General features: G+C 61.4%; 53 protein-coding genes (2 of these 53 running past the window's edge). 12 read left to right on the top strand and 41 right to left on the bottom strand.

Features of this window, described 5'->3' with window-relative positions:
* The 35 genes from flhB to J1G34_RS11750 form a co-directional block, all read right to left on the bottom strand.
* On the bottom strand, positions 1–822 hold the 5' portion of the coding sequence (gene flhB / locus J1G34_RS11580) for a flagellar biosynthesis protein FlhB (RefSeq protein ID WP_065884560.1). 315 nt of this gene lie to the left of the window's left edge; only the first 822 of its 1,137 coding nucleotides appear in the window; it begins with the start codon at positions 820–822; its stop codon lies off the left edge, out of view.
* 3 nt (positions 823–825) lie between these two features.
* The gene (gene fliR / locus J1G34_RS11585) at positions 826–1,611 is read right to left on the bottom strand and encodes a flagellar biosynthetic protein FliR (RefSeq protein WP_222994078.1); all 786 of its coding nucleotides are present in this window, start codon (positions 1,609–1,611) and stop codon (positions 826–828) included.
* Between the two features lie 4 nt (positions 1,612–1,615).
* The gene (fliQ, locus tag J1G34_RS11590) at positions 1,616–1,885 is read right to left on the bottom strand and encodes a flagellar biosynthesis protein FliQ (protein ID WP_027603863.1); all 270 of its coding nucleotides are present in this window, start codon (positions 1,883–1,885) and stop codon (positions 1,616–1,618) included.
* A gap of 4 nt (positions 1,886–1,889) precedes the next feature.
* Positions 1,890–2,633: a flagellar type III secretion system pore protein FliP gene (gene fliP / locus J1G34_RS11595; RefSeq protein ID WP_032895954.1), complete on the bottom strand. Its 744-nt coding sequence runs from the start codon at positions 2,631–2,633 to the stop codon at positions 1,890–1,892.
* On the bottom strand, positions 2,633–3,067 hold the full coding sequence (gene fliO, locus J1G34_RS11600; RefSeq protein WP_065884558.1) for a flagellar biosynthetic protein FliO: 435 nt from the start codon (positions 3,065–3,067) through the stop codon (positions 2,633–2,635). Before fliO ends, fliP begins: the two co-directional genes overlap by 1 nt.
* 1 nt (position 3,068) lies before the next feature.
* Entirely contained in the window at positions 3,069–3,536 is a 468-nt protein-coding gene (gene fliN, locus J1G34_RS11605) for a flagellar motor switch protein FliN (RefSeq protein WP_053257298.1), read from the bottom strand.
* A gap of 34 nt (positions 3,537–3,570) precedes the next feature.
* Positions 3,571–4,539, bottom strand: coding sequence for a flagellar motor switch protein FliM (fliM, locus tag J1G34_RS11610; RefSeq protein WP_065884557.1), 969 nt, complete (start codon positions 4,537–4,539; stop codon positions 3,571–3,573).
* A 9-nt stretch (positions 4,540–4,548) separates the two neighbouring features.
* Entirely contained in the window at positions 4,549–5,055 is a 507-nt protein-coding gene (gene fliL, locus J1G34_RS11615) for a flagellar basal body-associated protein FliL (protein ID WP_222994081.1), read from the bottom strand.
* 211 nt (positions 5,056–5,266) lie between these two features.
* Entirely contained in the window at positions 5,267–6,559 is a 1,293-nt protein-coding gene (locus J1G34_RS11620; RefSeq protein WP_122482277.1) for a flagellar hook-length control protein FliK, read from the bottom strand.
* 83 nt (positions 6,560–6,642) lie between these two features.
* Positions 6,643–6,987 (bottom strand): Hpt domain-containing protein, encoded by a 345-nt coding sequence (locus tag J1G34_RS11625; RefSeq protein ID WP_222994083.1) that lies wholly within the window; start codon positions 6,985–6,987, stop codon positions 6,643–6,645.
* A 30-nt stretch (positions 6,988–7,017) separates the two neighbouring features.
* Positions 7,018–8,736 (bottom strand): ATP-binding SpoIIE family protein phosphatase, encoded by a 1,719-nt coding sequence (locus J1G34_RS11630; RefSeq protein ID WP_065893762.1) that lies wholly within the window; start codon positions 8,734–8,736, stop codon positions 7,018–7,020.
* Positions 8,733–9,038, bottom strand: a complete 306-nt coding sequence (locus J1G34_RS11635) for an STAS domain-containing protein (protein WP_065893763.1) — start codon at positions 9,036–9,038, stop codon at positions 8,733–8,735. Before J1G34_RS11635 ends, J1G34_RS11630 begins: the two co-directional genes overlap by 4 nt.
* A 645-nt stretch (positions 9,039–9,683) precedes the next feature.
* Positions 9,684–10,133 (bottom strand): flagellar export protein FliJ, encoded by a 450-nt coding sequence (fliJ, locus tag J1G34_RS11640; RefSeq protein WP_065884550.1) that lies wholly within the window; start codon positions 10,131–10,133, stop codon positions 9,684–9,686.
* A 3-nt stretch (positions 10,134–10,136) separates the two neighbouring features.
* Complete coding sequence (fliI, locus tag J1G34_RS11645) at positions 10,137–11,495, bottom strand: flagellar protein export ATPase FliI (RefSeq protein ID WP_222994091.1); 1,359 nt, start codon at positions 11,493–11,495, stop codon at positions 10,137–10,139.
* Entirely contained in the window at positions 11,485–12,249 is a 765-nt protein-coding gene (fliH, locus tag J1G34_RS11650; protein WP_122560617.1) for a flagellar assembly protein FliH, read from the bottom strand. The genes fliI and fliH overlap by 11 nt, the downstream gene beginning before the upstream one ends.
* A gap of 10 nt (positions 12,250–12,259) precedes the next feature.
* Complete coding sequence (gene fliG / locus J1G34_RS11655) at positions 12,260–13,276, bottom strand: flagellar motor switch protein FliG (protein WP_057721344.1); 1,017 nt, start codon at positions 13,274–13,276, stop codon at positions 12,260–12,262.
* Positions 13,269–15,041, bottom strand: coding sequence for a flagellar basal-body MS-ring/collar protein FliF (gene fliF, locus J1G34_RS11660; protein ID WP_128876294.1), 1,773 nt, complete (start codon positions 15,039–15,041; stop codon positions 13,269–13,271). Before fliF ends, fliG begins: the two co-directional genes overlap by 8 nt.
* A gap of 16 nt (positions 15,042–15,057) precedes the next feature.
* Positions 15,058–15,387, bottom strand: coding sequence for a flagellar hook-basal body complex protein FliE (gene fliE / locus J1G34_RS11665; protein ID WP_065884546.1), 330 nt, complete (start codon positions 15,385–15,387; stop codon positions 15,058–15,060).
* A 276-nt stretch (positions 15,388–15,663) separates the two neighbouring features.
* Positions 15,664–17,040, bottom strand: a complete 1,377-nt coding sequence (locus J1G34_RS11670; RefSeq protein ID WP_065893766.1) for a sigma-54-dependent transcriptional regulator — start codon at positions 17,038–17,040, stop codon at positions 15,664–15,666.
* A 7-nt stretch (positions 17,041–17,047) separates the two neighbouring features.
* The gene (locus J1G34_RS11675; protein ID WP_065893767.1) at positions 17,048–18,259 is read right to left on the bottom strand and encodes a sensor histidine kinase; all 1,212 of its coding nucleotides are present in this window, start codon (positions 18,257–18,259) and stop codon (positions 17,048–17,050) included.
* A gap of 110 nt (positions 18,260–18,369) precedes the next feature.
* A complete protein-coding gene (locus J1G34_RS11680) occupies positions 18,370–19,845 on the bottom strand; it encodes a sigma-54 dependent transcriptional regulator (RefSeq protein WP_065884543.1) in 1,476 nt (491 codons plus the stop codon).
* A 170-nt stretch (positions 19,846–20,015) separates the two neighbouring features.
* Positions 20,016–20,312, bottom strand: a complete 297-nt coding sequence (locus J1G34_RS11685; RefSeq protein ID WP_065884542.1) for a flagellar protein FliT — start codon at positions 20,310–20,312, stop codon at positions 20,016–20,018.
* A gap of 26 nt (positions 20,313–20,338) precedes the next feature.
* Positions 20,339–20,743: a flagellar export chaperone FliS gene (gene fliS, locus J1G34_RS11690; RefSeq protein ID WP_065884541.1), complete on the bottom strand. Its 405-nt coding sequence runs from the start codon at positions 20,741–20,743 to the stop codon at positions 20,339–20,341.
* Between the two features lie 138 nt (positions 20,744–20,881).
* On the bottom strand, positions 20,882–22,276 hold the full coding sequence (fliD, locus tag J1G34_RS11695; protein WP_065893768.1) for a flagellar filament capping protein FliD: 1,395 nt from the start codon (positions 22,274–22,276) through the stop codon (positions 20,882–20,884).
* Positions 22,277–22,357: 81 nt separating this feature from the next.
* Positions 22,358–22,717 carry a flagellar protein FlaG gene (locus J1G34_RS11700; RefSeq protein WP_065893769.1) on the bottom strand — a complete coding sequence of 120 codons (360 nt, stop codon included), beginning with the start codon at positions 22,715–22,717 and terminating at the stop codon, positions 22,358–22,360.
* A 77-nt stretch (positions 22,718–22,794) separates the two neighbouring features.
* Complete coding sequence (locus J1G34_RS11705; RefSeq protein WP_065893770.1) at positions 22,795–24,216, bottom strand: flagellin N-terminal helical domain-containing protein; 1,422 nt, start codon at positions 24,214–24,216, stop codon at positions 22,795–22,797.
* Between the two features lie 265 nt (positions 24,217–24,481).
* A complete protein-coding gene (locus J1G34_RS11710; protein WP_065884537.1) occupies positions 24,482–25,411 on the bottom strand; it encodes a ketoacyl-ACP synthase III in 930 nt (309 codons plus the stop codon).
* 276 nt (positions 25,412–25,687) lie between these two features.
* On the bottom strand, positions 25,688–27,292 hold the full coding sequence (locus J1G34_RS11715) for a flagellar hook-associated protein 3 (protein ID WP_222994093.1): 1,605 nt from the start codon (positions 27,290–27,292) through the stop codon (positions 25,688–25,690).
* 14 nt (positions 27,293–27,306) lie between these two features.
* The gene (gene flgK / locus J1G34_RS11720; protein ID WP_122464144.1) at positions 27,307–29,352 is read right to left on the bottom strand and encodes a flagellar hook-associated protein FlgK; all 2,046 of its coding nucleotides are present in this window, start codon (positions 29,350–29,352) and stop codon (positions 27,307–27,309) included.
* A 10-nt stretch (positions 29,353–29,362) separates the two neighbouring features.
* Positions 29,363–30,628, bottom strand: coding sequence for a flagellar assembly peptidoglycan hydrolase FlgJ (gene flgJ, locus J1G34_RS11725; protein WP_065884534.1), 1,266 nt, complete (start codon positions 30,626–30,628; stop codon positions 29,363–29,365).
* A gap of 4 nt (positions 30,629–30,632) precedes the next feature.
* Positions 30,633–31,721, bottom strand: coding sequence for a flagellar basal body P-ring protein FlgI (locus J1G34_RS11730; protein ID WP_163001578.1), 1,089 nt, complete (start codon positions 31,719–31,721; stop codon positions 30,633–30,635).
* 27 nt (positions 31,722–31,748) lie between these two features.
* Complete coding sequence (gene flgH, locus J1G34_RS11735) at positions 31,749–32,444, bottom strand: flagellar basal body L-ring protein FlgH (RefSeq protein WP_065884533.1); 696 nt, start codon at positions 32,442–32,444, stop codon at positions 31,749–31,751.
* Positions 32,445–32,495: 51 nt separating this feature from the next.
* Positions 32,496–33,281, bottom strand: a complete 786-nt coding sequence (gene flgG / locus J1G34_RS11740) for a flagellar basal-body rod protein FlgG (protein WP_065884532.1) — start codon at positions 33,279–33,281, stop codon at positions 32,496–32,498.
* A 70-nt stretch (positions 33,282–33,351) separates the two neighbouring features.
* Positions 33,352–34,092 carry a flagellar basal body rod protein FlgF gene (locus J1G34_RS11745; protein WP_065895912.1) on the bottom strand — a complete coding sequence of 247 codons (741 nt, stop codon included), beginning with the start codon at positions 34,090–34,092 and terminating at the stop codon, positions 33,352–33,354.
* A gap of 306 nt (positions 34,093–34,398) precedes the next feature.
* Positions 34,399–35,961: a sigma-54-dependent transcriptional regulator gene (locus J1G34_RS11750; protein WP_065893773.1), complete on the bottom strand. Its 1,563-nt coding sequence runs from the start codon at positions 35,959–35,961 to the stop codon at positions 34,399–34,401.
* 257 nt (positions 35,962–36,218) lie between these two features.
* On the opposite strand from J1G34_RS11750, the gene phhA reads away from it, so the two are divergent.
* The 3 genes from phhA (at position 36,219) to J1G34_RS11765 (ending at position 38,657) form a co-directional block, all read left to right on the top strand.
* The gene (gene phhA / locus J1G34_RS11755; RefSeq protein ID WP_065893774.1) at positions 36,219–37,010 is read left to right on the top strand and encodes a phenylalanine 4-monooxygenase; all 792 of its coding nucleotides are present in this window, start codon (positions 36,219–36,221) and stop codon (positions 37,008–37,010) included.
* 97 nt (positions 37,011–37,107) lie between these two features.
* Positions 37,108–37,464, top strand: a complete 357-nt coding sequence (locus tag J1G34_RS11760) for a 4a-hydroxytetrahydrobiopterin dehydratase (RefSeq protein ID WP_065884528.1) — start codon at positions 37,108–37,110, stop codon at positions 37,462–37,464.
* Positions 37,464–38,657, top strand: a complete 1,194-nt coding sequence (locus J1G34_RS11765) for an amino acid aminotransferase (protein ID WP_222994095.1) — start codon at positions 37,464–37,466, stop codon at positions 38,655–38,657. Before J1G34_RS11760 ends, J1G34_RS11765 begins: the two co-directional genes overlap by 1 nt.
* A gap of 185 nt (positions 38,658–38,842) precedes the next feature.
* Here the strand turns inward: J1G34_RS11765 and J1G34_RS11770 are convergent, their stop codons facing one another.
* On the bottom strand, positions 38,843–39,652 hold the full coding sequence (locus J1G34_RS11770) for a UDP-2,3-diacylglucosamine diphosphatase (RefSeq protein WP_065884526.1): 810 nt from the start codon (positions 39,650–39,652) through the stop codon (positions 38,843–38,845).
* A gap of 137 nt (positions 39,653–39,789) precedes the next feature.
* On the opposite strand from J1G34_RS11770, the gene J1G34_RS11775 reads away from it, so the two are divergent.
* Together J1G34_RS11775 and J1G34_RS11780 are read left to right on the top strand one after the other, a co-directional pair.
* Entirely contained in the window at positions 39,790–40,539 is a 750-nt protein-coding gene (locus J1G34_RS11775) for an AraC family transcriptional regulator (RefSeq protein WP_065893776.1), read from the top strand.
* A 94-nt stretch (positions 40,540–40,633) separates the two neighbouring features.
* Positions 40,634–41,515 carry a DMT family transporter gene (locus tag J1G34_RS11780; protein ID WP_065893777.1) on the top strand — a complete coding sequence of 294 codons (882 nt, stop codon included), beginning with the start codon at positions 40,634–40,636 and terminating at the stop codon, positions 41,513–41,515.
* A 2-nt stretch (positions 41,516–41,517) separates the two neighbouring features.
* Here the strand turns inward: J1G34_RS11780 and J1G34_RS11785 are convergent, their stop codons facing one another.
* Positions 41,518–41,805, bottom strand: a complete 288-nt coding sequence (locus J1G34_RS11785) for an Rdx family protein (RefSeq protein WP_065884523.1) — start codon at positions 41,803–41,805, stop codon at positions 41,518–41,520.
* 83 nt (positions 41,806–41,888) lie between these two features.
* On the opposite strand from J1G34_RS11785, the gene J1G34_RS11790 reads away from it, so the two are divergent.
* On the top strand, positions 41,889–44,078 hold the full coding sequence (locus J1G34_RS11790) for a patatin-like phospholipase family protein (RefSeq protein ID WP_128876497.1): 2,190 nt from the start codon (positions 41,889–41,891) through the stop codon (positions 44,076–44,078).
* A 106-nt stretch (positions 44,079–44,184) separates the two neighbouring features.
* On the opposite strand, the gene J1G34_RS11795 is transcribed toward J1G34_RS11790, so the two are convergent.
* Both J1G34_RS11795 and recQ read right to left on the bottom strand, forming a co-directional pair.
* Positions 44,185–44,619 carry a MarR family transcriptional regulator gene (locus tag J1G34_RS11795; RefSeq protein ID WP_065884521.1) on the bottom strand — a complete coding sequence of 145 codons (435 nt, stop codon included), beginning with the start codon at positions 44,617–44,619 and terminating at the stop codon, positions 44,185–44,187.
* A gap of 121 nt (positions 44,620–44,740) precedes the next feature.
* Entirely contained in the window at positions 44,741–46,867 is a 2,127-nt protein-coding gene (recQ, locus tag J1G34_RS11800; protein ID WP_065893782.1) for a DNA helicase RecQ, read from the bottom strand.
* A 277-nt stretch (positions 46,868–47,144) separates the two neighbouring features.
* Here recQ and J1G34_RS11805 point away from each other — a divergent pair, with 277 nt between their 5' ends.
* The 3 genes from J1G34_RS11805 (at position 47,145) to J1G34_RS11815 (ending at position 51,715) form a co-directional block, all read left to right on the top strand.
* Entirely contained in the window at positions 47,145–47,732 is a 588-nt protein-coding gene (locus J1G34_RS11805) for a UPF0149 family protein (RefSeq protein WP_057721316.1), read from the top strand.
* A 20-nt stretch (positions 47,733–47,752) separates the two neighbouring features.
* A complete protein-coding gene (locus J1G34_RS11810; protein ID WP_065893780.1) occupies positions 47,753–48,136 on the top strand; it encodes a YbaN family protein in 384 nt (127 codons plus the stop codon).
* 114 nt (positions 48,137–48,250) lie between these two features.
* On the top strand, positions 48,251–51,715 hold the full coding sequence (locus J1G34_RS11815) for a hybrid sensor histidine kinase/response regulator (RefSeq protein ID WP_222994096.1): 3,465 nt from the start codon (positions 48,251–48,253) through the stop codon (positions 51,713–51,715).
* A 499-nt stretch (positions 51,716–52,214) separates the two neighbouring features.
* Here J1G34_RS11815 and J1G34_RS11820 read toward each other — a convergent pair whose 3' ends face one another.
* Together J1G34_RS11820 and J1G34_RS11825 are read right to left on the bottom strand one after the other, a co-directional pair.
* Positions 52,215–53,579 carry a DNA recombination protein RmuC gene (locus J1G34_RS11820; RefSeq protein ID WP_170876030.1) on the bottom strand — a complete coding sequence of 455 codons (1,365 nt, stop codon included), beginning with the start codon at positions 53,577–53,579 and terminating at the stop codon, positions 52,215–52,217.
* Between the two features lie 175 nt (positions 53,580–53,754).
* Entirely contained in the window at positions 53,755–54,078 is a 324-nt protein-coding gene (locus J1G34_RS11825; protein ID WP_065884517.1) for an SEL1-like repeat protein, read from the bottom strand.
* A 454-nt stretch (positions 54,079–54,532) separates the two neighbouring features.
* Here J1G34_RS11825 and J1G34_RS11830 point away from each other — a divergent pair, with 454 nt between their 5' ends.
* The 3 genes from J1G34_RS11830 to J1G34_RS11840 form a co-directional block, all read left to right on the top strand.
* Positions 54,533–54,838: a hypothetical protein gene (locus tag J1G34_RS11830; RefSeq protein WP_065884516.1), complete on the top strand. Its 306-nt coding sequence runs from the start codon at positions 54,533–54,535 to the stop codon at positions 54,836–54,838.
* Between the two features lie 443 nt (positions 54,839–55,281).
* A complete protein-coding gene (locus J1G34_RS11835; RefSeq protein ID WP_010208698.1) occupies positions 55,282–55,506 on the top strand; it encodes a hypothetical protein in 225 nt (74 codons plus the stop codon).
* Positions 55,507–55,993: 487 nt separating this feature from the next.
* On the top strand, positions 55,994–56,946 hold the 5' portion of the coding sequence (locus J1G34_RS11840) for an OmpP1/FadL family transporter (RefSeq protein WP_065892313.1). The gene runs 325 nt beyond the window's last position; only the first 953 of its 1,278 coding nucleotides appear in the window; it begins with the start codon at positions 55,994–55,996; its stop codon lies off the right edge, out of view.

A 56,946-nucleotide genomic window follows, 5' to 3' on the forward strand; every position in this document is an offset into this window, starting at 1 on the left:
ATAGTGGGTCGGGTTGGTGATGATCACGTCGGCGTCGGGCACCGAGGCCATCATCTTGCGCTGGGACATTTCGCGCTGCAGTTGGCGGATGCGTTGCTTGACCTCCGGGCGCCCTTCCTGGTCCTTGTGTTCGTCGCGCACTTCCTGCTTGGTCATCAGCAGTTTCTTGTGGCTTTCCCACAACTGGATCGGCGCGTCCACCGCCGCGATGATGATCAACCCGGCGGACATCCACAACGCGCTCCAGCCCACCACTTGCAGGCTGTGGATGATCGCCGACTCCAGCGGTTCATGGGCGATGCGCAGCAGATCGTCGATGTCGGACGACAATACCGTCACCGCCACGAACAGAATCAGGATGAATTTGGCCAGCGCCTTGAGCAGTTCCACCAGGGCCTTGGTGGAAAACATGCGCTTGAGGCCGGCCGCCGGGTTCATGCGGCTGAACTTGGGCGCCATGCTGCTGGCAGCGAATAGCCAGCCGCCCAGGGCGACCGGGCCGATCAGCGCGGCCAGCAGCAACGTGATCAGAATCGGCTGCACCGCCAGCAGCGCGATCGTGCCCGAATGCAGCAGGTACTGGCCCATGGAGTCGGGGTTGAGCAACACCTCCCGGGGCAGAGTGAAGTTGTGCTTCATCAGCTCCAGCAAATCCAGCGCCAGGCCACCGCCGTAGATCAGCAAGGCACCGGCGCCGGCCATCATGGTCGCAACGGTATTGAGCTCTTTGGAGCGTGCGATCTCGCCCTTTTCCCTGGAGTCCTTTTTACGTTTCTCCGTGGGGTCTTCTGTCTTGTCCTGACCACTCTCGCTCTCGGCCATGGCTCAGCGCGCCCGTGCCAGGTCACGTAAGAACTGCAGGGCGTCGGTCGCCAGCGGTTGATACTGATTGAGAATGTCGGCCAGGCCGATCCAGAAAATCCCCATGCCCATCATTAGGGTCAAAGGGAAGCCGATCGAGAAAATGTTCAGTTGCGGCGCTGCGCGGGTCATCACGCCAAACGCGATGTTGACCACCAGCAGCGCGGTGATGGCCGGCAACACCAGCAGCAAGGACGCGCCCAGCACCCAGCCGAGGCGACCCACCAACTCCCAGAAATGGTTGACCACCAGCCCCGAGCCCACCGGCAAGGTGGTGAAGCTTTCGGTCAGCACCTCGAACGCCACCAAATGGCCGTTCATGGCCAGGAACAGCAAGGTCACCAACATGGTCAAAAATTGCCCGATCACCGCCGCCGATACACCGTTGGTGGGGTCGACCATGGACGCAAAGCCCATGCCCATCTGGACCGAGATGATTTGGCCGGCCACCACAAACGCCTGGAAGAACAGGCTCAGGGAAAAACCCAGCATGGCGCCGATCAGGATCTGTTCGGCAATCAGCAGCAGCGCACTGAGGTCGAGGGCGTTGACCGGCGGCATCGGCGGCAGGCCTGGCACGATCACGACCGTAATGGCCACCGCGAAATACAAGCGCACACGCCGTGGCACGAGGGTGGTGCCGAACACCGGCATGGCCATCAACATGGCCGTGACGCGAAACATCGGCAGGATGAACGAGGCCACCCAGGTACTGATCTGGGTGTCGGTCAGGGCCAATAAGGATTGCATCGGCTCAGCCGATCAACTGCGGAATACTGCCGTACAGCTGCAGGATGTATTCCATGAAGGTTTGCACCAGCCACGGGCCGGCGACGATCAGGGTGATCAGCATCACCAGCAGGCGCGGCAGGAAGCTCAGGGTCTGTTCGTTGATTTGGGTGGCGGCCTGGAACATCGCCACCAGCAGGCCGACCAGCAGGCTCGGCACCACCAGCACGGCGACCATCACGGTGGTCAGCCACAGTGCTTCACGGAACAGGTCGACGGCAACTTCTGGGGTCATGGCGCTATACCCCCCCGAAACTGCCGGCCAGGGTGCCGATAATCAGCGCCCAGCCGTCCACCAGCACAAACAGCATGATCTTGAACGGCAGCGAGATGATCAGCGGCGACAGCATCATCATGCCCATCGCCATCAGCACGCTCGCCACCACCAGGTCGATGATCAGGAACGGGATGAAGATCATGAAGCCGATCTGGAACGCGGTCTTCAATTCCGAGGTGACGAAGGCCGGCACCAGAATGGTCAGCGGCGCCTGGTCCGGGGTGGCAATGTCGGTACGCTTGGACAGGCGCATGAACAACTCGAGGTCACTAGAGCGGGTCTGCGACAGCATGAAGTCCTTGATCGGGCCCTGGGCCTTGTCGATCGCGTCCTGGGCCGTGAGCTTTTCCGCCAGGTAAGGCTGCAGGGCTTGCTGGTTCACCTTGTCAAAGACCGGCGCCATGATGAACAGGGTCAAAAACAGCGCCATGCCGGTGAGGATCTGGTTCGACGGCGTCTGCTGCAGGCCCAGGGCCTGACGCAGAATCGAGAACACGATGATGATCCGCGTAAAGCTGGTCATCAGCATGACGAACGCCGGGATAAAACTCAGCGCGGTCATGATCAGCAGGATCTGCAGGCTGACCGAGTATTCCTGCGCGCCGGCCGCATTGGTGCCCAGGGTAATCGCCGGGATCGACAACGGGTCGGCGCCCAGTGCCATCGGCGCGGCCAGCAACAGCATGAGCGTCAGGAACACGCGCATTACTTCTTATCCTTCTGGTCCTTGCCCAGCAATTCCATCAGGCGCTGGGCGAATTCTGGCGTGGCGGTCTCGCTGCTGGCCGCGTCCACCGGGGTCTTGAGTACGTGCAACGGGGTGATGCGCCCAGGGGTGATGCCGAGCAGGATCTGCTCCTCGCCCACCTGCACCAGCACCAATCGGTCCCGCGGGCCGAGGGCACGCGAGCCGACCAGTTCGATCACCTGGGCATTGCCCGGGCCGATGCGCTGCACGCGGCGCATCAGCCAGGCCAGCACGAAGATCAAGCCGATCACCAGCAACAGGCCGAGCAGCAACTGCGTCAACTGCCCGCCGACGCTGCCGACCACCGGTGCCGCCGCCGCTTGCGCCACCGGCTCGGCCGCCAGCGCGCTCAACGGCAGCGCCAGCCACAGTCCCGCCATCGAGTACTTCATTTCAGCGCAACTTCTTGATGCGTTCGCTCGGGCTGATCACGTCGGTCAGGCGAATGCCGAACTTCTCGTTGACCACCACCACCTCGCCATGGGCGATCAGCGTGCCGTTGACCAGCACGTCCAGCGGCTCGCCGGCCAGGCGGTCCAGCTCGATCACCGAGCCCTGGTTGAGCTGCAGCAGGTTGCGGATGTTGATTTCGGTGCTGCCCACTTCCATGGAAATCGACACTGGAATGTCCAGGATCACATCCAGGTTGGGACCGTCGAGGGTCACCGGGTCGTTGTTTTTCGGCACGCTGCCGAATTCTTCCATCGGCAGGCGCTTGCCGGCCGGTGCGGACGCGGCGTCGGCGGCCAGCAGCGCGTCGATGTCGTCCTGGCCGACATCGCCGGTTTCTTCCAGGGCCGCAGCCCACTCGTCAGCCAGGGCCTGGTCTTCGGCGGAAGTGTTTTCGTGTTCGGTAGCCATTACATGTCCTCGGCGTAGCAAAAATGAATGTTGATCAGCGGCGGTTGATCGGTTCGATCACTTGCAACGCCAGGTTGCCTTTGTGAGAGCCGAGCTTGACCTTGAACGACGGCACACCGTTGGCGCGCATGATCAGTTCTTCCGGCAATTCGACGGGGATCACGTCCCCCGGCTGCATGTGCAGAATGTCGCGCAGGCGTAGCTGGCGACGGGCCACAGTGGCGCTCAGGGGCACATCGACGTCCAACAGGTCTTCGCGCAGGGCCTTGACCCAGCGCTCGTCCTGGTCGTCGAGGTCGGACTGGAAACCGGCGTCGAGCATTTCGCGCACCGGCTCGATCATCGAGTACGGCATGGTCACGTGCAGGTCGCCGCCGCCGCCATCGAGTTCGATGTGGAAGGTGGACACCACAATGGCTTCGCTCGGCCCGACGATGTTGGCCATGGCCGGGTTCACTTCCGAGTTGATGTACTCGAAATTGACTTCCATGACCGCCTGCCACGCTTCCTTCAAGTCGATGAAAGCCTGCTCCAGCACCATGCGCACCACGCGCAGTTCGGTGGGCGTGAACTCACGGCCTTCGATCTTGGCGTGACGGCCGTCGCCGCCGAAGAAGTTGTCCACCAGCTTGAACACCAGCTTGGCGTCAAGGATAAACAGCGCGGTGCCGCGCAACGGCTTGATCTTGACCAGGTTGAGGCTGGTGGGCACGTACAGCGAGTGCACGTATTCACCAAACTTCATCACCTGCACGCCACCCACGGCGACGTCCGCCGAGCGGCGCAGCATGTTGAACATGCTGATGCGGGTGTAACGGGCGAAACGTTCGTTGATCATTTCCAGGGTCGGCATGCGTCCACGGACGATGCGATCCTGGCTGGTCAGGTCATAACTTTTGACACTGCCGGGCTCGGCAGCCATTTCGGTCTGCACCAGACCATCGTCCACGCCATGCAACAGCGCGTCGATTTCATCCTGGGACAGCAGGTCTTGCACGGCCATGTCGTGATCCTACTGCAATACGAAGTTAGTGAAGAGCGCCTGCTCTATCACGACTTTGCCGAGCTCTTTCTGGGCCACTTCCTGCACGCTGGCAGTGACCTTCTGGCGCAGCATTTCCTGGCCCACCGGGGTGGCCAGGCTGTCGAAGCTCTGGCCCGAGAACAGCATCACCAGGTTGTTGCGGATCACCGGCATGTGCACTTTGAGCGCGTCCAGGTCCGCCTGGTTGCGCGCCAGCAAGGTGATGCTCACCTGCAAGTAGCGTTGGCGACCGTTCTGATTGTAGTTGGCGACAAAGGCCGGCAGCATCGGTTCGAAGATTGCCGGTTGCTTGACGTTAGTGGCGGTTTCGGAGGCAGGCGCAGGTTTGCTTGCGTTGCTGTGCATGATGTACCAAGTGCCGCCAATCGAGGCGCCAATGGCCAGGAGCAGGCCCAGCACAATCAGCAGGATCAGCTTGAGCTTGCCTTTGCCTTTGCCTGCCGGGGGAGTTGCTGCGTCGTCGCTGTTCGCCATGCCAATAATCCGTCACTATTCGGGAATTCATAGATATACGGATAGGCAAGAGCAAGTGTTATGCCAGAGTTGTCTGGCACCAGGGCAACACAAATCAAATGTGGGAGGGGGCTTGCCGCCGATAGCAGTGTGTCAGTCAACAAATCTGTCGCTGATACACCGCAATCGGGGGCAAGCCCCCTCCCACACTTGGATCTCTATTTGACTTGGGTCAGGCGTAGTAGTCGACGGCGCTGGAGCCGATCACGGTCGAGGTCACGGGCTTGACCGCTTCAGCCACGTCAACGTGACTGCCGGTGTCAGCGCTATCACCTCGCCGGCCGCCACTGCTCACACCCCGCGCCTGGTTTTGCTGTTGCTGCTGCTCCTGCCCCCGGGACTGGTCGGACACGTTCACATCCACCTGCCCCATGCCCTGCTGGGCGAACATCTCGCGCAAGCGGCCGGACTGGCTTTCCAGCGCTTCACGCACCACGGCATGGCCACTCATGAAACTGACCTGGGCCTGCTGGTCGGGCGTCATGCTGACCTTGATATCCAGGCGCCCCAGTTCGGCCGGCTGCAATTGGATTTCGGCCGACTTGAGGCTCGCGCTGGAGAGGTACATCACGCGGTTGACCACTTCTTCGGTCCAGCCGCTCTGGTGCATGGCCAGCGGGGCGTTGATCACCGGTGGCAAGGCGTTGGCGGTTTTCGGCGTGGCGGCCTGGGTCAGCGCGGCCAGGCGGTTGGCGAAGTCATCCACGCGGGTGTCGCTGTCGGCACGCTTGAGGTCCTTGAGGCCGTCATCGATCAGTGCGCCAAAGGCCTTGTCGCCGCCGTTATGGGTGCTGTCCTTGGTGGCTTGTTGATCGACCATCGTGGCCAGGCCGGCGGCAAAATTCTGCGCGGCGGTCGGTTGATCCTGGACCGTGGCTGGCGCGGCTTTCTGGGTTGCCTGGCTGCCGGCCGACACATGACCGCCCTGCTCCATTGCCAGGCGCACGGCAGGCATCGCGTCCAGTGGGTCGGCTGCAGGGTCGAAGGCCGGCGGCTTGGCCTTATCGACCACGGCGGCGGCGGTCGCCACCGGTTGGGGCGTGTCATCCGCCACCGCTACCGCAGGTGCCGGCGTTTGCGGCGGGACAGCGCCGGGTGTGACCGTGACGATCAGGGCCGGATCGACCGGCGGCGTATCGGTCGGGGGCTGTTGCGCCAGGGACGGATCGGCGGGTGTGTCCTTGGCCGCTTTGTCGGCATCGGACGGCTTGGCAGGCAAGGGATTGCCGCTATCGGCAACCGCAGGCGTGCTGGCGGCAGGTGTCTTGTCGGCGGTTGCAGGCACCGATTTGCCCGGTGCGCTGTCGGTTTTCAGCGCCGGTTTGGCGCCCTGGTTGGCGAACACTTGAGAGAAGCCAGGGCCTTTGTCCCGTGGGTCCGCAGCCGCCACCGCAGGGGTGGCGGCAGGCGCTTGAGGCTTGGCCGCGGGGGCAGCCTGAAGGAGCGAATTGGGGGCGACTGGCATAGGTAAAGGTCTCCACTGCATGGGGGTCGGGGATGCAGTATCAGGAGATAGAGCAAGAGTCGGGCCAGGTTTGCAGCGAAGGCTCACGCACTGAAACGCTGGCGCTCCGATTCGTACATAGGCCTGACCAGCGCGAACTCATGATCAATCTGGTCAACCAATGCACCCAGATTCGAGGCAGGCTTGATGGACTCAAGCTCCAAGCGCTGACACAGGTGCGCCAACCGCACCGCGCCAAGGTTGCCACTGCTGCCCTTGAAGCTATGCGCTATGCGCCCCAGCGCCTTGGCGTCGTCGCGCGCGGTGCGCAAAGCCTCGACGCGCTTTTGCGAGTCATCGAGAAAGGTAGCGAGCAGCTTGGGGTACTCACCTTCCATGACCTCCTGCAGACCCGACAACACGTCCGGGTCCAGATGGATATCGACCACTTGTTCGCTCCTTGATCAAGAATTGACGGATTATGCCAGAGCCTTCCAGCAAAACTCCACGCAGACGCAGCGCCCGCCATCGGACCAGCGTACGTCGCCGCTCAGTTGACGCACCAGGTTCAAGCCGCGGCCGGACAGACGGTCAGCATCCAGCGGCCGCGCCAGTACCTCGTCAACATCGAAGCCAGGCCCGCTGTCCTCGACACGCAACGTCATCTTGCCGCCCTGCGCAGTCGGGGACACCTGCACATGCACCCGGATATGGCCGCTGTTCAATTGCGCCAGCCGCTCGTTGCGCAGGCGATAATACTGCGCAAACCCTTCGGCATCGCGCTTGAGCTGTGAATCCAGGCCCAGTACGCCATGTTCGAGGGCATTGGCATACAACTCGGCCATGACCGTGTAGAGCGCCCCACTCTGCTCACGCAGGCCATGGACCTCCAACAGCAATTGCAGCAGATACGGCAACGGGTTGTAGCGCCTGAGGGTCTGCGCGCGAAACTCGAAACTCACCGACCAATTCAGCGGGCACGACTGGCCACTGTCGGAATACATAGGTTCGGCCACGCGCAGCGGTTGGCCGGCCAACAAGCTGATTTCAACCATGCTGACATCGTCCCGCGCCTCACCGCGAAAGGCCGCCAGCGCCTGCTCGATATCCTCGAACAGGCGGTCGGGCTCGCGGTTGGCGGCAAACACCTGCTGCAAACGCTCGGCGCCGAACAACTGGTCATTGGCGTCGGCGGTGTCCAGCACGCCATCGGAAAGCAGGAACACCCGATCGCCCAGGGCCATGGGCCAGACTTCGGTGCTGTCATCGAATGCCTGGGCCGACAGCACGCCCAACGGCAGATGCCGCGACATCAACGGCGTGCGCTTGCCGGTGGCGACCTCGTGCACATAGCCCTCGGGCATGCCGCCGTTCCACACCTCCACCACGCGCCGCTCGGTGCTCAGGCACAACAGTGTGGCGCAGCAGAACATGTCCACCGGCAGGATGCGCTTGAGCTTGGCGTTCATCTCGCGCAGGGTCTGCGTCAGCCCATAGCCCTTGGCGGTCATGCCGTAGAACACTTCGGCCAGGGGCATGGCTCCGATGGCCGCCGGCAGGCCGTGGCCGGTGAAATCGCCGAGCAGCACATGCATGTCGCCGGACGGCGTATAGGCCGCCAGCAGCAGGTCCCCGTTGAACAGTGCATAGGGCGATTGCAGGTAGCGGATATTCGGCGCCGCGTTGATGCAACCCGAATGCGCGACCTTGTCGAACACGGCCTTGGCGGCGCGTTGCTCATGTAACAGGTGATCATTGTGCCGGGCGATCTGGTCACGCTGCTGCAACACCGTGGCTTGTAGCCGCCGCAGGCGGTCCATGGCGTTGATCTTGGCGGCCAGAATAAGCTGGTTGTAGGGCTTGGGCAGGAAATCGTCGCCGCCGGCGTCCAGGCACTCGGCCAGTGCGGCGCTTTCGCGCAGCGAGGTCAGGAAAATGATGGGGACCAACTGCTCGCCCGCCAATTGCTTGATCCATCGCGCGGCGAGAAAACCATCCATCACCGGCATCATCGCGTCCATCAGCACCAGCTGCGGGCGCTCGCGCGCAAACACTTCAACGGCTTGCTCGCCATTGGTCGCGGTGAGCACATGGTGCCCCTGACGCCGCACGATGGTCGACAACAACAGCAAGTCGGCGGCGCTGTCTTCGGCAATCAGGATGGTCAGCGGCTCGGATAAGGGGGCCAGGACTCTCACGATATATCGAACAGCTTGTCGAAATTGGAAATGGCGAGGATTTTGCGCACGTCGTGGCTGCTGTTGCTGACCTGCACTTGAGACTCATCGCCACCGGCGTGGTCCCGAAGCAGCAGGAGCATGCCCAGGGCCGAGCTGTCCATGTAGGTGGTTTCTTTAAGATCGACCACATACAACTCGGGTACCTTGTAGTAACGCTCGTAGGCATCGCGAAATGCCTGGTGGCTGCCGAAATCGAACCGGCCCTTGATTGCGATCGTCAACTTCTTCCCGTCCAGGGATACTTCTGACTCGATTGACATGTGACTGCTTCCTTGTCATGGGTCTGTGCAACAAGGTGTAGCAGGCGAACCCGATCTGAGCAACACGGCCGTTCAAATGTGGGAGGGGGCTTGCCTCCGGGGCGACCAGGATTTTGGTGTCGATCCCGGTCCAAATGTGGGAGGGGGCTTGCCCCCGATGGCGGCCTCGGGGCTGGCCGGGATGTTGGATTGGAACGAGTACATATCCGTTTCTGCGGTAACGGCCACTTAGGGTTCCGCCCTGACGGCGGGTCACTTTGGAAAAGCCCCAAAGTAACCAAAGGGCTCTTGCCCCACCACTCGGCACCTCGCCTGGGCTCGGTGTGCCCTCTCTCCGGCTTGAATCCGTGGGCCGCCGCAATGGGCCATCCATGGCCCAGTGCGGCTAACCCGGCGTCCTGCCGGGTTGCCCACGGATTCAAGCCTGCGTTCGGCCAGCGTGGTTTAACGGGGCGCCTGAGATCAAAAGCAGATCAAGATCAGGATCAAGAGCGACTCGCTTCGCATCGTGGTTACGGTTGGGCGCTGCTGAGTTGTGTAGATACCTATGCCCCGATTGCCGAGTGTCAGTCACTGCATCTTTTGACTGACACACCGCAATCGGGGGCAAGCCCCCTCCTCCCACATTTTTTCCTGCTGCGTTGGTTAGAACGGTTCCTGGCGCGGAAGGCGCTGGGACAGTTCATCGAGCAACTTCTGCTCGCGCTTGTCTTCAATCGCCCGCGCTTCATCGATATAGCGCTGCACCAGCTTGCGCAACCCTTCGACGCGGGCAAACGCCTGTTGCCAGCTTTCGCGGGCCTTGTCGAGGTTGTTCTGGTGCCACGCCAGGCTCTGGCGCTGTTGGCCGACGGCGGTTTCCAGCTGATTGAGAAAGCCCTGGTACCCCATCAGCCACTGGCCCGACACGCCCTTGCTGCCGCGTTCGATCCACTGTTGCTGATATTCGAGGCGAAAGCGCTCAAGGTCGCCCAGTTTGCTCTCCGCCAGGCGCACCTGGCCCTGGAAATACCCCAGGCGCTGCACGGCGGTTTTTTCGGCCTTTTCGGCCATTTCCACCACCGGGGCCAGGCGCGCGGCGCGGCTGTTGGCCATGGGTTAGCCGCCCGGCGCGGGGGCGAAGATGGACTGCAGATGCGCTTCGCTTTCGCCCATGCTGATCTTGTCGTTAAGCCCCTGGCGCAGGTAGGTCACCAATTGGGGCTGCAGGGCGATTGCCAGGTCGGTCTCGCGATCGCCACCGGCCACGTAGGCGCCGACGCTGATCAGGTCGCGGCTCTGCTGGTAACGCGACCACAGTTGCTTGAAGTATTGTGCGCGGGCCATGTGTTCCGGCGTGACCACCGCCGGCATCACCCGGCTGATGGACGCTTCGATATCGATGGCCGGGTAGTGCCCCTCTTCCGCCAGGCGTCGCGACAGCACGATGTGCCCATCGAGCACGCCCCGCGCCGAGTCGGCAATCGGGTCCTGCTGGTCATCGCCTTCGGACAATACCGTGTAGAACGCGGTGATCGAGCCCCCGCCGGCCTCGGCATTACCGGCACGCTCCACCAGCTTGGGCAGTTTGGCGAACACCGACGGCGGATAACCCTTGGTCGCGGGTGGCTCGCCGATGGCCAGGGCGATCTCGCGCTGGGCCTGGGCGAAACGGGTGAGCGAGTCCATCAGCAACAGGACATTCTTGCCCTTGTCGCGAAAATATTCGGCGATGCGCGTGCAGTACATGGCGGCGCGCAGGCGCATCAACGGTGCGTCATCCGCCGGAGAGGCGACGACGACGGAACGCTTGAGGCCTTCTTCACCCAGGCTGTGCTCGATGAATTCCTTGACCTCACGGCCACGCTCGCCGATCAGCCCGACCACGATGATGTCGGCCTCGGTAAAGCGCGTCATCATGCCCAGCAACACCGACTTACCCACACCGGTACCGGCGAACAGGCCCAGGCGCTGGCCGCGACCGACCGTCAATAAACCGTTGATGCTGCGAATGCCCACGTCCAGCGGCACGCTGATGGGGTTGCGGTTGAGCGGGTTGATGGTGGGGCCGTCCATCGGCACCCAGTCCTCGGCCTTCATGCCGCCCTTGCCATCCAGCGCACGCCCGGCGCCATCGAGTACACGGCCGAGCATGCTCATGCCCATCGGCAAGCGCCCGGTGTCGGCCAGGAGCACCACACGGGCACCCGGAGCGATACCGGCGAGGCTGCCCACCGGCATCAGGAAAATCTTGTTACCGGAAAAGCCCATCACTTCGGCTTCGACCTGCACCGGGTGGTAGCTGTCGTCGTTGATCACCATGCAGCGGCTGCCCATGGCGGCGCGCAAGCCCTCGGCCTCAAGCGTCAGGCCGACCATGCGCAACAGGCGCCCTTCGAGGACCGGCTGGCCGGGCAACTGCGTGGCCTCGGCGTAGCTGTCCAGGCGCTTGGCGAAGCTGGTGCGATCAAGGCGCATCGGTGACGTCCAGGTCAACGCTCAGGTCAGGCTCGGCCGGGTGCAGCGCCTGTTCATGCAACTGGTCGAACAGCTTGGCCATGATCTGGCTGATGCGGGTTTCCACCGTGGCATCGATGCGGCTGTGCTCGGTCTCGACGCGGCAACCGCCAGGCAGCAGCGCGGCGTCCTCGACGATGCGCCAGGTTTCTTCATGGCGCTCGCGCAAGGCTTTGACCTGCTCGAAATCCTGCGGGTTGATGTACAGCCGCACATTGCCCACGCCCAGGGGCAGCAGCTTGAGGGCTTCGCGCATCACGCTTTCGATCTGGCTGGAATCGAGCACCAGTTCACGCTGGATCACCTGGCGGGTGATGTGCTGCACCAGGCCGACCATGGATTTTTCCAGCTGCGAGTCCTGTTCGGCGATGGGGTCGAACAGGTTGCCCATCAAGCGCTCCAGGCTGCCCAGCTTGACGCTGAGGGCGTCTTGAGCCTCCTGACGGACCTTGAGGGTGGTGCTGCGAAAACCATCTTTTTCACCCGCCGCGAAGCCTTCGTTGTAAGCCTCCTGGCGGATGGCTTCCAATTCTTCAAGGGTCAGCGGCTGGACTTCTTCCAGCGGCACTTCTTCCATCTGCGCCGGCGCTTCCTGCACCGGTTCAGGCTCTGGCTGCGGCACGTGGGGGTCGAAGCTGGGCAACGACCAGATGTCGAACCCGCCGACATCCCGCGCGCGAATCAGATCGCTGGGCGTCTCATCTTTGTTCGACATGCGGGGCGCCTTAGATCATTTCTTCGCCGCCCTTCCCGCCGAGAACGATTTCTCCGGCTTCGGCCATACGGCGGGCAATGGTGAGGATTTCTTTCTGCGCGGTTTCCACGTCGCTGACGCGTACCGGGCCCTTGGCTTCGAGGTCGTCGCGCAGCAGTTCGGAGGCACGCTTGGACATGTTCTTGAAGATCTTTTCCTTGACGCCTTCGTCCGAGCCCTTGAGCGCCAGCACCAGCACGTCGGACGACACTTCGCGCAGCAACGCCTGGATGCCACGGTCGTCGACATCGGCCAGGTTGTTGAACACGAACATCAGGTCTTCGATCTGGCCGGACAGGGTATCGTCGATCTCGCGGATCGAGTCCATCAGCTGGCCTTCGACCGAGCTGTCGAGGAAGTTCATGATGTCGGCCGCCCGCTTGATGCCACCCAGGGTGGTGCGCGAGGCATTCGAGTTGCCCGAGAACTGTTTCTCGAGAATCGTGTTGAGTTCCTTGAGCGCCGCCGGCTGCACGGTGTTCAGCGACGACACGCGCAGGATGATGTCCAGGCGCACTTTATGGTCGAAGTGGCCGAGCACTTCACCGGCCTGGTCCGGGTCAAGGTAGGCGACGACGATGGCCTGGATCTGCGGGTGCTCGTAGCGGATCACGTCGGCGACGGCGCGCGGCTCCATCCATTTGAGGCTGTCCAGACCGCTGGTGTTGCCGCCCAGCAGGATGCGGTCGATCAGGCCGTTGGCCTTGTCTTCGCCCAGGGCCGAGGTGAGCATTTTGCGGATGTAGCTGTCGGAGCCGACGCCCAGGCTGGTCTGGTCGCCGACGATCTCGACGAACTCGCTCATCACCTGCTCGACTTGCTCGCGGTGCACATTGCGCATCTGCGCCATGGCCACGCCCACGCGCTGGACCTCTTTGGGGCCCATGTGGCGCAGCACTTGGGCAGCGTCGGTTTCGCCCAGCGACAGCAGCAGCACGGCGGCTTTGTCGACCCGGGAAAGCTTGGCCACAGCGACTCGATCATTCATCAGCGTTAATCCACTCTTTCACGACCTGGGCCACACGGCCCGGGTCTTCTGCCACCAGACTCTTGATTGCGTTCAACTGAGCGTCATAGCCTTCGCTCGGGCTTGGCAACAGGATGCTTTGCGGGCCGCCCAGGCTGACGCGGTCGTTGGCCAACTCGCCGTCCAGGCCGCCCATGCCGCCCAACTCGACGTCGCCACCGGCCAGGGCGAGCTGTTTCTTGCTGCCACCGGTGATGTTGTTGAGCACCGGGCGCAGCACGCCGAACACCAGCACCAGGATGAACAACACCCCCAGCACTTGCTTGACGATGTCCCAGAACCACGGCTGGGTGTAGAACGCCGGGTCGGCGATCACTTCGCCGCGCTCGACGGAGAATGGCATGTTGATCACGCTGACGCTGTCGCCACGGCTGGCGTCGAAACCGACGGCGTCCTGCACCAGGCGGGTAAAGCGCGCCAATTCATCGGCGCTCCATGGCGCGCGGGTGATGGCACCGTCAGCGGCGTTGACCTTGACCTGGTCATCGACCACCACCGACACCGACAGGCGATTGATCTTGCCCTGCTGCTGCTTGGTGTGGCTGATGGAACGGTCGAGCTCGAAGTTCTTGGTGGACTGGTTACGCTTGTCCGCCGGGTAAGGCGCGAGCATCGGCTGGCCGGTGGCCGGGTCCATGATCTGCTGGCCGTTGGCGTCCAGCAGCGGTTGACCCGCCGCAATCGCGCCAGCGGTGGCAGCGGCGCCACCGGTGGTTTGCGGGGCCGACGCCGGGGACGGCGGCTGGTTGCTCAGGGCACCCGGCACGCCTTGCGGACCATTGCTGGCGGTGCGTTGTTCGCTGGTGGACTGCTCGCTGCGCAGGGCGGGCTGGTCCGGGTTGAATTGCTCGGATGTCGACTCTACGGCGCTGAAATCCACGTCGGCGGACACTTCAGCCTTGTAGCGGTCGTTGCCCAATACCGGTTGCAGGATGTTGTGCACGCGCTGGGTCAGCATGCTTTCCATGCGGCGGCTGTAATCGAACTGCTTGCCGGCCTGGGTCAGCGCGGAGTTTTCGGCCATGTCGGAGAGCAGATTGCCCTTCTGGTCGACCACCGTGATCTGCGACTTGCTCAGTTCGGGAACGCTGGTGGCCACCAGGTTGATAATTGCCAGCACCTGGCCGGGCTCCAGGGAACGACCGGAAAACAGCTCGACCAGCACCGAAGCGCTGGGCTTGCGCTCGTCACGCACGAACACCGAGCTTTTCGGAATCGCCAGGTGCACACGGGCACCCTTGACGTTATTCAGGCTGGAGATGGTACGCGCCAGTTCGCCTTCCAGGCCGCGACGGTAGCGGGTGGCTTCCATGAACTGGCTGGTGCCCAGGCCCTGGTCCTTGTCGAGGATTTCAAAACCGATATTGCTGTCGGACGGCGTCACGCCGGCGGCGGCCAGTTTCATCCGCGCACGTGCCACGTCATCGGCCTTGACCAGCAGGGCGCCGGAGTTGGGCTCCACGGTGTAGGCGATGTCGGCGGCGGCGAGGGTTTCCATGATCTGCTTGGAATCCATGCCCGCCAGGCTGCCGTACAGCGGCCGGTAATCAGGTTGCTGCGACCACAACACCACGGCAAAACCAATCGCCACGCTGGCAGCCAGGCCGACCAACAGGCCCACCTGACGCAACATGGTCATTTCGGAGAGATTTTCCAGGAACGACAGGCCAAACAGCGGCGGTTTGCCGTCTGTCTTGGCGGGTACGTTGTCGAGTGCTTCTGCCATGAGTTAAATCTCGCCCTTAAACCGGCATCTGCATGATGTCTTGATAAGCCTGGACCAGCTTGTTACGCACCTGGGTCAAGGCCTGGAAGGACACACTGGCCTTTTGCGAGGCGACCATCACATCGGTGAGGTCCACGCCGCTTTTACCGATCTCGAACGCCGTCGACAACTGGCTGGACGCCTGCTGGGTATCACTGACTTTATTGATTGCCTGACCGAGCATGTCGGCAAAACTGCTTTGGCCCAATTCCGGCGCTGGCGCGACGGATTTCGGTTGAGCCATGGCATCCATTTGCATGGAGCGCATATCCAACATCAACCGATTGAACTCAATACCCTGGCTCATGAACTTCTCTCTCCGACGACCCGCAATTTTTTGACACTACGCAGCGGTTACCAGGGGGAGGTGCAACAAGGGTGCCAGCTTCGTTGCGACTCGTAAGAAAAGGCGACAAAGCTTGTCGACCTTGTTACTGCACGTTTTTTTTGTAGGAGCGAGGGGGACGCCTGGTTCTTGCTCGCGAAGCACTCATGGACGCCGCGTACATCCAGGAAGCACGCGTTATCGTTGACGTTTTTCGCGAGCAAGCTCGCTCCTACAAAAAACGGCATTGGCGCGAAGTCAGGTGGCGAACAGGTATGCTTCCACGTCCATCCCGGCGTCGCGCATCTGCGCCAGCTTGTAGCGCAGGGTGCGCGGGCTGATGCCGAGGCGCTCGGCGGCTTCCTTGCGGCGGCCGCGCTCGGCGCGCAGGGTGTCGATGATCATCTGGAATTCGCGGCGGCGCAGGTCATCGCCCAGGGCGCCGGCCGATTCGGTTTCGGCGACGAGCGGTGCCGGCGCAAGGCTCGGCAACGGCGCGACGCCGCTGCCCATGGCCAGGCAGAAGTCCTGGGGCTGGATCAAGCCCCCCTGCTGGAGGATCAGCGCACGCTGGATCGCGTTGTCCAGCTCACGCACATTACCCGGCCATGGATAAGCAACCAGGCAAGCCTCAGCCTCAGCTGACAGCCGCGCCTGGGCGTGCTTCATTTTTTTGACGTGGTTGTTCAGCAGGCGCTCGGCCAGAGGAATGATATCGGCCGGGCGTTCGCGCAACGGCCGCCAGGCCAGCGGGAACACCGACAGACGGTAAAACAGGTCTTCGCGAAAGCGCCCCGCCGCCACTTCGCCCGCCAGGTCGCGGTTGGTGGTGGCGACCACGCGGATATCCAACTGGATCGGCTTGCGCGCGCCCACCCGCTCCACTTCGCGCTCCTGCAACACGCGCAGCAACTTGGCTTGCAGGCCCAGGGGCATTTCCGAGATTTCGTCGAGCAAAATGGTGCCGCCGTCGGCCTGTTCGAACTTGCCGGCCTGGGCCGCGATGGCGCCGGTGAACGAGCCCTTTTCGTGGCCGAACAGGGTGGCTTCAAGCATGTTGTCCGGAATCGCCGCACAGTTGATCGCAATGAAGGGCTGCCCGGCCCGACTGGATTGCTGGTGGATATAACGCGCCAACACTTCCTTGCCGGTGCCGGACTCCCCCGAGATCAATACGGTGGACTCGCTGCGCGCCACCCGGGCCGCCAGTTCCAGCAACTGCGCGCTGGCCGGCTCGAAGGCAATCGGGCCATCACCCTCCACCGTCGACATGACGCCAAGCGCATGCCGCGCCACCAATTCGATCAACGCCTTGGGTTCGAACGGCTTGACCAGATAATCCGCCGCGCCCTGGCGCATGGCGTCCACGGCCCGCTCCACGGCGCCATGGGCGGTCATCAGCAGCACCGGCAATTGCGGCTGACGCGCGCGCAGCAGGCCGAGCAACTGATGGCCGTCCATGCCGGGCATGTTCACATCGCTGACCACCAGGCTGAAAGTTTCTCGCTCAACGGCCTCCAAGGCTTCCTCGGCAGAGCCGACCGCGCGGTAGTCATGGCCCGCCAACAGCAGCGTGTCAGCCAATGCTTCACGCAGGGCGCGATCGTCTTCAACCAGTAAAACCTTGATAGTCATGATCCTTTTACTCCGCGCTTGCCGCGCTGGAAAACAGCGGCAAGGTCATCAATGCACAGGTGCCGCGCCCCAACCGGGAACGCAGCTGCAATTCTCCCTGATGCGCACGTGCCACTGCCTTGACCACGGTCAGGCCCAGGCCGGTGCCGTTGGTCTTGGTGGTGAAAAAGGGCTCGCCCAGGCGCTGCAGCACGGCCGGCGCAATACCACTGCCGCTGTCGCTGATGCACAGGCGCAGGCTTTGCTCGCGGCGGTACAGGTGCACCTTGAGGCGCGCCCCCGGGCCGCTGGCCTGGGTGGCGTTTTCGATCAGGTTGAGCAGCGCGCCGACCAGGGTGTCGCGATTGCACAGCAACTCACCCTGGTGGCTGTCGCATTGCCAGCGCAGGCTGGCGCCCTCGGTATGCGTGGCGGCCGCCGCTTGCAGGGCTTGCATTAACGCGGCCGGGGTCAAGCGGTCGGTCAGCGGCAGTTCGCCACGGGCAAACACCAGCATGTCGCGCACCTGATGCTCCAGCTCGTGCAGGCGCTCCTTGAGGCGTCCGGCAAAACGCTGGTGGGTGGCTGCGGGCAGTTGCTCATCAGTCAAATGACTGGCGTAGATCAATGCCGCCGACAGCGGCGTACGGATCTGATGCGCCAGGGAAGCGACCATCCGCCCCAGCGACGACAAACGCTCATGGCGCGCCAGCTGATCCTGCAGGTGACGGGTTTCCGTCAGGTCGTTGAGCAGCACCAACTGGCCCGGTTCGGCATCCAGGGACCGGGTGGCGATGGACAGGCGACGCCCATCCTTGAGGGACACTTCGTGGCCGTCATCGTCACGTGGCGCAAAGCAACGGGTGATGACGTGGCGCCACAGCTCGCCCTCCAGCGGCAGGCCGAGCAGGTCGCAGGCGGCCGGGTTGGCTTCGCGCACACGGCCCTGGTCGTCGATGACGATCACGCCACCGGGCAACAGCGAGAGCAGGTTCTGCAGGCGGTTGGCCAGGCGTTCTTTCTCGGCCAATTCCTGCATGCGCTGGGCACTGACCACCGCCAGTTCGCCTTTGAGCTCGGACACCCGGGCTTCAAGCAGACTGTAGGAATCGGTCAGCTGGCTCGACATCTGGTTGAACTGCGAGAACGCCTGTTCCAGACCCTGGCGGATCGGCGGTTCTACAGGCGAAACCAGCCCCGGAATGGCAGGGGCTGCAGATAGTTGGGCGGCGTGGGGCATGGTGCTCTCTCGCTTGGCTGACCGTCAGTTAAACGGAACGTTGCGAGGGCTGTAGCAATACCCGTGCCGAAAAAAAACTACTTATAAATCAAGACGCTGAAAAACACGCGTCAATCATCCGCCTGTTCATCACCTTCTTTGCGGCTCATACCGTACTTGCGCATCTTCTCCACCAGGGTGGTGCGGCGAATGCGCAGGCGCTCGGCGGCACGGGCGACGATGCCATTGGCGTCGTCCAGGGCCTGTTGGATCAGGCCTTGCTCCAGGTTGCCGAGGTAGTCTTTCAGGTCGAGGCCTTCGGGCGGCAGCATGGCCGTGGCACCGAAGTCCGGCGTATGGCCGTTGATCGCCACGCGCTCTTCCATGTCACTGCGCAGGCTGTCGACCATCTGCTCGTCTTCATCGTCAACGTAGCGGAATTTCTTCGGTAACTCGACCACGCCGATCACACCGTAGGGGTGCATGATCGCCATGCGCTCCACCAGGTTGGCCAGCTCGCGCACGTTGCCCGGCCAGCCGTGACGGCACAGCGACATGATGGCGGCGGAGTTGAAACGGATGGAGCCGCGTTTTTCGTGCTCCATGCGTGAAATCAATTCGTTCATCAGCAACGGGATGTCTTCCACGCGCTCACGCAGCGGCGCCATCTCGATCGGGAAGACGTTGAGGCGGTAGTACAGGTCTTCGCGGAAGCTGCCGACCTCGATCATGCTTTCGAGGTTCTTGTGGGTGGCGGCGATGATGCGCACGTCCACGCTCTGGGTCTTGTTGCTGCCCACGCGCTCGAAGGTGCGCTCCTGCAACACGCGCAGCAACTTGACTTGCATCGGCAGCGGCATGTCGCCGATCTCGTCGAGAAACAGCGTGCCGCCGTTGGCCAGCTCGAAACGCCCGGCACGGCTGGTGATCGCCCCGGTAAAGGCGCCCTTCTCGTGACCGAACAATTCGCTTTCCAGCAGCTCTGCCGGGATCGCCCCGCAGTTGACCGGCACGAACGGCCCGTCGCGGCGCTTGGAGTGATAGTGCAGGTTGCGCGCGACCACTTCCTTGCCGGTGCCCGACTCGCCGAGGATCAACACACTGGCGTCGGTGTCGGCCACTTGCTGCATCATCTGACGTACGTGCTGGATCGCCCGGCTGGTGCCGACCAGGCTGCGGAACAGGTTGGGTTCACGGTGACGGCCGCGCTCGCGGGCCTGGTCATACATCTCGCGATAGACCTGGGCGCGGTGAAGGGAGTCGAGCAATTTGCTGTAGCTGGGCGGCATTTCCAGGGTGGAAAGCACGCGGCGGCGCTGGTCTTCCGGCAGGTCCACGGAAGAAATATCGCCCATCAGCAACACGGGAAGGAACTCATCCCAGGTTGACAGTGTCTTTAACAAGCCCAAAACAGCGCCAGGAGCGTTTACCGTCCCGATCAGCACACAAATGACTTCGCGGCTCGATGACAATGAGCTGACAGCCTGCTGCCAATCGTGGCTACCGCAGGGCAAATTTTCTTCACCAAGAAAATTCAAAATCACCGCCAAATCGCGGCGGCGGACGCTATCGTCATCGATCAGCAGAATTTTGGTTTCACGCCACATGCAATAGCAACTTCCCTAGTAAAACTTCCTGCCCCGGAATCAGGGCAATCAAGACGCCTGTAAGACTTATTACTTACTAGACGTCTGAAATCTGAAAACAACACTAGTTAAGTCAAAAATGCTGGCACAGTCAAATATATGACGCACCGTTCGGACCAACTGAGCTTCTATCAGCCGAACAGATGGTAAACCTTTGACGCATTTTTAGCTTGGTTGATCTGCGACATCTCTTCGAAAATCGCCTGGCGCTCGCCGGTCGTCACCTCAAGCAACTGCTGGTAAACCGCCAGCAGGCTCTCCAGCTTTTCGCGCAGCGCATCCTCGTCCACCGGTGCCTGGCTGAGCACGTCATCAATCACGTTGCGACAGCCCAGGTCCAGTTCGCCGATGGCGTCCCAGTTGCGCGCAGCGAGGGCGTCAACCAGGGCTTCACGGGTTTCATCGATGCGTTGCAATGCGTGGCTCATGACGTATTCCTCAAGGCCCAGTGGCCTTACTGTGCGGCGCCCTGGGGTGCGGCGATGGCATCCCAGCCTTCTTTGACGGTGATCAGCAGACGAGCGACTTCGTCGATCATGTCGGCATCGTTGTGCAGATTGGCCTCCATCAAACGGTTGGTCATGTAGGCGTACAGACTTTCCAATTGCTGGACGTAAGCCGGATCTTCACTCTTCTGCGCATCCAGACCATCACGCAGGCCGATGATGATGTCGATGGCCTTACCGAGCATCAGGCCTTTTTGAGCGATGTCCCCACGAGCCAATGCGCCCTTGGCCTGTGCCATGCGGTCGAGGCCGCCCTCCATGAGCATCTGCACCAGACGATGCGGGCTGGCTTCGGAGATCTGGGCATGGGAATTGACCTTCTGGTATTGGCGAAGGGCTCTCATGGGATTCATGGTTCTACCTCGTAACAGGCGACAGCGAAAAGGATTTCAGTAACCAATATGTCGACGGGATCGCAGAAAACTTTAACCCCGATGGTCCCCAAAAAAACGAAGCCCGGCAGGCAGCCCGGGCTTTTTCATGCATCAACATCAATTATTTTTCTGGTTGTTCAGCGCGTTGAGCGTGCCCATGATGTTGTTACTTTGCTGGCGTAACTGGGCGACCAGCGAATCCATCGCCGCGTATTTACGTATCAGGCTGGCCTGCAGATCCGCCACATGCGCGTCAAGTTCCGCCTGGTCCTTGCTCAAGGTCTTGAGGTTATCGGAGAGCGCGGTCGTGCGCGTCGCGAAGATACCGGTGGTCGCCTTGGCATAACCTTCAGTGGCATTGGTCATGCGTGCCAGCAACCCGGTCTTGCCGCTGAACATACTGCTGATATCTGCGGAGTTGGTGAGCGCTACCTTGTCGAAGGTTTTGTCGTCCATGGTCAACAGACCGGTACCGGAGTCGGTACCGATACCAAATTGTGCCAGGGACTTGATGGTGCCGGTCCCGGACAACGCGTTGAACTCGGCGCGCAAGGCGCTTTGCAGCGAGCGCATGTTGGCGTCACCGGTCAAGGTCGCCGATACCGAGTTACCCGCCGCGTCCTTGGTCACCTTGGTTTCGGCATTCATTGCCTTGAGCAACGCGTTATAGCTGTCGACAAAGCCTTTGACCCCGGACTTGAGGGCGGCGGTGCTGGTAGTCACCGAAATCGTCGTGGTGACCTTCGGCCCGTTCGGGTCCTTGGTATCCACGGGCGGTGAAACCGACAGCAGCTTGATGCTGACCCCACTCACCGCGTCCGAGATGTTGTTGGTCTTGGACGTATACGCCACGTTATCGATGGTGTACTCGGCGTTCTGCGGCGTATCGATCACGTTGTAGCCGGTATCGATACCCGAGTTGCCCGACAATGTCAGGTCCGAGCCGACGCCGCCCGTGGTGGATGTCAACACCATGCGCGAACCGGTGGAGTCGGTGACGATGTTGGCACTGAGCCCGACGGTGCCGAACTGGGTGTTGATCGAGTCACGTACCTGTTGCAGGGTTGCGCCCGGCGGCACGCTCAGGTCGAACTTCTTGCCCGACTGGGAGATGGTCAGGGTGGTGGCGGCAGTGCCCTTGTTGACCACTGTCGAAGCGCCGCCGGCCAGGGTGGCCGTGGACAGTTTGGAAGGCTGGGCGAGTTTATTGACCACCAGGTTGAAACTGCCGTTGGCAGCGCCCTGAGCGGTGGTCATGGTCGCGACCTTTTCATTTGACGAAGTGCCGGTCAGACCACTGAAGCTATTGTCGTCGGTCATGCTCTTGATGGCGCCACGGAAGGCGCTCAATGCCGACTGGATCTTGCCGATCGACGACAACTGGGTAGTCGCTTTCTGTGACTGGGTGTTGATCTGGGTCTGCTTCGGCGCCCGATCGGCGTCGACCAGGGCTTTGACGATGCCCTGGATGTCGATACCCGAACCCACACCGTTTACCGTTGTACTCGCCATCGTCTTTCTCCTAATACGGCTGTTGGCGTTTTCTTGACGAACCGCACTTCAAGAAAGCAACGCAACAAGTTTCATGCCAGTTCAGACCTTTTCATCGAACAGCACATGACTGGCGGTAGCCAGGCTCTGTGCAAGCTTCAAGGCCGTTTCCGACGGAATCTGGCGGATCACCTCGCCACTTTCAGTGGCGATGACCTTGACCACGACCCGATGGGTGGAATCATCAATGGAAAAATCCAGTTTGCGCTGGGCCGCTTGTACGAATTCTCGAATATCGGTGACTGCCTTTTCCAGGTCAGCCCGTTTCGGCTCACCGGCGACCGGCGCGGCCGGCGCGATTGCCTCGACCTTGGCGTTGTCTTTGTCCGCAACCACCGCAGGGGCCGAGCCTTGAGGGGCTACCGGTGGATAAGACGAGGCCAGCTTTACACTCATGTCCATGTCCAATCTCCTCTACAAACCGAAAAAGACGAAAGGGCACGTAAACGCGCCCTTCCGTCAATTACCAAGCGACGCTATTACTGAAGCAGCTTCAGTACAGCGGATGGCAGTTGGTTGGCCTGCGACAGAATCGCGGTAGCAGCCGACTGCAGGGTTTGTTGCTTGGTCAACTGAGCTGTTTCAGCAGCGAAGTCGGTGTCTTGAACGGTAGAACGTGCAGCGGTGGAGTTTTTCTGAATGTTGGTCAGGTTGTCCACAGTAGTCGTCAGACGGTTCTGAACAGCACCCAGGCCCGAACGTGTGCTGTCGATGCCGCCGATAGCCTTGTCCAGTACCGCGATGGCCGCTTGTGCGTTGAAAGCGCTGCTGACGTCGGTCTGTGCAACCGTGGTCTTGGTGGAAGCTGCGGCAGTACCTGTTGCGGCGAACAGACCGGTTACACCGGCACCGTTCATCGCGTAGCCTTTGGACGAGTCCAGGTTCACTGCACCGGTAGCGATCAGGCCGTCGGCCAGCGCGACGGCGGTACCGTAGGCACCAGCACCGTCTTTGGTGGCAACAGTGATCGAACCGGCGGCAGTGGAGGCACTGAAGTTCAGGTTCTCACCGGAATCGGACTTGACCGACAGGGTGCCCTTGGATTGGTCGTAGTTGACGCTGATGCCCAGCTTGGCGGAGTTGGATTTCAGTTGGTCAGCCAGGCTGGCGGTATCGGTTACACCGGTGAAGGTGGTGGCTTGGCCGCCAACAGTCATGGTGAAGGTAGCAGGCGTGGTCTTGGCGGCAGCACCGACGGTGAATTGAGCTTCAGTGCTGGCCGTAGCGCTCAGGCCACCTACAGCGCCGTTCAGTTGGCTGGCGATGGTTTTGGCCGATGCGCCTTGAAGAACAGTGACACTGGCGGTCTGGCCATTACCGGTCAGGCCGATCACGCCACCTGCAACACCTGAGGTGCTAGGTGCAACGCCGACGCTCTTGATCTGCTGCGAACCGATGTTGTTGGCAGCAACGTTGTCCAGGGACAGGTTGATGGTTTCGTTGGCGTTGGCGCCTACCTGGATGGCTTTGGTGCCGTACGAACCGTCGAGCAGCTTCTGGCCACCGAAAGTGGTGGTTTCCGAGATACGGGTCAGTTCCGAAGTCAGCGCCTGGTATTCTTCCTGGTTGGAAGTACGGTCAGCGTCGCTCAGGGAGCCGGTAGCCGAGGACAGCGCCAGGGTACGCATTTTTTGCAGAATGTCGGTCGAAGCCTGCATTGCGCCTTCAGCGGTCTGCGCGATGGAGATACCATCGTTGGCGTTCTTTACAGCTTGGCCCAGGCCGTTGATTTGGCTGGTCAGGCGGTTGGAAATCTGCAGGCCCGAGGCGTTGTCTTTAGCGCTGTTGATGCTCAGGCCAGTGGACAGACGCTGCATGGAGGTTTGCAGCGAGCTGGCAGCTTTAGCAAGGCCGTTCTGGGTAGTGATGGAAGCAATGTTGGTGTTTACTGTTAAAGCCATGACGAAATCCTCGATGGATGGATACTGCGGCTTCCGGCCCTGGCAACCGCCTGGTGTGGCCTGAGAACCTACGTAATAGTTATCGTCGTGGTAGCCGGTTGCTTGAGGTTTTTTTTGATTTTTTTTACTAGCCCTGTGCCAGCCCTTGCAATTCAAGCAGTTACTGCTATTGAAAACCCCGGTTTTGTTGGCTTTTCTGGCGCCAAATAAAAAACGCCGATGATCTTTCGATCATCGACGTTTTTTTTACGCGCCCCTCAAAGGGTCATGGGCGATACAGAATCGCCGAGCCCCAGGACAGGCCTACACCAAAACCGCTGATTGCCACACGCTGCCAGGCGGCATTCATCACATGTTTTTCCAGCAGCAAGGGAATGCTCGACGATACGGTATTGCCGGTCTCGACCATGTCCTTGATGAACTTGTCCACCGGCGCATCTTCAAAACGGCGCGCCACCGCGTCAACAATGGCGGCACTGCCCTGGTGAATGCAGAACGCATCGATGTCATCGGCCTTGAGGTCTGACTCATCGAGCAACTCGTGCAAATGCGCCGGCACCTTGAGCAAGGCGAAGTTGAACACCTGGCGGCCATTCATGAAGAACACGCCGTCACTGACCTTCAGGTGCGGCGCGCCGGAACCGTCGGTGCCGAACTTGGATTTGCCGAGCAACCACTGCGGGTCTTCGCCCATCCAGGTGGCGGTGGCGGCGTCGCCGAACAGCATGGTGGTGTTGCGGTCCTCCGGGTCGACGATTTTCGAATACGGGTCGGCAGTGATCAGCAGGCCGTTTTTCAGGCCGGTGGCTTCCATGAAGCCCTTCATCGCATAGATGCCGTAGACATAGCCGGAGCAGCCCAGGGAGATATCGAACGCGGCCACGTGGGTCGGCAGGCCCAGTTTGTCCTGGACGATGGCTGCGGTGTGGGGCAGCCCTTCTTCATCGCCGTTCTGGGTGACGACAATCACCGCGTCGATGGACTCGCGCTTCAAGTCCGGGTTGCCGGCAAACAACGCGTTGACCGCTTCGACACACAGATCGGAGGTTTCCTGCGCGGCATCCTTGCGCGGCAGGAACGCCGAGCCGATCTTGCCAATGATGAATTCCTCATCCTTGGCGAATTTGGCACCCTGGGCGTAGTTATCGATACCGTCCGCCGGCACGTAACTGGCGATGCTTTTAATGCCAATCATTGTGGCTTCCCAATACAAAATAGCTGGAGAACACCCCAGGGCCTGCGCCCGAAGTGCTGACAAAAAAAGGGGATAACCCCAAAAAAATTCGCTGAAAGCCGCCTCGCAAGGACCCTGTGACGACTTATCCTTTTCACACGATACAGTGAAGATGCGCTTTATGACTCACAGGTCACTCAATTTTGTGCGCTTTGTGCAAAACTTCCAAACAATTAAGCCCCAAAAACGACAACGGCCCGCCCTGTTTCCAGGGCGGGCCGCTTGACGCAGCGCCACTTACATCTTGCTGAAGAGACTCAACTGCGAGATTTTCACGAAAGCCAGCTGGGAGGCTTGCAGCATGGTTTGCTGCAAGGTCAGGTTGATTGCGGCTTGAGCCGTATCGATATTGCCCAGATCACTCATGGTGCTGGTGTTAGCCAGGCCGATGCTGGTGTTCTCGCTGGTCTGAATGTCCAGTGCGTTCTGCCGCGCACCAATCGATCCGCGTACGTTGTCGACCTGTGTACGGGTATTGCCAAAGTTGGCGATGGAAGCATCCAGTACATCCTTGAGCTTGACCATCGCCGCTGGATTACCGTCGGCCGGTTGCTCCAGGGCATGGCGCAGCTGGCTGAGGCTATCCAACGCATTCTGAGTCTTCTGTGTCGTTGCAGCGACTGCGAACTGGTCCCCATTTTGGGGCGTACCGCTGACATCAAAGGTCACCCCGGCAGCCGTGACCGTGGTGCCGCCGCCCGTGTCACCTGTGGCAATGGCTTTACTGTCAACCGTGTAGGGCTGGGCATACACCTCGTACGCAGTACCGGAGGTGAATTTGACCACCGCACCGCTGTTCGCCGGGAATGTGCTGGCATACGCCGCCTGATTGGACACCGAGGCATTGGTCAACTGCGCAGTGGACGGGTTGCTTGGGGTACGGGACACACTGAAGGTGTCCGGCTTGGCGGCCAGACTGAAAGAACGATCCTTGACCAGAGCATCCGCGTTCGGGCCCGGCGCGATATCCTTGAGGTCCAGGGTGATATCGAACTTCACGCCGCGCAGGTTCACGCTGGAACCGCCTTCCTTGGTGGAGTCGAAAGTACCGTTACCCGGAATTTGCGACGTGATGTCGTTACCGCTCTTGTCGGAGATCTTGTATTGGGTGCTGCTGGTAAAGGTCAACGTGTAAGGCTGGCCGTCGGCAAATTGCTTGGTGTAGTCAGTGCCCGATGTCACCAGGCCTGCCGACAACGCGACTTTATTGTCGTTCGGCACCGGCGCCGTCGCAGGCGGAACGATCGCAGGTGCTATCCAGGTAGACTGGGTGCGTCCCGAATTCGCCGCTCCCCCCATGATGCTCTTGCCGGTATCGCCCGCCTGGATCTTCAGCGTGTCCGACACCTGCAGGCTGAGCGGGGTCTCGTCGCCCTGGTAACTATAGGAACCATCGCTGTTGCGGCTATACGGTGGGGTCGCCGTCTTGGACCCGGAAAACAGATAGCTGCCCGCTGCGTCCTTGCTGTTGAGCAAGCCCAGCACCTGATCCTCTATCGCGCCGATTTCCCCGGCAATCGACTTGCGATCGGCATCGCTCAGCGAGCCGCCCGCACGCAACGCCAGCTCACTGGCTTTCTGCAGCGCGTCGGTGATCGAGCCCAGCACGCTTTCTTCGTTGGTCAGCGAGTTCTTCAAGCTGGTGATGTTGCCGTTGAACTGGCCCAACATGTCTTTCTGCTGCTGCAGCATCAGCAAACGCGCCGCAGCGACCGGGTCATCGGACGCGGTCTGCACGCGCACGCCGGTGGACGCCTGATCCTGAGCCTTCACCACACTGGAATAATTATCCGAATACTTGGCCGAGCTGGTTTCGAAATATTGAGCAGTGGAAATACGCATCGTCCCAGACTCCCTTAAAGACTATTGATCAGCGTGCTGAAGGTTTCTTGCGCAGCCTTGATGATCTGCGACGACGCGGTGTAGTACTGCTGGAACTTGATCATATCGCCCGCCTCTTCATCCAGGTTGACCTGGGACACCGAGTTGCGCGCATCCTGGTTGGCCTTGAGCAATGCGCCGGTGGCGGTGGTGTCGGTGATGGCGGAGGCGGCCTTGGCGCCGACGGTGGAGACCAGGCGGCTGTTGGCCGCCACCAGGCTCACGCCGCCGCCACTGCCATCGGACAAGCCGAGCGTCGGCTTGGTTTGCAGGTCGAGCAGCGCCTGGGCGTTGCGGTTATCGGACTTGCCCGAGGCGTTGAAGGAAAACGTGGTGCTGTCGCCGGCGGCGGGCAAACCGCCAACGGTGGTATCGAACTTGAAGCTCTTGGCCGGCACCAGCAGTGCGCCGTTGGCATCGCGCATCGGTACGTCGACGGTGATCTTGTTGCTTTGGCCGGGCACGATGGTGCCAGTGCCGATCGGATTGCCCTGGGCATTGCTGAGCGTGTAGCTCTGAGTGCCGTCAGCCGCAGGCTTGCCGAACACCATCTTTACCGGCATCGAATGTTCGATGCCGGTACGCAGTTGCGCCGTGTCGGCGCCACCGTGAATATCGATCGGCAGGGTCAGCGTCGGCGGAGTAAAGCTGCCGGTGCCTTGATTGGTCTTGCTGCCCTCGCCCAGCAACGGCCCGGCGAACGCGATTTTGTTGGCGTCGGTCAGCGCGGTGCCGATGTTTGCCGCGCCACTGGCGGTGGGGCTGACCTTGAAACTGTCCCCCGCCGCTATCGGCCCCTTGCCATCCAGGGCCAGCGTGAAACCGTCGATCACCGGAGGCGGCGCGGTGTTGGTGTCGAACGCGCCCATGGCCTTGCCGTCGGAACGCACGACGTTGTAGTTGTTGCCGCTGGTAAAGGTCACTTTGTAGTCGTAGGTCGACAGCTTGCTGGTGTCGCTGATGCTCACGTTCAAGTTGCCGGAGCCGCTGCTGTTGCCCATCGCGCCCTGACTGCGCTGGGCGATGGCGGCCGCGCTGTTGATGTCCTTGAACAGCGACGAACCGAAGTCGCCGTTCAGGTCCAGGCCCTGGCCCAACTGGCTGTTGACGGTATCGGCAGTCGCCAGGGCGATGCGCCCCAGGTCATTGATGGCCGGCATCAATGCGTCACTGCGATAGCGCAGCAGGCCGCCGATGCTGCCGCCGCTGAGCACGTTGCCCAGGTCGATCGCCGTGCCGCCGCCGGCATTGAGCGCGATGGTGTACTGGCTTGGATCGCTGCTGCCGGGTACCGCCGAAATCGTATTGGCCTGATCGCCCAGCACCAGGGATTGGCCGGTGCCGGTGCTGACGCTGAACACGCCATTCTTTTCACTGGTGGTCACGCCCACCAGTTCATTGAGCGAACGTACCGCTTCGTTGCGTGCATCGAGCAGGTTGGCCGGGGCGCTGCTGCTGGAGCCCTGGGCCTGGGTGATCTGCTTGTTCAGCGAAGCAATGGAGGAGGTCAACTGGTTGACCTGGCCGCTCAGCGTGCCCAACTGGCCGTTGATCGACTGTTTCTGCTCGTTCAACTGGCTGGAAATCGAATTGAAACGGTTGCTCAGGGTCTGGGCGCTGCTCAACAGCACTTGCCGGGCGGACACATCGCTGGGGGTGGCCGCCGACGTCTGCACAGCGGCGAAGAACGCACTGAGTACCGAGGACATGCCGGTGGTCTTGTCCGACAAGGTCTTATCGATGGCGCTGGCCTGGCCGGCATACGCCTTGGCGTCGTTGCTCAGCGCCGTGCTGTTCTGGTAGGCCGCATCGAGGAACTCGTTATACACCCGGCGCACATCCGACAGGGTGGTGCCGCTGCCGATGTACACACCGCCGTAGGGGTTATTGGCATTGGCATTCTGCGTGGTCTGCTGACGCGAATAACCCGAGGTATTGGCGTTGGCGATGTTATTACTCAAGACCGACAGCGATCCTTGAGCGGCATTGAGCCCTGACATCCCGATACTGAGCAAACTCATGGTTCAGACCTTATAAATGTGTGGTTGCGCCAGCGGCAGCGTAGTTCTGGTAACTGTTCATGTTTTTGGCGATCTGCGAAATCTTGCTGGCGTAGGCCGGATCGGTTGCATAACCGGCTTTTTGCAACTCGCGTACAAACTGTTCCGGGTTGTCGGCTGATTTCACAACTTCTTTATACCGATCATTGCTTTGCAGCAGCGTCACGAGGTCATGGAAGCTGTCCTGATAGGAGCTGTAGGAGCGGAACTGCGCCGTCTCCTTAACCATCGCGCCGTCGCGAAACTCGCTGGTGATCGCCCGGGCCTGGCCGCCCTGCCAGCTCTGGCCGGCCTTGATGCCGAACAGGTTGTGACTGCTGCTGCCGTCTTCGGCGCGCATCACCGATTTACCCCAACCGGTTTCCAGGGCGGCCTGGGCCACCAGGTACTTCGGATCGATACCGATACGCGCGGCGGCGGCCTTGGCCATCGGCAGCATGGTGGCGACGAATTCATCCTGCGAGCTGAAGGCCTTCTTCGCCGGTGCCAGCGGTGGCTGGGCAATGGCGCGGCCGTAGACCTGCATCTTCCCGCTTGGTACGGCAACGCTGCGCGCGCTGCTGTTGATCACGTTGTCATCGGCGGCACTGTTGCGCAGTGGCGCGACCTTGGCCTCGACCTGGGTACTCGGCACGATGCCCGCCAGCAGGCGGTCGGTCAGTTTGCTTGGCAAGGCGATACGGCGCTGGTTCATCAGTTCCATGTCGTTGCTGTGGGACGCAACGGCACCGGCCTTGGGCTCGGCGACGCGGTAAGCCCACAACGGACGCTGTCCATTGGAGCGCCCCAACGGCCCCTCAGCCTGGGTGCCGGCGGCAATTTCGGTCGGCACATCGACCTTCTTCACCGTCTCGGCCGTGGCGGGGCCCTGCAAGGTGGCCGCCTGGGCGTCCACCGGCTTGTTCTTCTGCATCTGGCGCATCAGCACGTCCGCCAGGCCAATACCTCCGCCTTCGCGGGACATCGACACCGCCAATTGCTGGTCATACATTTCCTGGTACTGCTTGGCCGCCGACGTGTTCAGCGGGTTGTCCTCGCCCACGGCGTCGGTGGCCGAACGCATGGATTTGAGCATTTCGTTCAAAAACAGCGACTCGAACTCCTGCGCGACCTTGCGCATGTTGCCTTCGCTGTTTTTGCCGTCGCCGACCTTGAGCTGGTTCAGCCGGTTCAGGTCGGAGTAAGCCCCCGAGTCCGCCGAACTGATAAGACCGCTCTTGCGCATATCCATGACCATGGCCTCAGATCACAATCAGGTCGGCTTGCAGGGCGCCGGCCTGTTTCAGGGCTTCGAGGATCGCCATCAAGTCGCCGGGGGCGGCGCCGACCTGGTTCACCGCGCGGACAATCTCATCCAGGGTGGTACCGGGGCCGAACTTGAACATTGGCTTGGCTTCCTGCTGTGCATTGACCCGCGAACGCGGGACCACGGCAGTCTGGCCGTTGGACAAGGGCCCAGGCTGGCTGACGATCGGGTCTTCGGTAATGGTCACGGTCAGGCTGCCGTGGGTCACCGCCGCCGGCGAGACCTTGACGTTCTGCCCGATCACGATGGTGCCGGTGCGCGAATTGATGATGACTTTGGCGATGGCCTGGCCCGGGTCGACCTCAAGGTTTTCCAGGATCGACAGGTAGTCGACGCGCTGGCTTGGGTCCAGCGGCGCGGTGACGCGGATCGAGCCGCCGTCGATGGCCTGGGCCACGCCAGGGCCAAGCATGTCGTTGATCTTGTCGACCACACGCTTGGCGGTGGTGAAGTCGGAACGGTTGAGGTTCAGGGTCAGGCTGTTGCCCTGATTGAAGCCGCTCGGCACGGTGCGTTCAACACTGGCACCACCGGGAATGCGACCGGCCGACGGCACGTTGACGGTGATCTTCGAACCGTCGCGGCCTTCGGCGTCGAACCCGCCCACCACCAGGTTGCCCTGGGCGATGGCGTATACGTTGCCGTCGATCCCTTTGAGCGGGGTCATCAGCAAGGTGCCGCCCCGCAGGCTTTTGGAGTTACCGATGGACGCAACCGTGATGTCCACCACCTGGCCCGGCTTGGCGAACGCCGGCAAATCGGCACTGATCGACACCGCCGCGACGTTTTTCAGCTGCACGTTGCCCGAACCCGCAGGCACCTTGATACCGAACTGCGACAGCATGTTGTTGAAGGTTTGCAGGGTGAACGGGGTCTGGGTGGTCTGGTCACCCGTGCCGCTGAGGCCGACCACCAACCCGTAGCCGATCAACTGGTTGGAGCGCACGCCGGAAATGCTGGCGATGTCTTTCAGGCGTTCGGCCTGGGCGACGGCGCTCAGGGACAGCAACACTACCGCCGCCATCAGTTGCTTGACGTTCAAAATGGCCACCTAGAAAGGGAACAACGGGCTAAGGAAGAAACGGTCGAACCAGCCCGGCTGGCTTGCATCGGCAAACGACCCCGTACCCGAGTAGGTAATGCGTGCATCGGCAATCCGCGTCGACGGCACGGTGTTGTCGGTGGCAATGTCATCGGCGCGGACCATGCCGGCAATGCGCACCAGTTCGTCGCCGGTGTTGAGGGTCATCCATTTTTCACCGCGTATGGCAATGATGCCGTTGGGCAGCACGTCGGCCACGGTCACGGTGATCGAACCGGTCAGGGTGTTGCCCTGGGCCGCCGCACTCTTGCCGTTGGTGGCACGGTCGCCGCTGTAACCGGCGTCGAGGCTCAGGTCGCCACTGCCCAACGGGTTATTGGTGTTGGGCACGCCGCCGAACAACGATGTCAGGCCCAGTTTGGCTTTGCTGGTCTTGCCGATCTGCGAGTTGGCATTCTTGCTGGCCTGGGTGCGCTCGTTCAGGGTGATGGTGATGATGTCCCCGACCCGGAACGCCTTGCGGTCGCTGTACAGGTTCTGCTCGAAACCGGCCTGGTAGATCGAGCCATTGTTGGCCGCCGCCGGCAACGGTGTGCGCGGCAACACCGGCGCGTAGTACGGGTCATTGGGTTTCGGCGACGGGGCGACACAGCCCGCAAGCACGGCGATCCCACTCAATGCCAGAACAGAAACAAAGCGATTCATGACCCTAACCTCACGGTGTTACAGGCGCTTTAAGGGCGCCCTATAGACTGATTACAAATTCTGCGTGACGAACGAAAGCATCTTGTCGGCGGTGGAGATCACCTTGGAGTTCATCTCGTAGGCACGCTGGGTGGTGATCATGTTGACCATCTCCTCAACCGTGCTGACGTTGGACGTTTCCAGGGTGCTCTGCAGCGTGGTGCCGAAACCGTTCAGGCCCGGCGTGCCGATTTGCGGCGCGCCGCTGGAGGCGGTTTCCAGGAACAGGTTGTTGCCCATGGCCTGCAGGCCGGCCGGGTTGATGAAGTCGGCGGTTTGCAGGTTGCCGATCACTTGCGACGCCGGGTTACCGGCCACGGTGATGGACACGGTGCCGTCGTTGCCGACGGTGAAGGTCTTGGCGTCCGCCGGAACCACAACGGCAGGCTGCAGGGCGAAACCGTTGGATGTCACGATCTGGCCGTTGGAGTCCAGGTGGAAGGTACCGTCACGGGTGTAGGACGTGGTCCCATCCGGTTGCAGGATCTGGAAGAAACCACGGCCGTTGATCGCCATGTCCAGCGGCTGGCCAGTCTGCTGCAGGTTACCGGCGCTGAAATTCTTCTGGGTGCCGACGATCTGCACACCGGTACCCAGTTGCAGGCCCGACGGCAGCTGGCTGTCCTGGGTCGACTGGGCGCCTGGCTGTTTCTTGATCTGATAGAGCAAGTCCTGGAACTCGGCACGGTCGCGTTTGAAGCCCGTGGTCGACACGTTGGCCAAGTTGTTGGAAATGGTGGTCAGGTTGGTGTCCTGGGCGGACAGACCTGTTTTGGCAACCCATAGAGCCGGAAGCATGCTGTTCTCCTCTGTGCGCCTGTTTGTTGGCGCGGTGCTGCGTTGTTTGTTTAAAAGCCGACCAGGGCGATTAGTTCATCTGCATGACGCGTGTCATGGCCTGGTCGCCTTCTTTAGCGCTGTTCATCATCTTGATGTGCAGCTCGAACTGCTTGGAGAGCGCCAGCACCGCGGTCATTTCCTCAACGGCATTGACGTTGCTCGCCTGGAGGAAGCCCGAGGTCAGCTTGACGTTCGCATCAGCCTGGGCCGGCCTGCCATCCATGGTGTGGATGGTGCCGTCCAGGCCTTTGGTCATGTTCTTGAGGTCGGGCTGGACCATCTTGATGCGGTCCACCTCCGCCATTACCCGTGGGCCTTCGCCCATGGAGCGGATGCTGATGGTGCCGTCCGAACCCACTTCGATTTTCTGCTGGGGCGGCACGGCAATCGGGCCGCCGTTGCCCATGATCGGCATGCCGTTGCCGGCGCGCAGCACGCCCAGCGCGTCCACGTTCATGCTGGCGCTGCGCACGTAGGCTTCGCCGCCATCGGGCGTTTGCACGGCCATCCAGCCGTCGCCGTTGACGGCCACATCCAGGTCACGCCCGGTTTCGATCATCGCGCCGGGGGTGAAGTCCGTGGCCGGCCGCTCGGTCAGGGCAAAGGCCCGCGCCGGAAAGCTGTCACCGAACACCGGCATCGACCGCGCCTGCTCCAGGTCGCGCTGGAAACCATTGGTGGAAATGTTCGCCAGATTGTTGGCATGGGCCTTCTGCGCCAGAGCATTCTGGCTGGCGCCGGTCATTGCCACATAAAGGTACTTGTCCACGCTCTATCCTCTTTCTGACGGACGCTTGCCGCCCACCGATGTACTGAGGAGACTTAAGCAATTTGCGAACCAACTTTTGAAAACAGGTCGGAGCCCAGCAACGGCGGGGGTTTGCGCGAAGGTGTCTGAAAATAGCGAGGGAGGGATAGTCGAAAAAACGGCGGACTACTGCCGCTTTCGGCAACGGCGCAGATTAAATGTGGGAGGGGGCTTGCCCCCGATAGCGGTGTGTCAGCCAATAGCAATCTGACTGACAAACTGCCATCGGGGGCAAGTCGAATCGTCGCACCGCCCCTCCCACATTGGTTATTTATCGGTCTTGAGGATTTCATAGTCGCGCAGTTTGTTGGCGACTGTGGTGTGGGAAACCCCCAGGCGCTTGCCCAGTTGCCGGCTGCTCGGATGCTCGGCGTACAGCGCTTCGAGCACGGCCTTTTCAAACCGCCCGACGATGTCTTCCAACCCGCCCTCCAGCGAAAAATCGCCAAGCGGCTGGCGCACGCCGTAATCGGGCAGGCGAATATGCTCAACCTTGACCGTCCCGCCTTCACACAACGAAACGGCCTGGAACAGCACATTTTCCAACTGGCGCACATTCCCCGGCCAGTGGTAGTGGCTGAGCTTGTCCATCGCGGCAGGCGCCAATTTGGGCAGCGGGCAACCGATCTGCCGGCTGGCCTGGTCGAGAAAATGCTCGACCAATGGCGCCAGCCCATCAAGGCATTCGCGCAGCGGCGGGATATGCAGCGAAAGCACGTTCAAGCGGTGATAGAGGTCCTGGCGGAATTCGCCACGTGCGCACAGTTCGGACAAATCGACCTGGGTCGCACAGATCACCCGAACGTCGAGGTACACCTCTTCATCACTGCCCACGCGACGAAAGCATCCGTCCTGCAAAAAGCGCAGCAGCTTCACCTGCAGGCGTGCGCTCATTTCTCCCACGCCGTCGAGAAACAACGTACCGCCCGCCGTCAATTCCAACAGCCCAAGCTTGCCTTCGGCGCGCGCACCTTCGAACGCGCCGGGGCCGTAGCCGAACAGCTCGGTCTCGGCCATCGACTCCGGCAATCCCGCGCAGTTGAGCGCCATCAAGGGCGACTGGCCACGCGGACTCGCCAGGTGACAGGCCCGCGCCAGCAATTCCTTGCCGGTACCGGTTTCGCCTTCTATTAATAGAGGCGCATCCAACGGCGCCATGCGCCGCGCCTCACGCACCACCGCCGCCATGACTTTGGAGCTTTGAAAAATGCTGTCGAAGCCGCGCAGTTCCTGCTTGCGTACATTGTAGATACGCTCGCCTACGCGGTCGGCGCGGTGCAGGGTCAATACCGCGCCGGCCATGGCTTCGCTGTCGTCGTGTTCAGAGGATTGCAGCGGCGCGATATCGGCCAGGAACACATCGCCCTTGACCTTGACCCGCAGGCCATTGATGCGCGATTTGCTCGCGCGCACCAGCTCCGGCAAGTCGAAGTCTTCGGCGTAGCGCGACAGCGGAATGCCCGGCACTTCGTCCACACGAACCCCCAGCAACTGCGCCGCCGCACGGTTCGCGGCGACGATCGAGCCGCCCATGTCGATGGACAGCACCGGAAACTCGAGGGCCCCCAGCAGCGCATTGAGCTCCATATGCCGACGCTCGCTGGGCATCAGCCCTACCCTTTTAACGCCGAACACCCCGGCTATCGCCTCGAACTGCGGGCGCAACGCCTGGAACTGCATGTTCACCAGGTTCGGGCAGAACAGGTAGATGGCGTTGCCATGCTCGCCGCCGACCTCGCCCTTGGCCACGTTGACGCCGTACTCCACCAGCAGGTTGAGGATGTCCCGCAGGATGCCGATGCGGTTCTGGCAATGCACTTTGATACGCATGAAAAGGCCCGAAAGTGAGTAAGGCGCCGCGCCTTTTTGTCGCTGGGCGCATAAAGTCGTCAAGATTATGTGACAGTACGCGGGGTTTTCCCAGCCCATGGCTGCGGCGAGCCCCGGATACGTAACGAATAGTTTACGAAATGCGGTAACTTTTCCTACGCAAAGGCTTTTGAACCCGGTGGAAACCCGTCGCGCCCGGGTTATCAATAGAGACACAGCAGGACATAACAAGAACGAATGCCTAGCAGGAGAGCCGTATGAAGCAGACGCACTACGTGGCCCGCGAGCCCGATGCGCAAGGTTTTATCCACTACCCGCCGGAAGAACACGCGGTGTGGAATACCCTGATCACGCGCCAGCTGAAAGTGATTGAGGGCCGTGCCTGCCAGGAATACCTGGACGGCATCGACAAACTCGGCCTGCCCCTGGATCGCATCCCGCAACTGGGCGAAATAAACAAAGTGTTGGCCGACACTACCGGCTGGCAAGTCGCCCGCGTGCCGGCGCTGATCCCCTTCCAGACCTTCTTCGAATTGCTCGCCAGCAAGCAGTTTCCGGTGGCGACCTTTATTCGTACCCGCGAAGAACTGGACTACCTGCAAGAGCCGGATATTTTCCACGAGATCTTCGGCCACTGCCCGCTGCTGACCAACCCATGGTTCGCCGAATTCACCCACACCTACGGCAAGCTCGGCCTGGCAGCCACCAAGGAGCAACGGGTGTACCTGGCTCGCCTGTACTGGATGACCATCGAGTTCGGCCTGGTGAACACACCCGACGGCCTGCGCATCTACGGTGGCGGCATTCTGTCTTCGCCCAAGGAAAGTGTGTATTGCCTGTCGGATGAGCCTGAACGCCAGGCGTTCGATCCGCTGGAAGCGATGCGCACGCCCTATCGCATCGACATTCTGCAACCGCTGTACTTCGTATTGCCCGAGCTCAAGCGCCTGTTCGACGTGGCGCAGGAAGACATCATGGGCATGGTCGAGCGTGGTATGCAGTTGGGCCTGCACGCACCGAAATTTCCGCCAAAGCCCAAGGCTGCTTGAGCCGTGCCTTTTTAGGCCAAGTGAGTCTGTTCCCCGGCCACGCGTTGCTTTAGGGTAGCGCCACTGACCTTCAATCATTCGAATTCAGGACACCTTCATGACCACCTTGAACCAAGCCCATTGCGAAGCCTGCCGCGCCGACGCCCCGCAAGTCAGCGATGAAGAACTGCCGGTGCTGATCAAACAGATCCCCGACTGGAACATCGAAGTGCGCGACGGCGTGATGCAATTGGAAAAGGTTTTCCTGTTCAAGAACTTCAAGTTCGCCCTGGCCTTCACCAACGCCGTAGGTGACATCGCCGAAGCCGAAGGCCATCACCCGGGCCTGCTCACCGAATGGGGCAAGGTCACCGTGACCTGGTGGAGCCACTCCATCAAGGGCCTGCACCGCAACGACTTCATCATGGCCGCACGTACCGATGAAGTGGCCAAGAGCGCCGAGGGCCGCAAGTAATGCACTTCGATGCGATTGGCCGCGTGCCCGGCGACCCGATTCTCGGGCTGATGGACCTGTTCGCCCAGGACACCAACCCGGACAAATTCGACCTTGGCGTGGGCGTCTACAAGGACGACCAGGGCCTGACACCGATCCCGGACTCGGTAAAACGTGCCGAGCAGCGCCTGGTCGATACCCAGGCCACCAAGACTTACATTGGTGGGCACGGCAATGCCGCCTTCGGCGCACTGATCAGCGAACTGGTGCTGGGCGCCGATTCGGCGTTGATCGCCGAACGCCGTGCCGGCGCCACCCAGACGCCAGGGGGCACCGGCGCCCTGCGCCTGAGCGCCGACTTTATCGCCCAGAGCCTGCCTGGCCGTGGCGTGTGGCTGAGCAATCCGACCTGGCCGATCCACGAATCCATTTTCGCCAAGGCCGGGCTCAAGGTCAGCCATTACCCGTACGTGGGCAGCGACAATCGCCTGGACGTGGCGGCGATGCTGGCCACCCTGAGCAGTGTGCCCAAGGGCGATGTGGTGCTGCTGCACGCCTGCTGCCACAACCCGACCGGGTTCGACCTGTCCCGGGATGACTGGCGCCAGGTGCTGCAGATTGTGCGCGAGCGCCAATTGCTGCCGCTGATCGACTTTGCCTACCAGGGCTTTGGCGACGGACTGGAGCAGGACGCCTGGGCGGTGCGCCTGTTTGCCGCCGAACTGCCGGAAGTATTGATCACCAGTTCGTGCTCGAAGAACTTCGGTTTGTATTGCGACCGCGTGGGTGCATTGATCGTGTGTGCGGCGGATGCCGAGAAGCTCACGGACGTGCGCAGCCAGCTCGCCAATACGGCGCGCAACCTGTGGTCGACGCCGCCGGATCATGGTGCAGCTGTGGTGGCGACCATCCTTGGCGACGCCGAGCTCAAGCAGCAGTGGAGCGACGAAGTCGAAGCCATGCGTTCACGCATTGCGCAACTGCGCGCCGGGCTGGTGGAAGCGCTGGCGCCCCACGGCCTGGCCGAGCGGTTTGCCCATATCGGCACCCAGCGCGGGATGTTCTCCTACACCGGCTTGAGTGCCGAGCAGGTCAGGCAACTGCGGGAGAAGCACAGTGTGTACATGGTCAGTTCGGGCCGGGCCAATGTGGCCGGGGTTGATGCCACACGGCTAACGCTACTGGCCCTAGCCATCGCCGACGTCTCCAGCTGACGAAACCGAGGCCAAATGTGGGAGGGCCTTGCCCTAACATGTGTAGGAGCGAGCTTGCTCGCGAAAAACTCACAGGCAACGCGTTCATTCAGGAAGCACGCGTTATCGTTGACGCTTTTCGCGAGCAAGCTCGCTCCTACAGGCGTCAGGGCTTGCCCCCTCCCACATTTGACCCGGTCAAGACTTCAGGTTGTGACCATCTCAGCCTTAAGCAGCGCCTCTTTGGCCTGCGCATCCGCCAACCGATACAACTCGATATGCCCATCCCAGTGCTCGATCAACGCCGTGCACGATTCCACCCAATCCCCGCAGTTCAGGTAATCCACCTCGCCCACCTTGCGGATCTCGGCATGATGGATATGCCCGCACACCACCCCATGCAGCTCACGCTTGGTTACCTCGTGGGCGATGGCCTCTTCGAAATCGCTGATAAAACTCACGGCGGTTTTCACCTTGTGCTTCAAGTACGCCGACAGCGACCAATAACCGTAGCCATAGCGCGCCCGCCAATGATTGAGCCAGCGGTTCAGGGTCAGGGTGAATTCGTAGGCCGAGTCCCCCAGGAAGGCGAGCCAGCGGTGGTAACGGGTGATCACGTCGAACTGATCGCCGTGAATCACCAGCAGATGACGACCGTCCGCCGTGACATGCACCGCCTCGTCCACCAGTTGGATATTGCCCAGGATCAGCTTGGAATAGCGCCTGAGAAATTCGTCATGGTTACCGGTGACATAGATCACCTCGGTGCCGCGCTTGGCCATGGTCAGCAGGCGACGGATCACATTGGTGTGAGCCTGGGGCCAATACATGCCGCCACGCATTTTCCAACCATCGATAATGTCGCCCACCAGGTACACCTTGTCGGCGTGATAACCCTTGAGAAACTGCGATAGATGCTCGGCCTGGCAGTCCCGAGTGCCCAGATGCACGTCGGAAATCCACAGGGTTCGCACCCGTTGCTTGCGGCTGGGTTTGGCGAATTCGGCACGGGTCATGGGGGTCCCTCGACGCTGTTTTCGCGAGCTTGCGCCCTGGTGGTTAATAGCCCATGACAACTGCGCGTCAGTCTGATGACAACGCTTGGCCGCCCCTAAGCGATGTAGACTGGGGACTTGCCGCCCAGGAGAGCGCAATGAGCCCCAGTCTTACGCTTCGCCAGTACACCGATGCCCCCATCGCCCACAGCCATGACCATGCACAATTGGTGTTTGGCCTGTCCGGGCGCCTGGATTTCGAAGTGGATGGCTGCGCTGATCAGGTGCAGGAAAGCAGCGTGATGATCCTGCCGTTTGCCGCTCACCACGCCTGCGGCAGCCGCGACGGTAGCCGCTGCCTGGTGCTGGATGTGCCAACCGAGCATTGGCTGCTGCAGACACTGGGTGACCACGCCGATGCCAGTCGCCGCCTGCTCGACCGGCCGGCCCGGCTGGCGCTGGATTCGCGCCAGCACCAGTTGGTGCAATGGCTGGCCGGCAGCCCGATACAGGATCCATTGATCGCCCGGCAAGGCGCGCTGCTGCTGCTCGCCAGCCTCAATCATCCGCAGGCGATGCCACCGCCGGGGCGGCGCCTGCCTTATGCCGCGTTCAACGCGCATATCGAACGCCACGCCGCTCACCCCCTGCATGTCGCGGACCTGGCACGGATTGCCTGCCTGTCGGTGGCGCGCCTGCACGCGCGCTTCATGCTCGAATGCGGGCAGACCCCCATGGATTACGTGCGCCACCAGCGCCTGCAAATGGCATTGACGCTGCTGCGCGAGACGCCGCTGCCCGTGGGTGAGATCGCCGCACGCGTGGGCTACCGCTCGCAAAGTGCCTTCGCTGCCGCCATGTTGCGCGAGTTTGGCGCCTCGCCGGGCACAATGCGGCGAACGTCATAGGAAGAGTTTCGCGCTAAAAATCGCGAGCCGCACGACAGACATCCCTTTCACCCAACCTCTAGACTGGTGGTCACTTTCGTTGGCAGGCATCGTAATGACTCCCCGCTCAGCCCTCGGCGCCCTGCATATCGGCGCATTGATGTTCGGCCTTACCGGCGTGTTCGGCAAACTGGCGGCCGCCTCACCGTCCATCATCGTATTCGGGCGTGCCGCGTTTGCGGTGATTGCCCTGGCGGTGTTCGCGCGCTTTGCCAGCAATGCGCCGTGGAAACACCTGCAGATGCGCGACTGGCGCCGCCTGCTGGTCAGCGGCGTGCTGCTTGCCGCGCACTGGGTGACCTTCTTCATCGCCGTCAAGGTCGCCGGGGTGGCCGTGGCAACCCTGGGGTTCGCCGCCTTCCCGGCCTTTACGGTGATCCTTGAAGGGCTGATCTTCCGCGAGCGGATTCGCGCCAATGAAATGGTGCTGGTAGCGCTGGTCAGCATCGGCCTGGTGCTGGTGACCCCGGACTTCAACCTGGCCAGCGACGCCACGGGCGGCTTGCTCTGGGGCATCGCATCGGGGCTGCTGTTCGCCTTGTTGTCATTGAACAACCGCGCCAGCTCCGGACGCATTCCGGCGGTACAGGCCGCGCTGTGCCAGAACGTGGTGGTCGCGGTCTGCCTGTTGCCCGTGGCGGCGCCGGGGCTGGCGGATGTGCGCGCACTGGACTGGCTGTGGATCGGCCTGCTCGGGGTGTTCTGTACCGGCCTGGCCCACAGCCTGTTCGTCGCCAGCCTGGCCGTGATCAAGGCGCGCACCGCCTCGGTGGTGTTTGCCATGGAACCGGTCTACGGCATCACCGTGGCCTGGCTGCTGTTTGCCGAAACGCCTACCCTGCGCATGCTACTGGGTGGCGCGTTGATCATCGTCGCCATCGTGCTGTCCGGCCTGATGGGCAGCGCGAGCCAGGCCAAACAGCCGGTGGCGACCTGACGTCACTGCGTGCGGTCGTTATGCCCCAGGTCGCGCTGCGGGTCGATCTGATCGCGCACACGCTGCTTGAGCACCTTGGCTTCCGGAAAACCGCCATCGGCCTTGCGCTCCCAGATCTGTACAGCGTTGCAGGTGATACGAAACGCGCCGCCGGTTGACGGCTCCAGCGACACCCTGCCCAGGTCCTCGGCAAACGTACTCAACAATTCCTGGGCCAGCCACGCGGCACGCAACAGCCACTGGCACTGGGTGCAATAGGTGATCACGATCTCGGGTTTGCTGGCGGACATAACGTGAAAGGCTCCTGGGTGACAGCGTCAGTGGATCGAGTGGCTATAATACCGGCCTTTATCGCCCAGCCTCGAGATTCATGATGCGCCGCTTGTTGTCCTGCCTGTTCCTGTGCCTGCTTCCCCTTCTCGCCGACGCCGTTGAAAGCCCGCGCCCGAAAATCGGCCTGGTGCTGTCCGGCGGCGCCGCCCGTGGCCTGGCGCATATCGGCGTGCTCAAGGCGCTGGAAGAACAAGGTATCCAGGTCGACGCGATTGCCGGCACCAGCATGGGCGCGGTGATTGGCGGGCTGTACGCCTCGGGCTACAAGATCGACGAGCTGGAAAAACTCGCCCTCAGTATCGACTGGCAACAGGCCCTGTCCGACGCACCGCCCCGGGAAGACGTGCCGTTCAGGCGCAAGCAGGATGACCGCGATTTCCTGGTCAAGCAGAAACTCAGCTTCCGCGACGACGGCAGCCTCGGCCTGCCGCTGGGGGTGATCCAGGGCCAGAACCTGGCGCTGCTGCTGGAAAGCATGTTCGCCCACAGCAGCAACACGCGTAACTTCGACAAACTGCCGATTCCGTTCCGCGCCGTGGCCACCGACATCACCACCGGCGAAAAAGTCGTGTTCAGCAAGGGCCACCTGCCCCAGGTGATACGCGCCAGCATGTCGATCCCCGCGGTGTTCGCGCCGGTGGAGCTGGATGGGCGGCTGCTGGTCGACGGCGGCATGACCGACAACATTCCCCTGGACGTGGCACGGGACATGGGCGTGGACATCGCCATCGTGGTGGACATCGGCACACCGCTGCGCTCACGCAAGCAATTGGCGACCGTGGTCGATGTGCTCAATCAGTCCATCACCCTGATGACCCGGCGCAATTCCGAGGAACAACTCAAGGCCTTGCACCCCAGGGACGTCTTGATCCAACCGCCCCTGGCCGCCTACGGCGTGACGGACTTCGGACGCGCCAGGGACATGATCGATGCCGGCTACCGCGCCACCCGCGCCCTCGACCTGCGCCTGGCACACCTGCGCCCCGCTGAGCCGGTCGATGCGCAACTGACCGCCGCCCGCACCCCGGGCGAACGCACGCCGATCATCACCGCGATCGACGTGGAAAACGACTCCAAGGTCAGCGACGACGTGATCCGCTACTACATCCGCCAGACGTTGGGCGAACCGCTCAACCTGGGCCGCCTGCAATCGGACATGGGCACGCTGTACGGCCTGGACTACTTCGAGCAGGTGCAATACCGCGTGGTGAAAAAGGGCAAGGACAATACCCTGGTCATCAGCGCGCGCGGCAAACGCAGCGGCACCGACTACCTGCGCCTGGGGCTGAACCTGTCGGATGACATGCGCGGCGACAGCGCCTTCAACCTTGGCGCCAGCTACCGAGTAAACGGGATCAACCGCCTCGGCGCCGAATGGCTCACGCGGGTGCAGATCGGTGACCGCCAGGAGCTGTACAGCGAGTTCTATCAACCGATGGACACCGGCTCGCGCTACTTTGTCGCGCCCTATATCAGGGCTCAGGCGCAGAACGTCGAACTGACCCTGGACAACGACCCGATTTCTGAATACCGGCTGGAGCGCTACGGTTTCGGCCTGAACGTCGGGCGGCAGATCGGCAACAGCGGCGAAATCCGCTTCGGCGTGGGAGAAGCCTGGGGCAAGGCGGACGTGCGCATCGGCGATCGCGACCTGCCGAGCGTGAGCTTCAGCGAGGGCTTCTATGAGTTGAAATACTCGTTCGATTCTTTCGATAACGTGTACTTCCCGCACACCGGCGAAGACATCGGCCTGGCCTTCCGTGAGTTCACGCCCGGGCTGGGTTCGGACCAGCGCTATCGCCAATGGGAGTTCAAGCTGGACAAAGCCATGAGCCACGGCCCCGACACGCTGATCCTCGGTGGCCGCTACGGACGCACCCTGGATGATTCGGACGTGGTGGTTTCCAGCTTCCTGCTGGGCGGCGCGCGACAATTGTCAGGCTTTCGCGAGGATGCGATCTCGGCCCAGAACATCAGCCTGATGCGCGCGGTGTACTACCGCCGCCTGACGCCACGCTCGTACCTGCCGCTGGATTTTCCGCTGTACCTCGGGGCCTCGGTGGAACGGGGCCGGGCGTGGAACAACGACAATGCGTTCGACAGCGGCTACATCAACGCGGCAAGCATATTCCTCGGCTTTGATACGCCGCTGGGGCCGTTGAATTTCAGCTATGGGTTCAATGATGACAACCAGAAGGCGGTGTACCTGAACCTCGGCCAGACCTTCTAGAACGCTGCGCAAATCAAATGTGGGAGGGGGCTTGCCCCCGATGGCGGTGTATCAGTCAAAAATGCTCCAACTGCCCCCCCTCACACATTCTTGATCTTCACTGGAATCAGGACTTTTCCAGATTCGCCAGGATGTGCCCATGGACGCGCATGCATACGCGCAGATCCTCTTCGTCCACCCCCACGAACAGTTCATGGCGCAACGCCGTGGCGATGGTCTCGATCTGGTCGATCAGCGGGCGCGCCGTGTCACACAGCAGGATACGTTTGGCGCGGCGGTCTTCCACGACGGCCTGGCGTTGCACCAGGCCCTGACCTTCCAGGCTGTCGAGCAAACGCGCCAGGGTTGGCCCTTCCACGCCGACACTTTGTGCCAGTTCACGCTGGGTGGGTGCTTCGGTAAAACGCGCCAGGTGCAGCAGCACCAGCCATCGCGCCTGGGACAAGCCCAGCCCCGCCAAGCGGCGGTCCAGCTCGGCGCGCCAACCTCGGGACATTTGCGCCAACTGCATGCCAAAACGGTGTTGATCGGTTAACGGCATAAAAAACTCATGATTTAGACTGAAAATAAAGTGTGGCTAATTATTAGTCAGCTAAGCATGAGCCATGCCAGGAGGCAAGGCCCGGTATGTACTGATTCGTTACATTGTCGTAATCGCCACACTAAATTTCGAATTCCGACTGCAAAGCGGCACGTACGCAGTACAAAACACCCTCGGGAACCCGTCCGGCAAACAGCGGCGCGATCTCCGCGACAGGTGGCAATTCGCCCTCCCCGTCGAGAAAGGCATCCTGGATTTCGCCAAGCAAATCCTCCGGCAAATCAAGGGCCTGCTCCAGGGACAATTGCTGCTTGCCGATGGCTTCGGCCAGCAACGTATACACATTCTTTTCCGAGCATTGCAGTTGGCCGGCGATCTGGATCGGGGTCATACCGGCGCGGGCCAGGCTGATCAGTTCGTGGCGGATATCGGCGATTTCCTTCGGTGCTTCGGCCTGGCCGCCGAGCACCTCGAGGAAGGCCTGGCCATAACGCTCCAGCTTGCGTGCGCCCACGCCGCTGACCCTGGCCATTTCGGCCATGCTGGTGGGCTGCTCGCGCAGCATCTCGAGCAAGGTCGAGTCGGGGAAGATGACGTAGGGCGGCACGCTGTGCTCCTGCGCCAGCTTGCGCCGCAGGGTCCGCAAGGCTTCCCACTGTTCGCGCTCCTCGCCACGCACCAGCTGGCTGGCCTGGCTGGTGCTGCTCTTGGCGGTGGTCTGCGGCTTGAGGTCGCGGCGCAGTTCCAGGCTGACTTCGCCCTTGAGCAAGGGCCGGCAGCTGTCGTTAAGGCGCAGGCCACCGTAGCCCTCGATATCGATGTCGACCAGCCCGCGCGCGACCATCTGGCGGAACAGCGAACGCCATTCGCCTTCGGCGCGGGCCTTGCCGACGCCGTAGACCGAGAGTTTCTCATGGCCGAAGCTGCGGACCTTTTCGTTGTCCTTGCCCAGCAATACATCCACCAGGTGACCGACGCCATAGCGCTGGCCGGTGCGGTAGATCGTCGACAACGCCTGGCGCGCCGGCTCGGTAGCGTCCCAGGTCTGCACGCCATCGATGCAGTTATCGCAGTGGCCGCACGGTTGCGGCATGTCTTCATCGAAATACGCCAGCAGCGTCTGGCGGCGGCAGCGGGTCTCTTCACACAGCGAGAGCATCGCGTCGAGCTTGTGCTGCTCCAGGCGCTTGTGGCGCTCATCGCCTTCGGAGTTCTGCAGCATCTGCTTGAGCATCACCACGTCCTGCAGGCCGTAGACCATCCAGGCATCCGCCGGCAGGCCGTCACGGCCGGCGCGGCCGGTTTCCTGGTAATAGGCCTCAAGAGACTTGGGCAGGTCCATGTGCGCCACGAAACGCACGTTGGATTTGTCGATACCCATGCCGAAGGCGATGGTCGCCACCATGATCAGGCCTTCCTCGTTGAGGAAGCGCTTCTGGTGCGCCGAGCGTGTTTCGTTGGGCAAGCCGGCGTGATAGGGCAACGCCGGGTAACCCTGTTCACAGAGGAACGCGGCGACTTCATCGACCTTCTTGCGTGACAGGCAATAAACGATGCCCGCATCGCTGCGCCGCTCGGAGAGAAACGCGAGCAACTGCTTGCGCGGCTGCTCCTTGGGCACGATGCGGTAGAAAATATTCGGGCGGTCAAAGCTCGACAGGAAGCGCTCGGCGTTCTGCAAATGCAGGCGCTCGACGATTTCTTCGCGGGTACGCTTGTCGGCGGTGGCGGTCAGGGCGATACGCGGCACATCGGGGAACAGCTCCGCCAGTTGACCGAGCTGCAGGTATTCGCGGCGGAAATCGTGGCCCCATTGCGACACACAGTGGGCTTCGTCGATGGCGAACAGGGCGATTTCCAGGCTTTGCAGGAACGCCAGCATGCGCGGCTGCACCAGCCGCTCCGGCGCCAGGTAGAGCATCTTCACTTCGCCGCGCTTGATCCGCGCGGCCAGGTCGCGCTGCTGCTCGGCGCTGAGGGTGGAGTTCAAGGCAGCGGCGGCGACACCCAGTTCTTCCAGGGTGGCGACCTGATCATCCATCAATGCGATCAGCGGCGACACCACCACGGCCAGGCCATTGCGCAACAGCGCCGGCACCTGGAAGCACAACGACTTGCCGCCGCCGGTAGGCATCAGGACCAGGGCATCGCCGCCACTGGCCACGCGCTCAATGATCGCACCCTGGCGGCCACGAAAACTGTCGTAGCCGAAGATGTCCTTGAGGACGCGTTGAGCCTGCTCGAGCATGTAAAACTCCAAAATGGTGCGCAAATCCCTCTGTACAGGCTGGCCGAAAAAACCCGCTTTCATGGAAAATAATCCGTAAGCGAAGTTTTCCCGGATTGCCGCATGGCCTGCAGGGGCATCACAAAACGCGGCAGTATACCCGAGCGTTCGCCGGCAAAGGGCGTGACTGACGAATAGACCACCGCTGTTTAAAACCAGGCAAATATGCCGTGCGGCTGGCCTGGGCGCTCAAGAACGCCTAGAATTCAGCATCGTTTATTCCCAAGGTAACTCTTCAATGTCCTTCGCTGAGCAACTAACCCGCCTGCAAGCCTTCCTCGACGCCGATGAGCTGCATGACGAGGCGCTGGACTACGTGGCCGCCCACGGCTACCTGACCGCGCTGTCGATCTGCTCCGAAGTCGTCCCCGACCGTGAGTGGATCGACGCGCTGTTCGCCGAAGAACCCCATTACGCCGACGACGCCCAGCGCGAAGAAATCGAAGCCACCCTGCTGGCGCTCAAGGCCCACATCAGTCGCCAGCTGGCTTCCGATGAAGAGTTCGAGCTGCCGTGCGAACTGGACCTGGGCGACGATCCGGACGACTCCGACCTGCGCGGCTGGTGCATCGGCTTCATGGAAGGCGTGTTCCTGCGCGAAGCCGCCTGGTTCGAAACCGCCGAGGAAGAAGTCAGCGAAATGCTCCTGCCGATCATGGTCGGTTCGGGGCTTTTTGAAGAAGAAGCCGAGTTTTCCGATATCGCCGCCGACGCCAACCTGATGGACGACATGATCGTGCAGATCCCGGAAGCCCTCACCGCGCTGTACCTGCTGTGCAACGCGCCTGACGAAAAACCGGCGATCCTCAAACCACGTCACCACTGAGTCGCTAGCCCGTGGACCCCATGGGCAAGCGCTCGCCGCTCCTGCGTTACGCGCTGCTGGCTATCGGCTGGCTGAGCGTAGCGCTCGGGGTGATCGGCATTTTCCTACCGGTATTGCCGACGACCCCCTTTCTCCTGCTGGCTGCCGCCTGCTTCGCTCGAAGCTCCCCGCGCTTCTACCACTGGCTGGTGGAACACCCGCGCCTGGGGCCCTGGATCCGTGATTACCTGGACGGCAATGGCATCCCGCTCAAGGGCAAGGTCTACGCCATCGGCTTGATGTGGCTGAGTATCACCGTGTCCTGCTACCTGGTGCCGTTGCCGTGGGCACGCGGGTTCATGCTGACCAGCGCGGTGCTGGTGACAATTTATATCCTGCGCCAGAAAACCCTGCCCCCTCGCTGAGCCGCGACATCACGTCGCGCTCAGACCTTGGTCGACACTGACTAACCCCAAGCATCATGCGAGACTGTCCGACCGGGCCCGCACCGCCCGGGTGTCCCTATGCTCGGAGTTACCATGACGCTGTCCAGCGGGCTGATCGCCGCCGTTGCCCTGGCCTATATGGCCATTATGTTTGCCATCGCCTTTTACGGTGACCGCCGCCATGCGCCGCTGCCGCCGCGTGTGCGTGCGTGGGTGTATAGCTTGTCGCTGGCGGTGTATTGCACCAGTTGGACGTTCTTCGGCGCGGTGGGCCAGGCGGCCGAACAGCTGTGGGCATTCTTGCCGATCTACCTGGGCCCGGTGCTGTTGCTGGTGCTCGCGCCCTGGGTGCTGCAGAAGATGATTCTGATCAGCAAGCAGGAAAACATCACCTCCATCGCCGACTTTATCGCCGCACGCTACGGCAAATCCCAGTCCCTGGCGGTGGTGGTCGCGTTGATCTGCCTGGTCGGCGTATTGCCTTATATCGCCCTGCAGCTCAAAGGCATCGTGCTCGGCGTGAACCTGTTGATTGGCTCCGGGCCCGACACCACGGGCACGCGGGCCCAGGACACCGCCTTGGTGGTGTCGCTGGTGCTGGCGCTGTTCACCATCGTATTCGGTACCCGCAACCTCGACGCCACCGAACACCACCGGGGCATGGTCCTGGCGATTGCCTTTGAATCGCTGGTCAAGCTGTTCGCGTTTCTGGCGGTCGGCGCGTTTGTAACCTACGGGCTGTACGACGGTTTCGGCGATCTGTTCAGCCAGGCGATGCTCGCACCACGCCTGGAGGAATACTGGAAGGAGACCATCAACTGGCCGTCGATGGTGGTGCAGACCGGCGTCGCGATGATGGCGATCATCTGCCTGCCTCGGCAATTTCATGTGACGGTGGTGGAGAATATCGACCCGCAGGACTTGCGCCTGGCCAAGTGGGTGTTCCCGGCTTATTTGATCCTTGCCGCGCTGTTCGTGATCCCCATTGCCCTCGGTGGCAAGATGCTGTTGCCAGGCTCGGTGCTGCCCGATTCCTACGTGATCAGCCTGCCGATGGCCGAAGCCCACCCGGCCCTCGCCGTACTGGCCTTTATCGGCGGCGCCTCGGCGGCCACCGGCATGGTGATCGTGGCCAGCATTGCGCTGTCGACCATGGTCTCCAACGACATGCTGCTGCCCTGGCTGTTGCGCCGCTCCAGCGCCGAACGGCCGTTCGAAGTGTTCCGCCACTGGATGCTGTCGGTGCGCCGGGTCAGCATCGTGATCATTTTGCTGCTGGCCTATGTGAGCTACCGACTGCTGGGCTCTACCGCGAGCCTGGCGACCATCGGCCAGATCGCGTTTGCCGCCGTGACCCAGCTGGCCCCGGCGATGCTCGGCGCGCTGTACTGGAAACAGGCCAACCGGCGCGGGGTATTCGCGGGCCTGGCGGCGGGTACGTTCCTGTGGTTCTACACCCTGGTCCTACCGGTTACCGCGAAAAGCCTGGGCTGGTCGCTGAGCCTTTTCCCCGGCCTCACCTGGATGCACTCGCATCCGTTCGGCTTTTCCGTGACCTCGCTGACCTTGGGCACCGTGTTCTCCCTGGCGGGTAATTTCACGTTGTTTGTATGGGTGTCGATGCTGTCGCGCACGCGGGTCTCCGAGCATTGGCAGGCGGGGCGCTTTATCGGTCAGGAAATCAGCCAGCGCGCCAGCGCCCGTTCCATGTTGTCGGTACAGATCAGCGACCTGCTCAGCCTGTCGGCGCGCTTTGTCGGTGAAGAACGGGCCCAGCAGAGCTTTATCCGGTTTGCCTATCGCCAGGGCAAAGGCTTCAACCCCAACCAGAATGCCGACAACGACTGGATCGCCCACACCGAGCGTTTGCTGGCCGGCGTACTCGGCGCGTCGTCCACGCGCGCCGTGGTCAAAGCCGCCATTGAAGGGCGGGACATGCAGCTGGAGGACGTGGTACGCATCGCCGACGAAGCGTCCGAGGTGCTGCAATTCAACCGCGCCCTGCTGCAGGGTGCGATCGAAAACATCACCCAGGGCATCAGCGTGGTGGATCAGTCACTCAAGCTGGTGGCCTGGAACCGGCGCTACCTGGAGCTGTTCAACTATCCCGACGGCTTGATCAGTGTCGGTCGGCCGATTGCCGACATCATCCGCTACAACGCCGAGCGCGGCCTGTGCGGCCCCGGTGAGGCACAAGTGCATGTGGCGCGACGCCTGCACTGGATGCGCCAGGGCCGTGCGCACACGTCAGAGCGGCTGTTTCCCAACGGACGGGTAATCGAATTGATCGGCAACCCGATGCCAGGCGGCGGGTTTGTCATGAGTTTCACCGACATTACCGCGTTCCGCGAAGCCGAACAGGCGCTGACCGAGGCCAACGAAGGCCTGGAGCAACGGGTGACCGAGCGCACCCATGAACTGTCGCAGCTCAACGTCGCACTGACCGAGGCCAAGGGCGTGGCCGAATCCGCCAGCCAGTCGAAGACCCGCTTTCTGGCCGCCGTCAGCCACGACTTGATGCAACCGCTGAACGCCGCACGCCTGTTCTCCGCCGCCCTGTCCCATCAGCATGAAGGCCTTTCCAGCGAAGCCCGGCAACTGGTGCAGCACTTGGACAGTTCGTTGCGCTCGGCCGAGGATCTGATCAGCGACTTGCTGGATATCTCGCGCCTGGAAAACGGCAAGATCAATCCACAACGCCAGCCGTTCGTCCTCAACGAGTTATTCGACACCCTGGGCGCCGAATTCAAGGCATTGGCCCAAGAGCAAGGCTTGCGCTTTCGTTTGCGCGGCAGTCGCCTGCGGGTGGACAGCGACATCAAGTTGCTGCGGCGGATCCTGCAGAATTTCCTGACCAACGCCTTTCGTTATGCCGACGGGCCGGTACTGCTGGGCGTACGTCGCCGCCAGGGCCAGTTGTGCCTGGAAGTCTGGGACCGTGGCCCCGGCATCCCGCTGGATAAACAGAAAGTGATTTTCGAAGAATTCAAGCGCCTGGACAGTCACCAGACCCGCGCCGAAAAGGGCCTGGGCCTGGCGATCGCCGACGGCCTGTGCCGCGTGCTGGGCCATCGCCTGAGCGTACGCTCGTGGCCGGGCAAGGGCAGCGTGTTCAGTGTGCGTGTGCCGTTGGCGCGTAACCAGACCGCTGCACCGGTCAAGGCCGCGCAGGAAAATGGCCTGCCACTCAGCGGCGCGCACATACTGTGCGTGGATAACGAAGAAAGCATCTTGATCGGCATGCGCAGCTTGCTGACACGCTGGGGTTGCGAGGTGTGGACCGCCACTGACCAGGCGCAATGCGCGGCCCTGTTGGCTGAAGGCATGCGCCCGCAACTCGCGTTGGTGGATTACCACCTGGACCACGGCGAGACCGGTACTGAATTGATGGGCTGGCTGCGCGCCGAATTGGCCGAGCCGATTCCCGGCGTGGTCATCAGTGCCGATGGGCGTGCGGAGATGGTGGCCAAGGTGCATGCGGCGGGGCTGGATTACCTGGCCAAGCCGGTGAAACCGGCGGCGTTGCGGGCGCTGTTGAGTCGGCATTTGCCCCTTTAATTCAAGTGTACTCCGTACAAATGTGGGAGGGGCGGTGCGACGATTCGACTTGCCCCCGATGGCGGCCTCTGGGCCGACTAGGATGTTGGATCAGATCGAGTACATATCCATTATTTAGGTAACGGCCACTTAGGGTTCCGCCCTGACGGCGGCTCACTTTTGAAAAGCGCAAAAGTAAGCAAAACGCTCTTGCCCCACCACTCGGCACCTCGCCTAGGCTCGGTGTGCCCTCTCTCCGGCTTGAATCCGTGGGCCGCCGCAATGGGCCATCCATGGCCCAGTGCGGCTAACCCGGCGTCCTGCCGGGTTGCCCACGGATTCAAGCCTGCGTTCGGCCAGCGTGGTTTAACGGGGCGCCTAGGATCACAAGCAGATCAAGATCAAGATCAAGATCAAGAGCGACTCGCTTCGCATCGTGGTTACGGTTGGGCGCTGCTGAGTTGTGTAGATATCTATGGCCATCGGGGGCAAGCCCCCTCCCACATTTTGATCTGCGTTTTCATTCGGGTAGATGCGCCACGCCGTCAGAATCGGTCATTGCCCTTTCAAGCAAATCCGCCGGCAAACTCTTGCTCGCTCGGGCACCGAGCAGTCTCAACTGCTCGGTGCGACTGACCAGATTCCCGCGTCCGTCCGTCAGTTTGTTGCGCGCTGCGCTGTAAGCCTTATCCAACTGTTGCAGGCGATTACCCACTTCGTCCAGATCCTGGATAAACAGCACGAACTTGTCATACAACCAACCGGCGCGCTCGGCGATTTCCCGCGCGTTCTGGCTCTGACGCTCCTGCTTCCACAGGCTGTCGATCACCCGCAGGGTGGCCAGCAAGGTGGTCGGGCTGACAATCACGATATGGCGGTCAAAGGCTTCCTGGAACAGGTTCGGCTCGGCTTGCAGCGCTGCGGAAAACGCCGCTTCGATCGGCACGAACAACAGCACGAAATCCAGGCTGTGCAAGCCTTCCAGGCGCTTGTAATCCTTGCCGGCCAAGCCTTTGACGTGATTGCGCAAGGACAGCACATGCTGTTTCAACGCCGCCTGGCCAATCACCTCGTCATCCGCTGCGACGTACTGCTGGTAGGCGGTCAGGCTGACCTTGGAGTCCACCACCACCTGCTTGTCGCCCGGCAACATGATCAGCACGTCCGGCTGGAAGCGTTCGCCATCCGGGCCCTTGAGGCTGACCTGGGTCTGATACTCGCGACCTTTTTCCAGCCCCGCATGTTCCAGCACCCGCTCAAGGATCAGCTCGCCCCAGTTACCCTGGGTTTTCTGGCCTTTAAGGGCGCGGGTCAGGTTGGTGGCTTCGTCCGACAGGCGCAGGTTCAATTGCTGCAGGCGTTCAAGCTCCTTGGCCAGGGAAAAGCGTTCGCGGGCTTCGTTCTGGTAGCTTTCTTCAACGCGCTTCTCGAAGGACTGGATGCGTTCCTTGAGCGGGTCGAGTAACTGCCCGAGCCGCTCCTGACTGGTTTCGGCAAAGCGTTGTTCGCGCTCGTCGAAAATCTTCCCGGCGAGTTCGGCGAACTGCGCGCGCAGCTCATCGCGGGAACCTTGCAGGTCGGCGAGACGTTGTTGATGGCTGTCCTGCTGTTCCCGCAGCTCGGCGCGCAGGGCCGCGGCCAGGGCGTCAAGGCGGCGCAGTTCGGTTTCCTTGGCGCTGCGGTCGATATTCCAGGCGTGGGCGGCGTCGCGGGCGTTATCGCGGTCGATCTGCAACAGCTCGACTTCGCGGCGTACCGCAGCCAGGTCGGCCTGCTTGGCGGCATTGGCCTGGCTCAGATCGCTGATCTCGTCGCGGCTGGCATCCAACTGCGCGGCAAGCCCTTCCTGGGCCAGTTGCGCGGTGGCCAGGCGCTCTTCCAGCAACTCCCAGCCGGTGGTGCGCGCGGTCAGCCGCCGTTGAAGCTGCCAGCACCACGCCAGTAACGGCAGGGCTGCGCCCGCAAGGCCGAGGGCGACACTGGTCCAGTCGAACACCATAGTCATTTCTGCCTTCACCCAAAAACAGCAAGGTTAACCAAGCAAGGCACGGGAGGACAGCTCAGTCTTCGACCTGGCCCAATTCGCGCTGGGCGCGGCGATCACCGGCACGGGCCGCCGAACGCAGCAGGTCCTGGCCGATACGCCGGTCGCGGGCATTTCCGCATTCACGGCACATCAGTTGGCCCAGGCGGCTCTGTGCGGCCACCACGCCTTCACGGGCAGGCTGCTTGAGCAGACGGCCGGCCAAGTGCTTGATGTTGGTACTCTGCCCCAGGCGCGGGCTGTCGAGCAGCCACAAGGCGACTTTCAACGAGAAGCGCTTGGGCGCGGTAACAGTTTGGGGAGTGTCGGTAACAGAAGGTGATACTGAGCGAAACTTCATAAAGCACTGTGGGGCAGACCGGAAGGCGCGCCACTCTACTCTTTTTTTCGTACAGGTAAAGCTGAAAAAACGCTGCACGCCCGTTCTAGAGCAAGCGCTTGGGACAATCCACAGAAGCTGTGGATAACTCAGTGGACAACCCCGCTTTAACTCGCGCAAAGCCCCATGGAACGGGGGCCGCAGTCAAACTGACGATTTTTTCACCAATAAAAAAAAGCCAGATTTTTCATTGACTTAAATTTTGATTGCAGGCAAATGAGCGGGCTCCGGGGCCGCTGCCCCTGAAGTTACACAAGCTGCGACAAATGTGCACAACTACCCAGTCAATGGTTATATCGCGGGCCTTTTTGCTCCGACAGGCCGGGAAAATGTTACTGCCTGCAGGCCTGGGGACTTTTCAAAGCGGTCGCCGCTCGCCACACTTCTCCACCGACAACGCAACCGTGCAGGGCCGATGAAAGGAATTCTGTTATTCGCCACGTTGCTGCTGGCCATTTGTGCGACATCCCTGGCCATCAATGCGCTGTTACCGTCCCCGGACGGCGCGCTGTTTGCCATCGCTATCCTGGTATCCGCCGCTCTGACCGCATCAAGTCTGTGCATCGAACTGGGAGAAGGCGGGATCGGCGACATGCGTGATGTCATTCGGGTCATCGAGACCGGCAAGTCCTTGAGGCTGACCCTCGCCGCCTACGCACTCGGTTGTACGTTGGCCGCGTCGATCACCGTGCTGGTCTATCGCGGGCTGCTGGGGGGCTGATCGGGATTTTTTTTACGGGACCACTTCCCTTCCCTGTTTCGATCCGTTACTATCCGCGGCGTTAGTACCAAGCTGAAAGTCAATTCTGGTCGAACATATCCCTGAATCACATGGGATCGACCACCTCGATGGTTTCCAGGTATCACTTGCGACGACACGGCCTTTGAACAAGCAAAGGGTGTCGCGAAGTCTCCATACTCTGACCGAACCAACCTGCAAATTGATCAGGATCTTCACCCGGGGCCCAGAACCTTTGCCCCTGTTGTGTTGCCTGCCCTCCTAAGTACCTACCTGCCAGCCCAAGCGCGCCTCATTCAATAGCGCTTCAAACTGGCTGCTTTGTTCCAGTCGGGTTCTTCGTTTGATCAATGGTGATCAACGTCACTGGAACGTTTTAATACGGCACGGTTCTTATCTGTGTCATTTGTAGGAACACCCATAATATGAACGCTCAAATCCATACTCAGGATGCCATTCGCACCCTCACCAATGCTTTTGCCCCAATGAACTGCCTGATCATGGCCGCTCGCAAAGGCTGCTTCAGCTTCACCCTGGTCAACGAACACGGCATCGCGCGTCACAGCGAACGCCTGTACCCCGATCAATACTCCAGCGCTGAACCGCTGCAGGCCGTGATCGAGCGTACCCGTCAGGCATTGATTGCCTGATCGACCCGAGTCGCTGAAACACAAAACCCTGTCTGAAAAACAGGGTTTTTTATTGCCTGGAATTCACCCAAAAAATTCTTACTAATCACAAATAGATATAAACGTTATAACCGAATAACAAAGATGTTTTAAAAACAGTCCTTTACAGGTTGAATATGACACTACACTTCAACTCAAGCGGCATGATCCGCTTGCGACGGGCCTGAGATCCGATTCACCGCTGCCAAGCCCGCCTTCTCGGGCCCGTCATTATTAAAAATATTTCACCCTCAAGAACGTTTGTGAGATTTCTCCCAGGCCCGGCAAACCTGTGTCTGCCCCATGAAACACGCGACCTGCTGACCGGGCAATTTGCAAGATTCGCCAAAAAACCACAAATCTGGTCGGATTGTCCTACAAAACCGCTCTATCTCCTGCATTACAGCCTATAGCGCGATGTGAAATTTATTGATACTTTCCGCAGCGGTGATCACACGGAGTTCTAATAATGAAAAAAGTAATGCTCAAGACCACACTTAGCCTCGCCGTTGCCATGGCCTCCTCCCAACTGTTCGCCAGCGGCTTCGCCCTGAACGAACAGAGCGTCAGCGGAATGGGTACTGGTTTCGCGGGTCGCTCTTCTTCTGCCGATGATGCAAGCACTGTGTATGGCAACCCTGCCGGTATGGCTCGCCTGAGCGGCCAGCAGGTGACCGGCGGTGTCGCGGCCATCGATGCGTCCACTGACCTGAGCAATACCAGCGGTCGCTCCAGTGGCAGCAACAAGGGCGATATGGTGCCGTTCACCGCCGTCCCTTTCGGTTTCTACACCAATAAACTCAACGATCAGTGGGCTGTGGGTTTCGGCGTCTATGCGCCGTTCGGCCTGGTGACTGACTACGAAAGCGGCTTCCAGGGTCGTGGCTTCGGCAGCAAGAGCGAAGTGAAAGTCATCACTTTGCAACCGACTGTCAGCTACGCCTTCAACGATCGCGTTTCCGTGGGTTTTGGCCCGACCATCAACCGCATTGCCGGTACCCTGGAATCGGACCTGACGCTGAACCCTCGCGCCCCCGACACCAACATCAAGATCAAGGGTGACGACACCGCGCTGGGCTTCAACATCGGCGTACTGGTACAAGCCACCGATACCACCCGCGTCGGCCTGACCTACCACTCCAAGGTCAGCTACAAGCTGGACGGCCACACCGAAGTCACCGCACCGACCGCGACTTCGCCGTTCCTGCGCAGCAATCGCTACGACGCCTCGCTGAAGATCGACACGCCTGAGTCCTACGACCTGTCGGTGACCCAGGACCTGACCGATGCGTGGAAGCTCTACGCCGGTGCAACCTGGACTCGCTGGAGCCGCCTGAAAGACATCACCGTCAAGAACGAAGGCGTGACTGCCGGAGCGGGTGGCGCGCTGGCCCCCGGCCTGGTCAGCACCATCAAGGAAGA

Source organism: Pseudomonas sp. Wu6, from assembly GCF_019891515.1.
GTDB classification, from domain to species: domain Bacteria; phylum Pseudomonadota; class Gammaproteobacteria; order Pseudomonadales; family Pseudomonadaceae; genus Aquipseudomonas; species Aquipseudomonas orientalis_A.

Excerpts from the sequence above, each read along its gene's own strand:
- J1G34_RS11835 (WP_010208698.1), top strand. The coding sequence starts at position 55,282 with ATGAACGCTCAAATCCATACTCAGGATGCCATTCGCACCCTCACCAAT.
- fliE (WP_065884546.1), bottom strand. The coding sequence starts at position 15,387 with ATGAGCCAGGGTATTGAGTTCAATCGGTTGATGTTGGATATGCGCTCC.
- J1G34_RS11765 (WP_222994095.1), top strand. The coding sequence starts at position 37,464 with ATGCACTTCGATGCGATTGGCCGCGTGCCCGGCGACCCGATTCTCGGG.
- J1G34_RS11815 (WP_222994096.1), top strand. The coding sequence starts at position 48,251 with ATGACGCTGTCCAGCGGGCTGATCGCCGCCGTTGCCCTGGCCTATATG.
- fliO (WP_065884558.1), bottom strand. The coding sequence starts at position 3,067 with ATGAAGTACTCGATGGCGGGACTGTGGCTGGCGCTGCCGTTGAGCGCG.
- fliG (WP_057721344.1), bottom strand. The coding sequence starts at position 13,276 with ATGAATGATCGAGTCGCTGTGGCCAAGCTTTCCCGGGTCGACAAAGCC.
- flgK (WP_122464144.1), bottom strand. The coding sequence starts at position 29,352 with ATGAGTTTGCTCAGTATCGGGATGTCAGGGCTCAATGCCGCTCAAGGA.
- J1G34_RS11715 (WP_222994093.1), bottom strand. The coding sequence starts at position 27,292 with ATGCGTATTTCCACTGCTCAATATTTCGAAACCAGCTCGGCCAAGTAT.
- J1G34_RS11750 (WP_065893773.1), bottom strand. The coding sequence starts at position 35,961 with ATGCGTATCAAAGTGCATTGCCAGAACCGCATCGGCATCCTGCGGGAC.
- flgJ (WP_065884534.1), bottom strand. The coding sequence starts at position 30,628 with ATGGTCATGGATATGCGCAAGAGCGGTCTTATCAGTTCGGCGGACTCG.
- J1G34_RS11775 (WP_065893776.1), top strand. The coding sequence starts at position 39,790 with ATGAGCCCCAGTCTTACGCTTCGCCAGTACACCGATGCCCCCATCGCC.
- J1G34_RS11670 (WP_065893766.1), bottom strand. The coding sequence starts at position 17,040 with ATGACTATCAAGGTTTTACTGGTTGAAGACGATCGCGCCCTGCGTGAA.
- J1G34_RS11635 (WP_065893763.1), bottom strand. The coding sequence starts at position 9,038 with ATGTCAATCGAGTCAGAAGTATCCCTGGACGGGAAGAAGTTGACGATC.
- fliF (WP_128876294.1), bottom strand. The coding sequence starts at position 15,041 with ATGGCAGAAGCACTCGACAACGTACCCGCCAAGACAGACGGCAAACCG.
- fliJ (WP_065884550.1), bottom strand. The coding sequence starts at position 10,133 with ATGGCCAACAGCCGCGCCGCGCGCCTGGCCCCGGTGGTGGAAATGGCC.
- J1G34_RS11760 (WP_065884528.1), top strand. The coding sequence starts at position 37,108 with ATGACCACCTTGAACCAAGCCCATTGCGAAGCCTGCCGCGCCGACGCC.
- fliR (WP_222994078.1), bottom strand. The coding sequence starts at position 1,611 with ATGCAATCCTTATTGGCCCTGACCGACACCCAGATCAGTACCTGGGTG.
- J1G34_RS11825 (WP_065884517.1), bottom strand. The coding sequence starts at position 54,078 with ATGAAGTTTCGCTCAGTATCACCTTCTGTTACCGACACTCCCCAAACT.
- recQ (WP_065893782.1), bottom strand. The coding sequence starts at position 46,867 with ATGCTCGAGCAGGCTCAACGCGTCCTCAAGGACATCTTCGGCTACGAC.
- J1G34_RS11770 (WP_065884526.1), bottom strand. The coding sequence starts at position 39,652 with ATGACCCGTGCCGAATTCGCCAAACCCAGCCGCAAGCAACGGGTGCGA.
- J1G34_RS11705 (WP_065893770.1), bottom strand. The coding sequence starts at position 24,216 with ATGGCTTTAACAGTAAACACCAACATTGCTTCCATCACTACCCAGAAC.
- J1G34_RS11620 (WP_122482277.1), bottom strand. The coding sequence starts at position 6,559 with ATGCCAGTCGCCCCCAATTCGCTCCTTCAGGCTGCCCCCGCGGCCAAG.
- flgH (WP_065884533.1), bottom strand. The coding sequence starts at position 32,444 with ATGAATCGCTTTGTTTCTGTTCTGGCATTGAGTGGGATCGCCGTGCTT.
- fliM (WP_065884557.1), bottom strand. The coding sequence starts at position 4,539 with ATGGCCGTGCAAGACCTGCTGTCCCAGGATGAAATCGACGCGCTGTTG.
- J1G34_RS11830 (WP_065884516.1), top strand. The coding sequence starts at position 54,533 with ATGAAAGGAATTCTGTTATTCGCCACGTTGCTGCTGGCCATTTGTGCG.
- fliL (WP_222994081.1), bottom strand. The coding sequence starts at position 5,055 with ATGGCGAACAGCGACGACGCAGCAACTCCCCCGGCAGGCAAAGGCAAA.
- flgG (WP_065884532.1), bottom strand. The coding sequence starts at position 33,281 with ATGCTTCCGGCTCTATGGGTTGCCAAAACAGGTCTGTCCGCCCAGGAC.
- fliI (WP_222994091.1), bottom strand. The coding sequence starts at position 11,495 with ATGCGCCTTGATCGCACCAGCTTCGCCAAGCGCCTGGACAGCTACGCC.
- J1G34_RS11795 (WP_065884521.1), bottom strand. The coding sequence starts at position 44,619 with ATGCCGTTAACCGATCAACACCGTTTTGGCATGCAGTTGGCGCAAATG.
- J1G34_RS11780 (WP_065893777.1), top strand. The coding sequence starts at position 40,634 with ATGACTCCCCGCTCAGCCCTCGGCGCCCTGCATATCGGCGCATTGATG.
- J1G34_RS11785 (WP_065884523.1), bottom strand. The coding sequence starts at position 41,805 with ATGTCCGCCAGCAAACCCGAGATCGTGATCACCTATTGCACCCAGTGC.
- J1G34_RS11730 (WP_163001578.1), bottom strand. The coding sequence starts at position 31,721 with ATGGCGGCGGTAGTGTTGCTGTCCCTGAGCGCCGTCGCCCAGGCCGAA.
- J1G34_RS11700 (WP_065893769.1), bottom strand. The coding sequence starts at position 22,717 with ATGGACATGAGTGTAAAGCTGGCCTCGTCTTATCCACCGGTAGCCCCT.
- J1G34_RS11710 (WP_065884537.1), bottom strand. The coding sequence starts at position 25,411 with ATGATTGGCATTAAAAGCATCGCCAGTTACGTGCCGGCGGACGGTATC.
- fliN (WP_053257298.1), bottom strand. The coding sequence starts at position 3,536 with ATGGCTACCGAACACGAAAACACTTCCGCCGAAGACCAGGCCCTGGCT.
- J1G34_RS11680 (WP_065884543.1), bottom strand. The coding sequence starts at position 19,845 with ATGTGGCGTGAAACCAAAATTCTGCTGATCGATGACGATAGCGTCCGC.
- J1G34_RS11675 (WP_065893767.1), bottom strand. The coding sequence starts at position 18,259 with ATGCCCCACGCCGCCCAACTATCTGCAGCCCCTGCCATTCCGGGGCTG.
- phhA (WP_065893774.1), top strand. The coding sequence starts at position 36,219 with ATGAAGCAGACGCACTACGTGGCCCGCGAGCCCGATGCGCAAGGTTTT.
- fliD (WP_065893768.1), bottom strand. The coding sequence starts at position 22,276 with ATGGCGAGTACAACGGTAAACGGTGTGGGTTCGGGTATCGACATCCAG.
- J1G34_RS11805 (WP_057721316.1), top strand. The coding sequence starts at position 47,145 with ATGTCCTTCGCTGAGCAACTAACCCGCCTGCAAGCCTTCCTCGACGCC.
- J1G34_RS11685 (WP_065884542.1), bottom strand. The coding sequence starts at position 20,312 with ATGAGCCACGCATTGCAACGCATCGATGAAACCCGTGAAGCCCTGGTT.
- J1G34_RS11810 (WP_065893780.1), top strand. The coding sequence starts at position 47,753 with ATGGGCAAGCGCTCGCCGCTCCTGCGTTACGCGCTGCTGGCTATCGGC.
- fliP (WP_032895954.1), bottom strand. The coding sequence starts at position 2,633 with ATGCGCGTGTTCCTGACGCTCATGCTGTTGCTGGCCGCGCCGATGGCA.
- fliQ (WP_027603863.1), bottom strand. The coding sequence starts at position 1,885 with ATGACCCCAGAAGTTGCCGTCGACCTGTTCCGTGAAGCACTGTGGCTG.
- fliH (WP_122560617.1), bottom strand. The coding sequence starts at position 12,249 with ATGTCGAACAAAGATGAGACGCCCAGCGATCTGATTCGCGCGCGGGAT.
- fliS (WP_065884541.1), bottom strand. The coding sequence starts at position 20,743 with ATGAATCCCATGAGAGCCCTTCGCCAATACCAGAAGGTCAATTCCCAT.
- J1G34_RS11790 (WP_128876497.1), top strand. The coding sequence starts at position 41,889 with ATGCGCCGCTTGTTGTCCTGCCTGTTCCTGTGCCTGCTTCCCCTTCTC.